Raw genomic sequence first — 55,816 nt, 5'->3', positions numbered from 1 at the left:
GCGAGGCGTTGACGCTGCCCGCCCGAAAGTCGCGCCCCACGCTCGCCCACCAGGGTGTCCAGACCCTGCGGCAACTTCTCCACGAACTCAAGGGCGTTGGCGTCGCGCAGTGCCGCGCGCACCGACTCCTCGTCGGCGTCGTCCATGCCGTAGGCCACGTTGTCGCGGATCGTGCCGTCGAAGAGGATCGACTCCTGGGGGACGACCGAGACGAAGCGGCGGTAGGTGCGCAGGTCGAGGGTGGTCATGTCGGTGCCGTCGAGGAGCAATTGGCCGCTGGTGGGGCGGATGAAGCCGATGACGAGGTTGAGGACCGTGGACTTGCCGGCGCCGGACGCGCCGACCAGGGCGACGGTCTCGCCCGGTGCGACGGTGAGGGTGAAGTCGTGTACGGCGGGGCGGAGTTGGTCGCCGTCGTAGGTGTGGCCGACGTGCTGGAAGGTGACCGCTCCGCATACCGCGGTGACCTCCGCCTTGCCCTCGTTGTCCTCCAGCTCGGGTGCCTGGAGCACCTCGCCGACCGAACGGACCGATTCCAGGCCCTTGGTGATGACCGGGGCCAGGCCCGTGAGGGTCGTGGTGGAGTTGGTGAGGGTGGTCAGGAAGGCGCTGAGCATGACGACGTCGCCGGCGGTGACTCCCCAGACGTCGTAGTACGACACCAGGGCCGCGCCGGCGAGGACCAGGACACCGACCACGTTCAGGACCACCCAGGCCAGTGAGCCGAAGCGGCCGTTGAGGAGGTCGAGGCGGTTTCCGGAGGTGAGGAGGCGGCGCAGGGTGCCGTCCATGCGGCGCAGGGCCTTGCCCTCCAGGCCGTGGGCGCGGGTGACCGGGATGAGGCGGGTCATCTCCGTGACGCGTGAGGAGAGGGTTTCGACCTCGTGGCGGAAGTGCTCGTTGTGGGTGCGCAGGCGTGCCCGCAGCCGGGACACGAGCAGCGCGGCGACCGGTACGACGACCACGAACACGGGCACGAACTCCGGTGTGCGGAAGGCGATGATGACCAGGCCGCCGGTGAGCACGGTGATCGCGCCCAGCCCGGTCTCGGCGGTCTGCTGGACCATCTGCTCGACGGTCTCCACGTCGCGCACGACCTTGGCCTGGAGCACTCCGGCGCTGACCCGGGAGTGGTAGCCGATGGAGAGCTGCTGCATCCGGGTGCACAGCGCCGAGCGCAGATCGGTGCCCATGCGGCGGACGCTGCCGTAGAGGAGGCGGACGTAGAGGACGTGCAGGGGGTAGTTGATCAGCAGGATGAACAGGATGACGCCGGTGCTGATCCAGAGTCTGCTGACCGGCTGGTGCTGGACGACCGTGTCGATGATGGACGCGGTGATCAGCGGGAGCAGCCAGATGGGGCTGTGCTTGACCGTGAAGACGGCGACGGCCAGGGACAGGCGTCTGCGGTCCTCGTGGAACAGGTAGGCGAGGGTGCGGATCGGGTGTTCGTCGCGGTAGCGGTGGTCGAGCGGTTTCTCCGTGGTCGACGCCATCGGTGGTGGTCCTCCCCCTGTGACCGGTTGACGGGCAAGCGTTCCCTCCCCCTGCCCGCCCCGGCTACACCTCGGGCGTCACCGGCTTCTCAGACGGCGTCGAGGTCCGCGATCTCCTCGGCGGACAGCGCCAGTTCGGGTGCGGCGGCCGAGTCGCGGATCGTCTCGGGGCGGCTGGCGCCCGGGATCGGTACGACGACCGGCGACTTGGCGAGCATCCAGGCCAGGCACACCCGCTGCGGGCTGACACCGTGCTTCTCGGCGATCCGGGCGAACGGCGCGTACGCGGAGCCGAGTTCGCCGGCGCGGGCGATACCGCCGAGGGGGCTCCAGGGCAGGAACGCGATACCGAGTTCGTCGCACAGCTCCAGCTCCGGCTCGCTGGAGCGGAAGGCCGGGGAGAACTGGTTCTGCACCGAGACCAGCCGCCCGTCGAGGATCTCGTCCGCCAGCCGGATCTGCTCCGGGTTCGCGTTCGAGATGCCCGCCATCCGGATCTTGCCCTCGTCGAGCAGGTCCCGCACCGCGCCCACCGAGTCCGCGTACGGGACCCTCGGGTCGGGGCGGTGGAACTGGTAGAGCCCGATGGCCTCCACGCCGAGCCGGCGCAGGGACGCCTCGCAGGCCTCCTTGAGGTACTGGGGGCTGCCGTTCAAGGTCCAACTGCCGTCCCCGGGGCGCAGATGGCCGCCCTTGGTGGCGACCAGGACGTCCGCGCCCCGGTCGTGTGAGGCGAGGGCCTTGGCGATCAGGGTCTCGTTGTGTCCGACCTCGTCGGCGTGCAGGTGGTAGGCGTCCGCGGTGTCGATCAGCGTCACGCCCGCGTCGAGGGCGGCGTGAATAGTCGCGAGGGAGCGTGCCTCGTCGGGCCGTCCCTCGATCGACATGGGCATACCGCCCAGGCCGATCGCGCTGACCTCGACGTCACCGATACGGCGGGTGTCCATAGCTCGTGCCCCTCTTCCGGTCTTCCGGCTGTCGTGCGGAACCGTGCCGCCCGACGCCGCCGGACGACCGATCGGGTCGCGGCGGGCAGGACGCACCCTCCAGCCTCTCCGGCCAAGGTCCGCAGGTCCAATAGAAGAAACCGAACGCATCCAGCAGCGGGACTGCTCAATCGGTGAGTCGCCCGAGGGGCTTGCGCACCTGCCCCGTTCATGTGGCACGCTCACCGGCGACCGGCCGGGTCGGCTCGACTCCGGTCGGCACCAGGTTCGACCCGTTGATTCGACCCGTGGAGAGGCAGCGCCATGCGCATCGGACTGCTCGGCACCGGCCCTTGGGCACAGATGGCGCACGCCCCCGCCCTCAGCGGGCACCCGCAGTGGGAGTTCGCGGGCGTGTGGGGCCGCCGCCCGGATGCCGCCAAGGAGCTGGCGGACCAGCACGGCGTGCCCGCCTACGACGATGCCGACGCCCTGATCGCGGACGTGGACGCCGTCGCAATTGCCCTGCCGCCGTCCGTGCAGGCCGAGTTGGCGGTGCGGGCGGCTCGGGCGGGCCGGCATCTGCTGCTGGACAAGCCCCTGGCGCCGACGGTGGAGCAGGGGCGGGCCGTGGTCGACGCGGTCCAGGAGGCCGGGGTCGCGTCGGTCGTGTTCTTCACCACGCGCTTCCAGCCGGAGACGGAGTCATGGATCACCGAACAGGCCGCCGCCGCGGGCTGGTTCACCGCTCGGGCCGAGTGGCTCGGCTCGGTGTTCACCAGCGACAGCCCGTTCGCCGCCTCGCCCTGGCGGCAGGAGAAGGGCGCGCTGTGGGACGTCGGCCCGCACGCCCTGTCCGTGCTGCTGCCGGTGCTCGGTGACGTCCGCCGGGTGGCGGCTGCCGTGCGGGGGCCGCGGGACACGGCCCTGCTGATCCTGGACCACGTCGGCGGTGCGTCGAGCACGCTGACCCTGAGCCTGACGGCGCCGACCGCGGCGGCGGGAGCCACGGTGGAGCTGCGCGGCGAGGCCGGGGTGACCGTCCTCCCGGACAGCTCGGGCAACGCGGTGTCCGCCTTGGTCCGGGCCGCCGACGCGCTGGGCGAGGCCGCCCGCACGGGTCGGCCGCATCCGTGCGACGCGGCGTTCGGGCAGCGGGTGACCGAGATCCTGGCGCAGGCCGAGGCGATGGTGGACCGCGAGGCCGTCTGAATCACTCGGCGCCGGGCGGCTGCTCGGCCGCCTGGTCCCCTTCCCCTTCCTCTTCCCCTTCCGCGTCCTCCTCGTCCTCGTCGAACGGCTCGTCGCTCCACCGGAACCAGGCCCGCTCTCCCTCGATGTGCAGGAGGAACTCGGGCACGGGACCGTCCGGCGAGGTGAGAGTGACCTGTCTCCGGATCTCGTCGTAGGTCTCTTCCCACCGGGTCCAGTGCCCGTCGTCATCCGCTTTCGTCAGGGCGATTTCCCGCGCGAACAGCTCCGCCACCTCGTCGAACGCCGGACCTGGGGTGAATGTGCCCGACAGCCAGGGGAAATCGGCGTCGTCGATCAGGATCTCCCCGACCGGCTCCTCGCCCCTGCGTACCTGCCAGACCTCGCCCACGAACCCCATGCCCGCCTCCGTCCCGCCGTAGATCGACCTGTCGCCAGCATCGCACCCGGCACTGACAGTCGGCCCGGAGCTGCTGCCGGGCCGGGCCGACTGCCGTACGAACCGGTGCGCCTACTCGACTACATGGAAGTTGGCGCGCTCACGAATAACCGGATAACCGGCCTTGGCGAAGTGCGCGGCCATCGGGAAGTTGCCCTGGTCCGTGGCGGCGGCGATGAACTCGGCGCCGCGCTCGGCGAGATAGTGGGTGCACTCGGCCAGCAGGTCGCGGGCATAGCCGTGGCCGCGCTGTTCCGGTACGACTCCGATGAAGCCGACGCACGGGCCCGACGGGTTGCGGGCCGGGATGTGGATGCCCGCGAGGTCTCCCTCGGGGGTGCGTGCGACCTGCCACCACTCGCGCGGGGACGGGCACCAGCGGAAGAAGTCGATCTCCTCCTGTGCGGCCTGGTCGACTCCCCCTTGCCGTACGGCCCGTTGGGCGTGGGCGTCGAGGGTGACGGAGTGGATGCGGCGCAGCGCGTCGAAGAACACGGAGTCGTCCGGTTCGGGGCCGAAGACGAGGTGTCCGGGGCGTTCGGGCAGCCCGCAGGCCGGGGTCCACCGGTAGATGAACCGCTCGACGAGGAGCTCGTATCCGGCCGCGCGCAGGGCGGTGAAGCGGGCCTCGGCCGCGGCGCGGGTCTCGGGGCTGTCGCGCCAGCCGGGCGGAAGGTTCAGTTCCACCTCGACGCGCCAGGGTGCGCTGCGCAGGAGTTCGGCTGCGGCCTCCTCCTCTCCTTCCAGCAGGTCGAAGCAGTCGACGGTCAGGGGTTCGGTGTCGTTCGGGCCGCCCCACCAGGCGGCGCGCGCGACGACCGTGCCGTCGCGCAGCGCCACCCGCTGCCAGTCGGGCCGCCATGTCGTCAGCCGGTGTTCGGCGCGGGCGCCGAGCGGGTCGGGAAGTGTGTCGAAAAGATGGGCGTCGCTCTCGTCGAGCGCGCGAATGACCACATCGGTCATCGATTCCTCCGGGAGGATTGCTGCGGGGAGCGCTCCCGGTCAGGTCAGACGTGGCACGCCGGGCGAACGGGGAGGGAGCGCTGGGGTGTGGTGAACCGCATGGCACTCGCCTCCTTCCGCTGGTCTCAGGGCGTGCGGCCACACGCTAGGGGGCAGGCCGTGTGCGCGTCCAACTCTTTTCGTGCTCGTTGCGCGGGCGGTCAGGGCTGGTCCCACCAGGCGAGCGCCGAGATCCGCCAGCCCTCCGGGGTGCGCACGAACTGGATGGTCTTGGTCCCGCCTCCCTCGAACGGCTCGCCGTCCAAAATCCCGGACTTGCGGTACTCGCCGAACCGCGACGCGATGTCGCCGACGATCTCGGTTCGTTCCGAGGTCTCCCACTCCGAGAACTCGACCAGCCGACCGTCGGTGAGCAGCAACCGGCGGGGCTCGATGAACTCCTCCACGGTGTACACCGTGAACTCCGGGCCGGTCTTGACGATCACACCGCCCGGAAGAACCAGCCGCCGGATCCGGTCCACGTCGGCGGCCTTGCCGCCCCGGTTGTCGAAGGCGCCGAAGAACTCGGCGGTCACCGCGTCTATCCCGATCCTGGACATGGCGCGACGGTAACAGCGAAGGGGCGCCGGACCTCGCCGGCCCAGGGCACCCCCATCATGTCCGGTCGTCGCCCGGATACGGCGAACGAACGCCTCTCGGCCGTCCGCCGGACCCCGTCGAGGACTATGCTGCTGTACGGACGTCCCAGACCCCGGCGGCTTGTCGTTGCTCGACACGGACGGCTGCGGGGAGCGGACTCTTCGTCCGCCGCCCGACGCGTCCCTGGAGGGAACCGGGTGGGTCCGCTGTCCTGTCGCACAGGCCCGCGGACCGGCATCGCCCGCCTCCGCCGAACCCACGCCCCTGCCGACAGCGCACCGAGAAGGGCCCGGAAACCCGGCATCCCCGTCTCGCTGCCGGTTGGTCTTCCGAACCGAGGCGTCATGCCCCTCCCCCAGCTCACCGTCTACCGTCACGACCGACAGAACCGGGCACTGATCACCCTGGCCGGCGAGATCGACCTGCAATCGGCGCCGCTGGTGCGCGCGGCACTGGCACGGTGCCTGAGCGACGGCATCCAGCTCGTCGACGTCGACCTCACTCCCGTGACCTTCTGCGACTGCAGCGGCCTCAACGCCTTCCTCTACGCCTTGCAGCGCACCGCGGAAGCCGGCGGGATCCTGCGCCTGCACCACCCGCCACCGACACTGGGCCTGATCCTCGACGTCACCGGCTCCGGGTCCCTGCTCCTGGGCCCACCGGTCGGGCAGCCGCCCCCTCCGCCCAGGGATGATCCGGCCCCGCCCGCCCGGTCCTGGTGGCGTCAGCTCACCTCTGTCGGCGGCAGCTTCCGAAGTCCCTGAACAACCCTCTCCACGAAGGGTTCGTCATGCCGCTCGGCCTCCCTCGCGAGAACTCCCGCGACCCGCTCGACACCCCCGCCGGTTCCGGCCCCCTCGACGAGGACGAACTGCGGGCGCTGGACGCCCACTGGCGGGCGGCGAACTACCTGGCCGTCGGGCAGATCTACCTCATGTCCAACCCGCTGCTGACCGAGCCCCTGGCACCCGAGCACATCAAACCCCGGCTGCTGGGCCACTGGGGCACCTCACCGGGACTGAACCTGGTCCACACCCACCTCAACAGGGTCGTGAAATCACGGGACTTGGACGTGATCTGCGTCTGGGGACCCGGTCACGGCGGTCCCGCCGTGGTGGCGAACTCCTGGCTGGAGGGCAGCTGCACCGACACGTACCCGGACATCACACGGGACGCGGCCGGCATGGCCCGTCTCTTCCGGCAGTTCTCCTTCCCGGGCGGCGTCCCCAGCCATGTCGCGCCCGAGACCCCCGGATCGATCCACGAGGGCGGCGAGTTGGGCTACTCCCTCGCGCACGCCTACGGGGCCGCGTTCGACAACCCGGGCCTCCTGGTGGCCTGTGTGATCGGCGACGGTGAGGCCGAGACGGGCCCTCTGGCCGCCTCCTGGCACTCCAACAAGTTCCTCGACCCGGTACGGGACGGTGCCGTCCTGCCGATCCTCCACCTCAACGGCTACAAGATCGCCAACCCGACGGTCCTGGCCCGCATCCCGGAGCCCGAACTCGACTCCCTGCTACGGGGATACGGCCACGAGCCCCTCCACGTCACCGGCGACGACCCGCACGCCGTCCACCGGGCGATGGCCCGCGCCATGGACGAGGCCCTGGACCGTATCGCCGCCTTCCAGCACACCGCCCGCACGGACGGCGCGGCCGAACGCCCGCGCTGGCCGATGATCGTGCTGCGCACCCCGAAGGGCTGGACAGGCCCGGCCGAGGTCGACGGCGTCCCGGTGGAGGGGACTTGGCGAGCCCACCAGGTGCCGCTGCCCGCCGTACGCGAAAACCCGGACCATCTACGGCAGTTGGAGCAGTGGCTGCGCTCCTACCGGCCCGGGGAACTCTTCGACGAGCACGGCCGCCCCCGCGACCAGGTCCTTGCCTGCGTCCCCGACGGCACCCGCCGCCTGGGCGCCAACCCCCGTACCAACGGCGGCCTGTTGCTGCGTGACCTGCCCCTGCCGCCCCCGGAACGGTTCGCCGTCCCGGTCGACAAACCCGGCGCGACGACGCACGAGCCGACCCGTGTCCTCGGCGATCTGCTGGCGCGGGTGATGGCCGACACGGGCGAGCGGCGCGACTTCCGGCTGGTCGGCCCGGACGAGACGGCCTCCAACCGCCTCCAGGCCGTCTACGACGCGAGCGGCAAGGCCTGGGAGGCTCAAGTACTGCCCACCGACGAGCACTTGGAACGCGGCGGCCGGGTGCTGGAGATCCTCTCCGAACACACCTGCCAGGGCTGGCTCGAGGGCTATCTCCTCACCGGGCGGCACGGCCTGTTCTCCTGCTACGAGACCTTCGTCCACATCGTCGACTCCATGGCGAACCAGCACATCAAGTGGCTGCGTGTCGCCCGCCGGCTCCCGTGGCGCCGCCCGATCGCCTCCCTCAACTACCTGCTCACCTCGCACGTGTGGCGCCAGGACAACAACGGCTTCTCGCACCAGGACCCCGGTTTCGTCGACCACGTACTGAACAAGTCGCCCGAGGTCGTGCGGGTCTACTATCCGCCGGACGCCAACACCCTTCTGTCGGTGGCGGATCATGTGCTGCGCAGCCGGGACTACGTCAACGTCGTCGTCGCGGGCAAGCAGCCCTGCTTCGACTGGCTGTCCATGGACCAGGCCCGCTCCCACTGCGCCCGGGGCGCGGGGATCTGGGAGTGGGTCGGCACCGAGTCCGACCTCGGCGAGCCCGACGTGGTGCTCGCCTGCGCCGGTGACGTGCCCACCCTCGAAGGGCTCGCCGCCGCGTCCCTGCTCCGCCGGCACCTGCCCGACCTCGCGGTACGGGTGGTCGACGTCGTCGACATCGCCCGGCTGCTGCCCGCGGAGGAACACCCGCACGGCATGGCCGACAGCGAGTACGACGCGCTGTTCACCCCCGACAAACCCGTCGTGTTCGCCTACCACGGCTATCCGTGGCTGATCCACCGGCTCGCCTACCGCCGCGCCGGGCGAAGTTGTAGAGCGACTGGCCGACCACCGACGCCTCGGTCTTCTACCGGACCGGCCTCACGAACCACTACGCGAAGGCGGTGCACGCGGCCACCGCCGACGGCAGGGCGTACGGCTTCGCCTTCGACGACGTGGCGGACCTCGCGTCGTACATCCGGGACACGGCGCCCACGGGGATACGGCTGACGCTCACGCCGTTCTGGGCGCTCGGCGTGCGGGGCCGGTCCCGCCGTAGGAGCGTGGTGGTGTGGGAAAGGTGCGTGGGCGGGTGTCGCGCCGGAACCGGGAGCCGGCCCGGCGGGGCTGGCTGCGGGGCGCGCCCGCGCCGCTGTGGGTGCGGGTGCTGCCGGGTGTGCTGGTCGCCGGTGTGGGTGTGGCGACGCTGGTGAGCCCCCATCGGCTCGACATCGGCTTCGTGCTGGGCGCGATCCCGCCGCTGGCCGGGTTGTCGTACGGGCCGGTGGCGACCGTGCTGTTCGGCGGTCTCAGTGTCGCGCTGCTGACCGTGCCGGCCTTCCACCTCAACAATCCGGGCAGTGCGGACCTGTTGACCATCTGCTTCGTCGCGTTGCTGAGTGTGTTCGTCTCGTTCGTACGGAGTCGGCGCGATGCCCAGCTCGATCTGGAGCGGACGGTCGCGGAGGCCGCGCAGCGGGCCGTCGTGCCGCCGTTGCCGGCGCGGGTGGGGCCGGTGCGGTGTGCGGGGCTGTACCGGGCGGCGCAGCGCGGGACGCTGGTCGGGGGTGACTTCTTCGACGTGCGGGACGGGCCGTACGGGGTGCAGGCGGTGATGGGGGACGTGCAGGGGCACGGGTTGTCGGCCGTCGCGACCGTGGCGTCCTTGCTGGGGGCGTTCCGGGAGGCCGTGCTCGACCGGCCGGACCTGGAGTCGGTCACGGCTCGGCTGGACCGCAGGCTGGTGGTGGACTCCGCGCGGTCGCCGCACGCGGAGCTGTTCGCGACGGCCGTCCTGCTGGAGTTCGCGGCGGACGCGCGGGCGGTGCGGATCCTGGCCTGCGGGCATCCGGCCCCGGTGCTGCTGCGCGAGGGGAAGGTCACGGAGATCGAGATCGTGCCGTGGACACCGCTGGGTCTGGGGCTCCCCGACTCGGGGCCGCTCGGTGGTGTCACCGTGCCGCTGCTGCCCGGGGACCGGCTGTTCCTGGCGTCGGACGGGGTGTGGGAGGCGCGGGACGCGGGCGGCGCGTTCTATCCGTTCGTCGGCCGGCTGGCGGTGCTCGCCGACGGCGACTGTGCCGACCTGCCGGAGCGGGTGTGGGCCGATGTGCTGCGGCACGCGGAGGAGATCCGGGACGACGTCACCATGCTCGTCCTGACGCCCGGCGGCTGACGCTCACGCCCCCTCGTGCTCACCCTCCGCGTCGATGTGCGGCAGGATCCGGTCCAGGAAACGGGGTGTCCACCAGGCGTGCCGGCCCAGCAGGGTCATGACCGCGGGCACCATCAGCAGCCGTACGACCGTGGCGTCGATCAGGACGCTGACGGCCAGGCCGAGGCCGAGCATCTTGACCACGATGTTGTCGCTGACGACGAAGGCCGCGAAGACGCTGACCATGATCAGCGCGGCACAGGTGATGACCCGCGCGGTGATCTCCAGGGCATGGGCGACGGACGCCTCGGCGTCGCCGGTGCGCAGCCAGGCCTCGTGGACGCGGGAGAGCAGGAAGATCTCGTAGTCCATGCTCAGGCCGAAGATGATCGCGAACATCATCATCGGGACGTAGCTCTCGATGGGCACCTTGCCGGAGACGCCCAGCGCGTGGCCGCCCCAGCCCCACTGGAAGACCGCGACGACGACGCCGTAGGAGGCCGCGATCGAGAGCACGTTGAGGACGGCTGCCTTGAGGGCGACGAGGAGTCCGCGGAAGACGGCGAGGATGATCAGGAAGGCCAGGGCGACCACCACGCCGATGATCAGGGGCAGCCGGCTCGACACGATGTCGCGGAAGTCGACCTGCGCGGCCGTGGTGCCGGTGACGTAGCCCTTGGCGGCGGTGCCGGAGACCGCGGCGGGCAGGGTGTCGTGGACGAGGCGGTTGGTGAGGTCGGTGGTGTCGGCACTCTGCGGGGACTGTTGGGAGTAGACGGTGCCGACCAGGACGTCCCCGTCCTTGGTGGTCGTCAGCGGGGTGACCTTGGCGGCGCCCCGCACCCCGTCGAGGGTCTTCTGGGCCTGGGTGGAGAGGGCCGGGCGCTGGGAGGAGGGGACGCCGGTCTGGTCGATGACGATGGTGAGCGGGCCGTTGGAACCGGGCCCGAAGGCGTCGGTCATCAGGTCGAAGGCGCGCCGGTCGGTGAACGAGGTGGGGTCGGCGCCGTCGCCGATGTGGCCCAACTGGAGGGAGAACACCGGGATCGCGAGGACGACCACGGCCGCGACGCCCGCCGCGAGGAAGGTCCAGGGCCGGTGTTCCACGCGTTGCGCGTAGCGGTGCCAGGTGCCCGTGGGTTCGGTGCCCGGTGCGGCGTCGGTCTCGGCGACCGGGCGGCGCACCCGGTAGCGGTCGATCCGTCTGCCCAGGAGGCCGAGCAGGGCGGGGACGAGGGTGAGCGCGCCGATGACCGCCGACACGACCGTCACGGCGGCGGCGAGCCCGAGGAGGCCGATGAAGGGGACACCGGACACGAACAGTCCGGCGAGCGCGATGATCACGGTGCAGCCGGAGACGAGGACGGCCCGGCCACTGGTGGCCGTGGCCTGTCCGGCGGCGCGCACGGGGTCGGCGCCGTTCATGAGGTTCTGCCGGTGGCGGGTGATCAGGAACAGGGCGTAGTCGATGCCGACCCCGATGCCGATCATCGTGGCGAGGGTCGGTGACACCGTCGCGAAGGTGAACGCCGCCGCCAGCAGTCCGAGGCAGGCGAGTCCGCCGATCACGCTGATCAGCGCGGTCACCAGGGGCATCGCGGCGGCGATCACACTGCCGAAGCCGATCAGCAGGACGACGATCGCCACGGCGAACCCGATGAGTTCGCTGACCCGGTCGTCGGCGGCGGGCCGGGCCAGTTCGCCGAGCGGTCCGCCGTACTCGACCTGGGCACCGGCGGCGCGCAGCGGCTTGACGGAGGTGTCGACGCCGTGGAGGTAGCCGTCACCGAGGGTCGACGGCTGGACGTCGAAGCGGATGGTGAGGTAGGCGGTCTTCGCGTCGGACGACAGCGGTCCCACGTTCGGACCGGAGGACGTCGGTGTCTGCGCTCCGGGCTGGGGCAATGGGTTCTGCACCGACAGGACGTGCGGAAGCTTCTGCAGGTCGCCGACCGTCTCGGACATCTGCGAGTTCAGGGAGGTGAGCGCCTTGTCCTTGTCGTGCAGGACGATCTGGCTGCTGTAGCCCCCGGCCGCCGGATCGTGTTCCTTCAGGACCTGAAGACCGTGGTGGGACTGTACGCCGGACAGCGAGAAGTCGTCCGAATAGTCGCCTCCGAAGGACCTGTTGAGGACCTGGAGCGCGGCGAGTGCGACGAGCCAGGCCACGATGACGATCACGAAGTGCCGGGCGCACCACTCCCCCAGCCTCCTCAGCACCCCCTTGGCTACGGCCCCGCTGCCCCCTGCACTGGAATCCGTGGGCGTCATGACCTCGGCCTTTTCCGCCAGGGGACATTTCCGACACCCCTATTAGACGCCCACGGGATCACTCCGGCATCTCGGGCCCGTGCTCAGGCGGCGGTCATCCCACGTCCCACAGGAACCGGTGCGTGTGGATGCCGAAGTACGGGAACGACCGGACGCTCCTGACCCCTTCGATCGGCCGCACCACGTCGTTGACGAAGTCCAGCAGGTCCCGCGGCCCGGGAGTGACCACCTCGGCGAACAGATCGAAGCCGCCGGAGGTGAGCACGGAGTACACCACCTCGTCGCGCAGGGCGAGTTGGTCGGCGACGGCACGCGGGTCGCCGTCCGCCTCGATGCCGAGCATGGCCATGGCCTGGCCGCCCATGGCCATCGGATCGGTCACCCCGACGACCTGAACGGCCTTGGAATCCAACAGGCGTTGGAGCCGCTGCCGGGCGGCCGACGCGGACAGCCCGACCTTGGGTCCGAGGTCGGCGTACGCGATACGCCCGTCGGTCTGCAGCTCGCGCAGGATGGCCCGGTCGATGTCGTCCACGTGCTTGTCTCCAACTCCCTGTGTCAGCGCGCCAGTTCGGCGAGCGCGTCGGCGAAGGCCCGGGTGTGGGTGTCGACGTCCTGCTCGGTGGTGTCCGGGCACATCAACGCCATGCTGTGGAACGGGGTGAGCAGGATGCCCCGGTTGGCGAGGTAGAGGTGGAGGAAGTCCTCCACCTCCGGGTCACCGGCCGCTTCGGACTCTGTGCCGGTGCGCGGGGCCGGGGAGGCGAAGCGGTACTCGCTGCGGGCGCCGAGGCGGCTCACCGTCCAGGGCAGCGCGTGGGCGTCGATGCCCTGCTGCACACCGGCCGCGAAGCGTTCGGAGAGCTTCGCCATGTGGGCGAACGCCTCATCCGTCAGGACGTGTTCGAGGGTGGCGCGCATCGCGGCGACGGACAGCGCGTTGCCCGCGAGGGTGCCGCCGACGCCGCCCATGTCGACGAGGTCCAGGTCGGCGCGGCCGAGCAGCCGGTCGGCGAGTTCGGCGGAGAGGCCGTAGGCACCGGCCGGGATGCCGCCGCCGATCGCCTTGCCGATGGTGAGCAGATCGGGTGCGAGGTCCCAGGCGGCGGTGCAGCCGCCGGGGCCCGCGGAGAAGGTGTGGGTCTCGTCGTTGATGAGCAACGTGCCGTGTTTCCTGGTCAGTTCGCGTACGGCGGCCAGATAGCCGGGCTCGGGCAGCACGATGCCGATGTTGGTGAGCGCGGGTTCCATCAGAACGGCGGCCACGTCGCCGTGCGCCAACTCCCGTTCCAGCTGGGCGGGATCGTTGAACTCGGCGACACGGCTGGTGAGCGTGACGTCACAGGGGGCGCCGACGTTGCCGGGACGGGCCACACCCTGCCCGTCCGGCCCTACGACGATGAGCGACTCGTCGACGCTGCCGTGGTAGCTGTAGCTGTTCACCAGGATCTTGGGGCGATCGGTGACGGCACGGGCGAGCCGGATCGCCCAGCGGTTGGCGTCGGTCGCGGTGAGGGAGAAGCTCCAGCGGGCGAGACCGAAGCGCCGGGTGAGTTCGGCGCCGACCCACTCGGCGTCCTCCGTGGGCAACATGGCCGTGGCGCCGCCCTGTTCGGCGAACCTGCGTTGTACCGCTTCGGCCACCACCGCGGGCGAGTGGCCGGCCATCGCTCCGGTGTCGCCGAGGCTGAAGTCGATGTACTCGTGGCCGTCGATGTCGGTGACGCGGGCGCCCCGGGCGGTGTCGAGGTAGCGGGGGAAGGCTCCGGCGGTCTTGTTCATCCAGGTCATCGGCACACGCCCGAAGAGGTGCTCGGCACGGTCGTAGGCGGCCTTCGAGCGCGGGTTGCGCCGCTCGGCCTCGGCGCTCTCCCGGGCGAGCAGGTCCTGGAGTCGAGTGCGGTCCATGGGCTACCCCGGTGATGTCGGCGACGGAATGTCCGGACGATATGGCCGAAAGCAGCGTGAAGGCAAGACGTAGCAGACGAATCAGCTGTCCAGACGATCGATTCACGCTTATGTCCCGTTGGGACACAAGTCTCACCGGGTCTCATGTCCCAGCGGGACATCACGGGTGTACCGTCGAAGGCATGAAGGCAACGGAGCCCCTCGTCGACCCCGTCGACCGGCGGCGGCGCAAGGCGCGGCAGACCCGTAACGCGCTGGCCACCGCCGCCGTGGACCTGATCCTGGAGCACGGGCTGGCCGCGACCACGGTCGAGGCGATCGCGGACCGCGCGGATGTCACCCGGCGCACCTTCAGCCGGCACTTCACCGGCAAGGAGGACGCGGCGCTCGACTTCGTCCGGGGCGACGGCGACCGCATCAACGCCCTGCTGCGGACCCGCCCGGCCGCCGAACCACCGCTGCTGGCCTATCGCAGGGCCGTGCGCGACTGGCTCGCCGACCGGGAGAACCCGGCCTGGCACCTGCGACCGCGCATGCGGCGGCTGTTGGCGCTGGTGGACCGCGAGCCCGCCCTGTTCGCCGCCTACGAACGCATCCGGGTCGACGCCCAGGAGGAGTCGATCCGCATCCTCGCCGACCGGCTCGGCACCGACGACGTCCGGGACGTGCGCCCGGCCGTCGTGGTCGACGCCGCCGCCGGAGTCCTCACGGCCGCCCTGCGCATCTGGGCGCGCCGCACGGACGAGCACGACTCGGGAGCCGCAGACCTCGCCGCCCTGGTGGAGCGGGCCTACGACGCCCTGATCGGGGAGGCCGCGGACGCGGCCTCCCGGAGCACTACCGAACAGTGAGCACACCATGAGCACCATCACCGATTACGCGACCGAGTTCTCCGGAAAGACCGCTCTCGTCACCGGCGCCGCCTCCGGCATCGGCCTGGCCACCGCCCGCCGGCTGGGCGCGGGCGCCGCGAACGTCGTCATCGCCGACTACAACGCAGAGGGCGCCGAGAAGGCCGCCGCCGAGCTGACGGCGGAGGGCTTCACAGCCGCCGCGGTCGAACTGGACGTGACCCGCCCGGAGTCCGTCGAGGCGGCCGTACGCTTCGCCGTCGACACCTTCGGCGGGCTCGACCTGGCCGTGAACAACGCCGGTATCGGCGGCCCGAGCGCGCCGACCGGCGCGTACGACATCGAGGCCTACGACCGGGTCGTCCGCACGAACCTCGACGGTGTCTTCTACTCCCTGCGCCACGAACTCCCGGTCATCGAGGCCGCGGGCCGGGGCGGCGCGATCGTCAACGTCTCCTCCATCCTCGGCTCCACGGGCTTCGCCGGTTCCTCCGCGTACGTCGCCGCCAAGCACGGCGTGGTCGGCCTCACGAAGACGGCCGCCGCCGAGTACGCGTCGAAGAACATCCGCGTCAACGCGGTCGGCCCCGGCTTCATCGAGACCCCGCTGCTCCAGGGCATGGACAGGTCCGCCTACGACGGTCTCGTCGCCCTGCACCCCGCCGGCCGCCTCGGCCGCCCCGAGGAGGTCGCCGAGCTGATCGTCTTCCTGCTCTCCGAGCGCGCCTCGTTCGTGCACGGCGGCTACCACCTGGTCGACGGCGCCTACACCGCCGTCTGAGCCCGGGAAGGAGTCCGAACATGAAGGCACTTCAGTACCGCACGATCGGCGCCGCCCCCGAGGTGGTCACGGTCCCCGACCCCGAACCGGGCCCCGGCCAGGTCCTGTTGAAGGTCACGGCCGCCGGCGTCTGCCACTCCGACATCGCCGTGATGAGCTGGCCCGCCGACAGTTTCCCCTACGCCCTTCCGCTCACCCTGGGCCATGAGGGCGTCGGCACGGTGGCCGCGCTCGGCGCCGGTGCCACCGGCGTGCGGGAGGGCGACTCGGTGGCGGTGTACGGGCCCTGGGGCTGCGGCACCTGCGCCAAGTGTGCCGAGGGCAAGGAGAACTACTGCCTGCGGGCGGACGAGTTGGGCATTCGTCCGCCGGGGCTCGGCGCGCCGGGTGCGATGGCCGAGTACCTGCTCGTGGACGACGCCCGGCACCTGGTCCCGCTCGACGGACTGGACCCGGTCGCGGCGGTGCCGCTGACGGACGCGGGTCTGACCCCGTACCACGCGATCAAGCGGGCGCTGCCCAAGCTGGTGCCCGGCTCGACGGCGGTGGTCATCGGCACGGGCGGCCTCGGCCATGTGGCGATCCAGTTGCTGCGTGCCATGACGTCGGCGCGGGTGATCGCGCTGGACCTGAGCGAGGAGAAGCTGCGGCTGGCCCGTGAAGTCGGCGCGCACGAGGCGGTGTTGTCCGATGCGAACGCCGCTGAGGCGGTCCGTGGACTCACCGGCGGCGTCGGCGCGGAGGCGGTGTTCGACTTCGTCGGCGCGGAACCCACGGTCAGGACGGCGGGTGCGGTCGCGGCCGTCGAGGGTGAGGTGGCGATCGTCGGAATCGGCGGCGGCGCGCTGCCCGTCGGCTTCGGCCTGCTGCCTTTCGAGGTGTCGGTCCACGCGCCCTACTGGGGCAGCCGCACCGAACTCGTCGAGGTCCTGGCGCTGGCCCGGTCCGGTGCCGTGTCGGTCCACACGGAGACGTTCTCCTTGGACGAGGCTCCGCTGGCGTACGAGCGGTTGCACGCGGGAAAGATCAACGGGCGTGCGGTGATCCTGCCCAACGGCTGATCCCCGCCGAGGAGTGGAGCAAGTCCCGCCCGATCGCCGGGAGTTCCGGCACGCCCGTCAGACGCATCGTCTCGACGAGTTCCGCCGTCAGCTCCCGGATCAGGCGGGTCACGCCCTCGGCACCGGCCACAGTGAGCGCCCACAGCGCCGGGCGGCCGACGAACACCGCGCGGGCCCCGAGGGCGAGCGCGGCGAAGACGTGGGAGCCGCGGCGCACTCCGCCGTCCACGTACACCTCGGTGCCCATCCCGGCTACGGCGTCGACCATCTCCGGCAACGCCCACGCGGTCGGTACGAGTCCGTCGAGCTGACGGCCTCCGTGGTGGGAGACGATCAGCGCGGCGGCACCGGCGTCCACGAAGGCGCGGGCGTCGTCGCCGCGCAGGACGCCGTTGACGGCGACCGGCAGCCCGGTCAGCACCACCGCCCGGGCTCCGGCCGCCACGGCCCGCCGGAATGTCTCCTCGGTGAGGGACCGGCCGCGCCGAGCGCGGTGGCCACCTCGCCCTCGGGATGGGCACGGCGTCGCAAGGTTCTCGGGGCGACCAGGACGGGCGTGTCGACTGCCGTGCCCAGTACGGTCGTTGAGGTGTCGCACGTCGACACGTCCCGCAGGATGTGGGGGCGTGGGCGCAACCCGTCCCAGGCCGGGGCGGCCTCGGCGGCGCTGAGGCCCTGGCCCGCGCTTCTGCGGAAGTAGGCGATATCTCCGGCGGCAGGCGACCGGCCGCCGCTTCCTCGATGCCGTCCAGCCGGCGCGCCACGCCCGTCACACCACTCCCCCTCCGTGCGTGATCCACCGACCCTGACGGCTCAACTCTCTTTCCCCACACGCCATTTCAGACACTTGGCGCAGAAGTGAACAGAGGCCGGTCAGTTTCGAAGGGAAGTCCTGCGACACCGTGCGAGAGCGGTCGATGACGGTGTGTACTGTGCTCCGGACACCCCGCGTGAGGGGCCCGGACTCAGCTCTGCCCGACTTCGCTTGGACTCGATTCGATGACCGAATTACCGGACCTGGTGGTCGGCGCGCTCGCCGCCGGCACGCTGTCCGCGCTGGTGCTCGGCGCCGGGCTGCTGCGGTCGCGGCGTCAACGTGCCCTGCAGCGCGAGGAGATCGCCGACCTGCGGGACCGACTGGACGGTGTCCAGGCGGCGTTGGCGGGAGAGATCGAGCATCTCGCGGTGCAGCGGGTCCCGGCCGCCGCACGGCAGTTGACGCACGCCCGGGTCGCGGTGCCGGGTCCGGCGCAGCCGCAGTTCATCGGTTCGCCGCTCGGGATCTCTCTCGAGAGCGTGCTGAACGCGCTGCGTTCGGAGCTCTCCGCGCAGCGCACCCGCATCGACGCCGCCGCGCAGGCCGGGATGCGCGGGGCCACCCGCGAGATCCAGGCGGCGCTGTACCGGTTGCAGGACGCCCTGCGCTCGCTGCAACAGCGCTACGACGACCCCGAGTTGACACAGACCCTGTTCGCGCTGGACCACGAGAACGAGCAGTCGCTGCGCCGTGCGCAGGTCGCGGCCGTCGTGTGCGGGGCCTGGGTCGGGCTCGCGCGCGAGGAGTCGCACCTCGTGGAGGCGGTGACCGGCGGCCAGGCGCGGCTCGCCGGCTACCACCGGGTGCGAGTGCACAACCATCTCGAAGCCGGTACCGCGCTCGTCTCCCACGCCGTCGAACCGGTCGCGATCATCGTCGCCGAACTCCTCGACAACGCGCTGCGGCACTCCGCGCCGGACACCGACGTCGTGGTCAACCTGGAGCACGTGCACCACGGCGCCTGCGTCACCGTCGACGACGCGGGTCTCGGCATGACCCAGGACGAACGGGACCACGCCCGGCGGATGGTGGCCGGTTCCGACCCGATCCTGCTCACCGACCTGGGCGACCCGCCCCGCATGGGGTTCGCCGCGATCGGCCGGCTCACCCGGCAGTTCGACCTCGGCGTCGACGTGTCCTCGCCCTCCCCGTACGGCGGTGTCCGCGCGGTCCTGCGGATCGACAGCCACCTCCTCAGCCGTATCGACCCCGAGCAGCAGCCGCCCGCCGCCAGCGCCCCGCGCTCGACCCGCCGGGCGCCCGCACCAGCGCCCGCCCCCGCGCCGACCCACTCCTACGGCTCCGAGCGCGACGAGCGGGCCGCGGCCGACGTGTCCGGGCATCAGGCCGTACCCGACGCGGGCGGCCTGCCGCGGCGGCGTCGGCGCACCGCGGTCGCCCCGTCGGCCGCGTCGGCCGCTCCGGCCACGCCCGGAACACCGCTGCCGGAGCGTCGTCCGGAGCAGGCCGCCGCCGCACTCGGCGCCCTGCAGTCCGGCACCGCCGCCGCGCGCGCCGCGAGTGCGGGCGCCGAGGCCGCCGTAGGAGAGACAGCCTTGGTTCCAGAGGCAGTTGCGGCGCACGACATCGATCAGGACGACTACGAGGGGGGAGCGGCCAGATGATCAGCCGCGATGGGGGCGACACGGCGTGGGTGCTCGATCCGATCCTGGAGGTGCCGCATGTGGTGGCCGCGGTGCTGCTGACCCGGGACGGGCTGGTGCGTGGGTACACCGACGCGCTGTCCCAGGCCTCGGGCGAGCGGGTGGCTGCCATCACCAGCACGGTGCAGGGGGCGTGCCGTACCGCCGCCGCCGCGTTCGCCGACCGGGATCGGGCCGAGATACGGCAGGTGGTCATCGAGTCGGACCACGGGTACGTGCTCATCGTGCCCACGGATCACGGGACGTGTGTGGCGGCCTACGGCGACAGCGAGGTGCGGCTCGATCTGCTCGCGCACCGGGTGCACTCGCAGGTGGCCCGGCTGGGCGAGAAGGCGATGGCCGCCGCAGCACGGGGAGTTGACGGCGGCGCACCGGCATGACGGGCCGCCGCGGCGGCCGTCCTCTGGTTCCCGCGTATCTGTCGACCGGCGGCGTGGCCCGGCCCAGCCGCCCCCAGTTGGAGCGGCTGACGGTGCTCTCCGGCAGCGGCGAGCCCGCCCCGCCCGGTCTGCCCGCGGCTCAACTCGCCCTGCTGGACGCCCTGCGCGGCGGTGCGCTGACGGTACTGGAGACGGCGGCCCTGCTGGAGCTGCCGGTCTCCGCGGTGCGGGTGCTGGCCGCCGGTCTCGTCGACCGGAGCCTGGTGCTCGCCCGTGCCCCGATCCCGCCCGCCGAACGCTTCGACCCCGACCTGCTGAAGAGAGTGGCCGATGGCCTACGCGCCCTCAAGCACAACTAGCGGCATCCATCTGCCGGACACCGCCCGCGAGTTGGTCAAGATCCTGATCGCGGGTCCGTTCGGGGTGGGCAAGACGACCCTGATCGACTCCGTGTCCGAGATCCGGCCGCTGCACACCGAGGAGCGGCTCTCCGAGGCGTCCGTCCACGTCGACGACCTCGACGGAGTGCGGGAGAAGTCGACGACGACCGTCGCCATCGACTTCGGCCGGATCAGCCTGCCGGGCGGGATCGTCCTGTACCTGTTCGGCACGCCCGGCCAGGAGCGGTTCCGGGCACTGTGGGAGGACATCTCGTACGGCGCGCTCGGGGCGCTCGTCCTGGTCGACAGCCGTCGGATCGACGCCTCGTTCGACGTGCTCGGGCTGGTGGAGGAGAGCGGACTGCCGTACGCCGTCGCCTTCAACACCTTCCCGGACGCGCCCCGGCACCACACCGGGGAACAGCTGCGCGCCGCACTTGACCTGGAGCCCGGCACACCGCTGGTGACCTGTGACGCCCGGGACGCGGACTCGTCGATCGACGCGCTGCTCGCCCTGGTCCAGCATCTGATCGACCGCGACCCCCCGGAGCACCGGTGACCACCACTTCCCCCGTCGGCCCCACCCGACCCGTCCGCCTGTGGGAGGACGGCTTCGCGCTGGACCCCTACGGCTACTACGCCGCCCTGCGCGCCCAGGGTCCCGTCGGCTGGGCCGAACTCGCCCCGGGCGTACCGGCGTACGTCGTCACCGAGCGGCGGGCCGCGCTGGATCTGCTGCGGGACACCGACACGTTCTCGCACGATCCCCGGCCGTGGGAGACGACGGTCGCCGAGGACTCGCCGGTCCTCGGGATGATGCGCTGGCGGCCCAACTCCCTGTTCGCGGACGGCGCCGCGCACGTCCGCTACCGTGCCTCGCTGATCGACACCTTCGACCGGATCGAGCCGCACGACCTGCGGGCCCGGGTGCACCGCGCGGTGCATGTGCTGGTGGGCCGGATCGGGCCGCGTGGACAGGCCGACCTGGTGGGCGAGTTCGCGCGGCCGTTGATGGCGCTGGTGTTCAACAGCCTGTTCGGGCTGCCCGACAGCCAGAGCGAGCGGCTGGACCGGGCGCTGGGCATGATGATGGAGGGCGGTGCCCAAGCGGCCGAGGGCGAGGCCGAGTTCGGCGGTTACGTCCTCGAACTCATCGCCGCCAAGGCGGAGTCCCGCGGCGACGACCTGCCGAGCTGGCTCCTGGACCATCCCGCCGGGCTGACCCCGGAGGAGGTCGCCTGGCAGGTGTTCCTCACCCTCGGGGCGGGCCACGAGCCGACCGCGAACCTGGTGTCCAACGCCCTGTCCCGCATCCTCGGCACCTCGGTCTACTACTCCACTCTGACGAGTGGTGCCCGCCCGGTGATGGACGCCGTGGTGGAGGTGCTGCACCACGAGACGCCGCTCGCCAACTACGGCATCCACTACGCCCGTTCGCCCGTCACCTTCCACGGCGCGTGGATCAGGCCCGCGATCCCGGTGGTCGTGTCGTACGGCGCGCTCGCGCACTTCGCCGAGCAGGAGGTCGTCAGCGGCCGGCACCCGAAGGACGCCTCGCACCTGTCGTGGTCGGCGGGGCCGCACGCCTGCCCGGTCAAGCAGCACACGCTGCTGATCGCGACGGAGGCGATCGAGCGGCTCACCCTGTGGCTGCCCGACCTCGAACCCGTCGTAGCGCGCGAGGAGTTGACCTGGCGCCCCGGTCCCTTCCACCGCTCGCTCACCTCGCTGCCCGTCCGGTTCAGCGCCCGCTCCCCCGACCAGCCAGGAGACCCGTCGTGACCGTGTCCGACCGCATCGCCCTCGACCCGTTCGGCGCCGACATCGCCGCCGAGAGCGCCAAGCTGCGCGCCCTCGGCCCGATCGTGCCCGTCGAACTGCCCGGCGGCATCCCCGCCTGGGCCCCCACCGGCTACGACACCCTCAAGGAACTGATCCTCGACCCGCAGGTCAGCAAGGACCCCCGGCTGCACTGGAACCTCTGGCCCGAGATCGGCGAACACCCCTCCTGGGGCTGGGTGCTGGGCTGGGTCGGCGTGATCAACATGCTCTCCACCTACGGCACCGACCACGCACGCCTGCGCAAACTCGTCGCGCCGAGCTTCACGCACCGGCGCACCGAGGCGATGCGGGCCCGGGTGGAGGCGATCACGGCGGAGCTGCTCGACGCGGTCGCGGCCGACGACGCCGAGGTGGTCGACATCAAGGCGGGGCTCGCCCACCCGCTGCCGATGCGGATCATCTGCGAACTGTTCGGTGTGCCCGACGAGTTGGTGGGCGACACCGGGCGGCTGATCGCGGCCATCATGGACACCTCGGACCCGTCCCCGGAGCACGCGACGTTCGTCCAGCAGCAGATCGGCACGGTGCTGCCCGCGCTGATCACGTATCGCAGCGAGCACCCCGGCGACGACCTCACCACCGAACTGATCCGGGTGCGGGACGAGGACGGCGACCGGCTCAGCGACGAGGAACTGCTGTACACGCTGCTGCTGGTGATCGGCGCGGGCTTCGAGACGACGGTCAACCTCATCGGCAACGCGATCGTCGCCCTGCTCAGGCGGCCCGAGCAGCTGGCGGACGTGCGCGCCGGGAGGATCAGCTGGGACGCGGTCGTCGACGAGACCCTGCGCGTGCACCCGTCCATCGCCTCGCTGCCGCTGCGGTTCGCGGTCGGTGACCTCACCGTCGGCGACGTCACCGTCCCGGCCGGGGACGCGATCATCACGACGTTCGCCGCAGCGGGGCTCGACCCCGCGCACTACGGCCCGGACGCGGACGTCTTCGACGCGGCCCGCGGAGCCGACGACCACCTGTCGTTCGGTATCGGCGTGCACCGCTGCATCGGCGCGCCGCTCGCCCGCGTGGAGGCCCTGACCGCGCTGCCCGCGTTCTTCGCCCGCTTCCCGGACGCCCGGCTGGCCGTCGACGCGGACGAGCTGCGCCAGGTGCCGTCGTTCATCGCGTTCGGCTGGCAGGAGGTGCCGGTGCGGCTGCGCGGCTGAGCCGCGCAAGCGTCGAACCGCCCCGCCGCGGCCCCGGAGGTGGGCCGCGGGCGGAGCCGGTCCTGCCCGGGTTCGGGGGAGAGACCCGAGCGCTCTCGTCGGCTTCCCCTGATTCGCCGGGGTACACCCACCCGATCGACCACCGGCGGCAGGCCCGCGCGGCGACCCGCGCGGGCACGGCATAAGCTCGGCGGGTGGCCAAGTACTTCGACGTGCATCCGGACAACCCGCAACCGCGCACCATCTCCCAGGTCGCGGACAGTGTGCGCTCGGGTGCGCTGATCGCGTACCCGACCGACTCCTGCTACGCGCTGGGCTGCCAGCTGGGCAACCGTGAGGGCATGGAGCGGATCCGTACGATCCGGCAGCTGAACGACCGGCACCACTTCACGCTGGTGTGCCAGAACTTCGCCCAGCTGGGCCAGTTCGTGCACATCGACAACGACGTGTTCCGCGCCATCAAGGCCTCCACGCCCGGCAGCTACACGTTCATCCTCCCGGCGACGAAGGAGGTGCCGCGCCAGTTGCTGAACGCGAAGAAGAAGACCGTGGGCGTACGCATCCCCGACCACGTCGTCACCCAGGCACTGCTCGCCGAGCTGGGCGAGCCGCTGCTGTCCAGCACCCTGCTCCTGCCCGACGAGGAGGAGCCGATGACCCAGGGCTGGGAGATCAAGGACCGGCTCGACCACGTGGTGGACGCGGTGGTCGACTCCGGGGACTGCGGCACGGAACCGACGACCGTCATCGACTTCTCGAACGGTGAGGCCGAGATCGTCCGCAAGGGCGCGGGCGACACCTCCCGCTTCGAGTGACCCCGGCGGAGGGACCGTAATCGGGCGTGCCACGATGATCGGAACACGCCGTGCCGGGCCGGCAGCCGGCCCGGCGCCGATCCGCTGGGAGGCACCCCCGCCATGACCGCCGTACAGGGCACAGCCGTGGACATCCCCACCGAGGACGGCACAGCCGACGCCTACTGGGTGCATCCCGGGGACGGCGGCCCCCGTCCGGCCGTGCTGCTCTACCAGGACGCCTTCGGGATCCGTCCCCACCTGAAGTCGATGGCCGACCGGTTGGCCGAGGCCGGTTACGCGGTCCTGGTGCCGAACGTGTTCTACCGGCAGGGGCGCGCGCCGGTGGTCGAGCTGCCCGAGTTCATCGATCACGACGGGCGTCCGGAGATCTTCGAGAAGGTCGGCCCACTGATCATGGGTCTGGCCCGGCACCCCGAGCTGGTCGAGCGGGACGCCGGCGCCTATCTGCGCTGGCTGGCCGACTCCCCGCTGGTCGTCGACGGGCCGGTCGCGATCACCGGGTACTGCATGGGCGCCCGGCTGGCGCTGTACACCGCCGGCGCCTACCCGGACCGGGTGGCTGCGGCGGCCGGTTTCCACGGCGGGCGCCTCGCCACCGACGACGCGAACAGCCCGCATCTGGCGGCCGAACACATCACCGCCGAGCTGTACTTCGGCCACGCCGACCAGGACCCCTCGCTGCCCGAGGAGCAGATCAAGCGGTTCGAGGAGGCGCTCACCGCGGCGGGCGTCCGGCACCGCTGCGAGGTCTACCCGGGCGCGCGGCACGGCTACACGCAGGCCGACACGTCCTCGTACAACGCGGAGGCCGACGCGCGTCACTGGGTCGCGCTGCTCGATCTGCTGGACCGCACCTTCTGATCGAAGTCCCCGTCCGCCGATCCAGCCCCGGTGCCCACGGCGCGAGTCGCCGTGGGCGCCTTTCGTTCCGCGCATTGACACGCAACCGGCCCGGCACGACTCTGAGAGCGCTCTCACATAGGTACGGACCAATTGCCGTACACCCCCCACACGGAGGTGAGAAGTGCTGATCGGACTCCTGCGTCGACTGGGCGCCGCGACCGCGGTGGCCACGATGCTCGCGCTGGCGACACCACTGACGGCGGACGCCGCGGTGCCCGCCACCATCCCGCTGAAGATCACCAACAACTCGGGCCGCGGCGACGCGGTCCACCTCTACGACCTCGGCACCAACCTGGCCACGGGCCAACAGGGTTGGGCCGACGCCAACGGCACGTTCCACGCCTGGCCCGCCGGCGGCAACCCGCCCACCCCGGCACCCGACGCGTCGATCCCGGGACCTGCGGCCGGGCAGTCCTCCACCATCCGGATCCCCAAGTTCTCGGGCCGCATCTACTTCTCGTACGGCCAGAAGCTGGTGTTCAAGCTGACCACCGGCGGCCTGGTGCAGCCGGCCGTGCAGAACCCGACGGACCCGAACCGCGACATCCTCTTCAACTGGTCCGAGTACACGCTCAACGACTCCGGGCTGTGGATCAACAGCACCCAGGTGGACATGTTCTCCGTGCCGTACGCGGTCGGGGTGCAGCGTGCCGACGGGAGCACGGCCAGTACCGGGCACCTCAAGTCCGGTGGCTACACCGGGTTCTTCAACGCCCTGCGCGGGCAGCCCGGCGGCTGGGCCAACCTGATCCAGACCCGGTCCGACGGCACGGTGCTGCGAGCGCTCTCACCGACGTACGGGGTGGAGACGGGGGCCCTGCCGAGCACGGTGATGGACGACTACGTCAACCGTGTCTGGTCGAAGTACTCGTCGTCGACGCTGACGGTGACACCGTTCGCCGACCAGCCGAACACGAAGTACTACGGCCGGGTGTCGGGCAACGTCATGAACTTCACCAACGGCGCCGGGTCGGTCGTCACCAGCTTCCAGAAGCCGGACGCGGCCAGCGTCTTCGGCTGCTACAAGTACCTCGACGCCCCCAACGACCTTGTGCGCGGCCCGATTTCGCGCACCCTGTGCGCGGGCTACAACCGGTCCACGCTCCTGGTCGACCCCAACCAGCCGGACACCACCACGGCCGACTTCTACCTGGACACGGTGACCAACCACTACGCCCGCAAGATCCACGCGCAGATGGCCGACGGCAAGGCCTACGCGTTCGCGTTCGACGACGTCGGCGCCCAGGAGTCCCTGGTGAACGACGGCAACCCGCGGCAGGCCTATCTGACGCTGGACCCGCTCGCCTGACAGAACCGGAACACCCCGCACGCCTGGGGGCGCGTGCGGGGTGCCGGACTCACGGACTGATCAGCCGGTCGTGACGGCCGTGTCGTCGATGACGAAGCTGGTCTGGAGCGAGGAGTCCTCGACTCCGCTGAACTTCAGGGCGACCGTGGTGCCCGCGAAGGCCGACAGGCTGAAGGACTTCGCGACGTATCCGGTGGCCGCGTTGAGGTTGGAGTAGGTGGCCAGGGTGGTCGATCCGGCGGTGACCGTCAGCTTGTCGTACGCGGTGCTGGTGCTGGTCTCCGCCGTGTCGATGTGCAGGTAGAAGGTGAACGTCGTACCGGTGCAGCCGCTCGGGATCGTCACCGACTGGGACAGCGTGTCGGTGTGCGTCGAGCCGTAGCCGTCGAGCCATGCCTTGTACGAACCGGTGCGGGCCGCCTCGCTGCTGGAGCTGGTGATGACGCCGCTGGTGGCGGTCCAGGTGGTGTTGCCCGACTCGAAGCCCGCGTTGCCCAGGAGCTGGGTCGAGGTGCAGCTGCCGCTACCGCTCGCGCTCACCGTCCAGGTGAACGAAGCGGTGCCGGTCGCGCCGGTGGAGTCGGTCACCGTGACGGTGGTGCTGTAGGTGCCCGCCGTCGTCGGGGTGCCGGTGATGGCGCCCGTGGAGCTGCTGATCGACAGGCCGGTCGGCAGTCCGGTCGCGGCGTACGTCAGGGTGCCGCTGTTGGTGCTGCTGGCCGAGACCTGCAGGCTCACCGCGGTACCGACGGTGGAGGATTGGCTGCCCGGGTTGGTCACCGTGACGCCGCTGGTCGGCACGGTGATGTGGCTGCCCACATTGATACCGGCGAAGGCGTTGCCGACTCCCGCGTACTGCGCGGAACTTGTGCCGTACAGCGCTCCGGCGGCACTGAGCGCGGCGGTACGGGCTCCGGCGTAGTTGGTACTGGACGTCATGTACGTCGTCAGCGCCTTGTACCAGATCTGCAGCGCCGCGGCCCGGCCGATGCCGGCGACGGCGACTCCGTCGGAGGTCGGGCTGTTGTAGGTGACGCCGTTGATGGTCTTGCTGCCGCTGCCCTCGGACAGCAGGTAGAACATGTGGTTCGCGGGGCCGGACGAGTAGTGGACGTCGAGGTTGCCGACACCGGAGTACCAGCTGTCGGCGGAGCTGCCGTCCTTGTCGGGCTCGTCCATGTAACGCAGCGGCGTGCCGTCGCCGTTGATGTCGATCTTCTCGCCGATGAGGTAGTCACCGACGTCGGTGCTGTTGTTGGCGTAGAACTCCACGCCGGTGCCGAAGATGTCGGAGGTCGCCTCGTTGAGGCCGCCGGACTCACCGGTGTAGTCCAGGCCCGCGGTGTTCGAGGTGACGCCGTGGCTCATCTCGTGGCCGGCCACGTCCAGCGAGGTCAGCGCGTGGGTGCTGCTGGTGCCGTCGCCGTACGTCATGCAGAAGCAGTCGTCGTCCCAGAAGGCGTTGACGTACGCCGTGCTGTAGTGGACGCGCGAGTAGGCGGCGACGCCGTCGTTCTTGATCCCGCTGCGGCCGAAGGTGTTCTTGTAGAAGTCCCAGGTGGTCTGGGCGCCGAAGTGGGCGTCGACACCGGCGGTCTGGGTGTTGGAGCCGGAGCCGGTGCCCCATGTGTCGTCGGTGTCGGTCATCAGGGTGCCGGTGCCCGACGTGCCGTTGCTGAGGGTGTACGTCTTGTGGCCGCCGCGCGTGGTGTCGTACAGCTGGTACGTCGAGCCCGACAGGTTGGTGGTGATGCTGACGGTGCCGCTGTACTGGCTGTTGCCGGTGCCGGTCTCGACGCCCTCGAACTGGGAGAGCTTCTCGCCGGTGAGGGCGTCGGTGATGACGTGCAGCTTGCTCGGCGTGCCGTCGTCCTGCAGGCCGGTGACCACGGTCTCCCAGGCCAGGACGGGCTTGCCGGTGCCGGCCCAGATCACCTTGCGCGCCTTCTCGGCGGCCGGGTCGACCGCGTCGAGGGCCTTGGCGGCGCTGAGCGCCTTGCCCTGGGCGGAGGTCGCGGCGAGCTTCGGGGTGGTCGAGGCGACCGTGATGGTGTGCTTGTTGTTGAAGGTCGTGCCCAGGGTTCCCGTGCCGGAGGCCGGGGTGTGGACGACCAGGTCGCCGCCGAGGACCGGCAGGCCGGCGTAGGTGCGCTCGTAACGGGTGTGCAGCGTGCCGTCGTTGTCCTTGACGACGTCCTTGACGACCAGCTTCTCCTTGGCGCCGAGGCCGAGGGTGTGGGCGGTCGCCGTGGTCTTCTGCGTGGCGCTCTTCACCAGGGCCGAGTGCTGGGCCGGGGTGAGCCTCGCCTCCAGGCTGCCGGTGAGCAGGGGACTCGGGTGGGGGGAGGCGGGCTTCGCTGTCGCGGGCACCGACTGGATGCCGACGGCCAGGAAAGCGGCGGTGGAGACCAGGGCTCCTACCGCCATCCGCTTGCGGGGGATGCGTCTCACTCTTACTCCTACTGCGACGACCGCGAGCGCGGCCGGTGACAGACCGGACAGCCGGGTCTGCTGTCCGGGAAGAGCTGAGCTGTGCGGGACCGGGGAGAACTTTGACCAATCCGTGGAGGATTCGTGGGGGTGGCTGCGTGGAGGATGACAGTGTTGACCCGTCCATGTCACCAACGCCAGGGGCACTCAAGGGTTTTCCCTCTGTCAGGGATTTCGCTACAAGTTCCGAAATTATTCGTGACGGCTGAGCCACGCCGGCGAAACAGACCCTTCCTAACGTCGCAGTCAGCCACAGAGGTCCCATCAGCCGCATTACGGCCGTCGGACCGATAACGCTGCTTTCCCCGAAAATCCCGGAGCTCCGCATGTCGCGAAGCTCCGGAATCCCTTCACTGTCCTCAGCGCCCCATGAGACAGGAGCCCCCAGTGTCCAACCCCTCCCGACGCGGCGTCCTCAGACTGTCCGCCGGCACCGCCCTCCTCGGCAGCCTCGCTCTCGCGGGCTGTGGGCGCGGCGGCACCGCCACGGCCACCGCGAAGGCCTCCGCCAAGTCGATCGACGACAAGCCGGCCACCGGCACCGTCAACGTCTGGGCCGCGCAGGGCGACGCCGACGTCCTCGACAAGGTGATCAAGCCCTTCAAGGCCGCGAACCCGGACGCCACCGTCAAGTTCACGCTGATACCGAACGCCGAGTACTACACGAAGCTCCAGGCGGCGATCGCGGCGGGCAAGGGCCCCGACGTGGCCCAGTTCTTCCCCGAGTCGCAGGCGCAGTTCCTCGACCCGTCGATCCTCCAGCCCGTACCGGACGGACTCGTGGACTCCGGCACCTTCTTCACGAGCCTGTGGGACGCGGGTGTGGTCAAGGACGTGGCCTACACGGTGCCCTGGTACGCGTACACGTACGCCCTCGTCTACCGCGCCGACCTCGCCAGGAAGGCGGGCGTCAAGGCACCCACGACATGGGCCGAGATGGTGCCGTTCTTCAAGGCGCTGGAGGGCGCCGGAGCCGTGCGCGGGCTCGGGGCGGACAACGGCTGGGACATCTTCAACGGCCAGGACGTCGCGATGTACGCCTGGCAGGCGGGCGGCGATCTCCTCTCCTCCGGCGGCGGTTGGACCCTCGACACACCGGCGATGGTCGACGCCCTCAAGTACAACGCGTCGTTCTTCACGTCGGGTTCCGCCGACACCGCGACCCCCACCTTCCTCGACGCCCAGCCCTACTTCGTGTCCGGGAAGACGGCCACGATGATCACCGGCCCCTGGGTGATAGGGCAGTTGGACACCGCCGCGAAGAAGACCGGCTGGACGGCGGCCCACGTCGCCACGGCACCGCTGCCGGCGGGCGCCTCCGGCAGCACCTCCTTCTCCGCCGGGGGTACGTGGGGTGTCCTCGCGGACGGCGGGAACACGGACGCGTCGTGGAAGTTCGTCCGGTACGTCTCCAAGCCGAGCACGCAGGTCGCGCAGTACTCGGCGTACGGCTCGCTGCCCGCGGTGATCTCCGCCTGGGACGACTCGGCCATCAAGGGGCAGCCGCTCCTCGACGCCTTCCTCACCCAGCTGAAGAACACCAAGGCCTTTCCGCAGGTGGGCAGTTGGCAGCAGGTCGCCACCCGGCTGGGCAAGGAGGTGGAGGCGGTCGCCAAGGGCACACGGACCGCCGAGAAGGCCGCCGCGAGCGTCCAGGCGTACGCCAAGAGCCTCGGCACGGGCGCGGAGTGACGCGGGGATGACCACCACGCTCGTCCCGGGAGCGCGGAGGACAGGGCGCCGCTCCCGTCACACGGCGGTCGCCTGGCTCTTCCTCGCGCCGTTCGCGGTCGTGTTCCTGCTCTACACCGCGATCCCCACGGTGGCCGCGCTCGGCTTCAGCCTGACCGACCTGCGCGGCTCGGACCTGCGCCACCCCCTCGCGGTCGACTTCACCGGCCTGGACAACTACCTGCGCCTGTTCCAAGATCCGACCTTCCTGCGGGACATCCTGAACACCGCCGTCTTCGTCGCCGTCGGTGTGCCGCTGACGATGGCGATCGGCTTCGGACTGGCCGTCGCGCTGAACTCCGGGATCCGGCGGATGCGTGGCGTGTTCCGTACGGTCTTCTTCGCGCCGGTCGTCACCAACGTCGTCGCGGTCGCCCTGATCTGGCAGTACGCCTTCAACGCGGGCGGCACCGTCAACAAGGCCCTGAGTGACGTCGGCCTCGCCGGGCCGAACTGGCTGGACGACCCGCATCTCGCCATGCCCGTGGTGATCCTGCTCGGCGTCTGGCGCAACTTCGGCACCGCGATGGTGCTGTTCCTGGCCGGACTTCAGGCCGTGCCGGAGGACGTGTACGAGGCCGCCGCGCTCGACGGGGCAGGAAAATGGCGGCAGTTGAGGCACATCACCCTGCCGCTGCTGCTGCCGACCACGCTCATGGTGTCGGTGCTGCTGACCGTCTTCTACCTCCAGGTCTTCGACGAGCCCTATCTCCTCACCGACGGCGGCCCGTTGGGGTCGACCGAGTCCGTCTCGCTGTACACCTACCACCAGTTCGGGTCCGGCCAGTTGGGGATGTCCTCGGCCGCTTCCTTCGTGATGCTGCTGCTCGTGCTGCTGGTGAGTGTCGTCCAGTTCCGACTGCTGAGGCCCCGCACATGACCGCCGTAGCCGCGTCGTTGAACGACTCCGACCTGACCGCGGCCGAGGACCGGACCGCCGTACGCACACGGTCTGTTGGCCGCCCCCTGCTGTACGGCGCGCTGGTGGTGTGCGCGCTGCTCACGCTGCTGCCCTTCTACTGGGTGCTCAGCGGCTCGCTGCGCGGTCTCGACGAGATCCGCGCCGACCCCGGCGCGTGGGTGCCACAGCACCTCACGCTCGACAACTTCGTGCGGCTGTTCCGCACCGAGGGCTTCGGACGCTTCCTCACCAACAGTGTCCTCGTCGCCCTCATGGTGGTGATCGGCAACATCGTGGCGGCGTCGGCCGCCGGATACGCGCTCGCCAAGCTCGAATTCGCGGGCAGGCGGCTCGCGTTCGGCGCGGTGATGGCGGCGATGATGGTGCCGTTCACGACGGTGTTCGTCACCCAGTTCGTGATCACCGTCGACATGGGTCTCGCCGACACCCTCACCGGGATCGCGCTCCCGGGCGTCGCGTTGCCGCTGTCGGTGTTCATCATGCGGCAGTACGCGCAGTCGGTGCCCGACGAGTTGCTGGAGGCGGCGCGCATCGACGGCGCGGGCGAGTTCCGGATCTTCTTCCGGATCTTCCTTCCGCTGGCCGGTCCGGCAGTGGCTACGATCACGATCATGTCGTTCCTGAGTTCGTGGAACAACTTCATCTGGCCGCTCATCGTCGCCCAGAGCACGTCGAGTTACACCCTGCCGGTCGGCCTCGCCGCCACCAGCCAGGCGGCCCAGCACGTCACCGACTACGGCCTGGTCCTCGCCGGCGCGCTCGTCGTGATGCTGCCGGTCCTCGTGCTCTTCCTGTTCCTGCAGCGGTACTTCGTGCAGGGCATCGCCGGATCGGGAATGCGGTGACCCCCATGACGGAGACCGTGCAGACCCCTGCGGGCCAGATCGTCGGCCGCCGCACCGGCCCGGTACGCCGCTTCCTCGGCATCCCGTACGCCGAACCCCCCACCGGCGCACGGCGGTTCGCCGCCCCGGTCCCCCGCGCCCGGTTCACCGAGCCCTACGACGCCTCCCGCCACGGCCCGACCGCGCAGCGCGTGCCGCTGTTCGCCACGACCACCGTGCCGGAGCCGTCGATCCCCGGGGACGACATCCTCAACCTCGGCGTCGTCGCACCCCTCGCGGACGACGGGCGTGCTCCCTTCCCCGTCCTGGTCTGGATCCACGGCGGCGGCTTCCTCGCCGGCAGCCCGGCCAGTCCGTGGTACGACGGCCGCGCCTTCGCCCGCGACGGGGTCGTCTGCGTGACGGTCGGGTACCGGCTGGGCGTCGACGGATTCGCCGTCCTGGACGAGGTGCCCACGAACCTCGCGCTGCGCGACATCCTGCTCGCGCTCGACTGGGTGCGGGAGAACATCGCCGCGTTCGGCGGTGACCCGGAGCGGGTCACCCTCGCCGGTCAGTCGGCCGGGGGCGCGGCGGTACTCGCGCTGCTCTCCTCGCCCGCCGGTGCGGGCCGTTTCCAGCGGGCGGTGAGCATGTCCGGGGCCCTCCTCGACGTCGGCGAGGAGGCGGTGCGCGGCTTCCTGGGGCGGCTCGGTGAGCGGCTCGGCGTGGCGCCGACGCGGGACGGATTCGCCCGTTGTTCCGTCGAGCGGCTCCAGCGGGCCGTCCTCGATCTCCGTGACAGCGACCGGCCTCCGTTGAGCCCGGTCGTCGGCGACGACATCCTGCCGGTCCCCGTCGCCGAGGGGCTCACCCGGTACGGCCACGACGTGCCGCTGCTGCTCGGCGCGACGGGCGACGAGTTCGACGGCGACTCGGCCGCCGCGGACCCTGCCGCGAACGCCAGCGCCCGGACGGCCGGCACCCGCGTGACGGACACCTTGTTCCGCGCCGCCTGCCCGCGCACGGCGACAGCCCGCCGCGAGGCCGGTGCCGGGACCTGGCTGTACTCCTTCGAGTGGCCCCCGGGCGGCGCCACGCACTGCCTCGACATCCCGTTCTTCTTCGACGTCCTCGACGCGCCGGGTGTCCCCGAGGCGCTGGGCCCCAACCCGCCCCCGGAGCTGGCCACTTGGATGCACGCGGACCTCGTCGGGTTCGTGCGCGGCCAGGAGCCCGGCCGGCCGAGGGCGACCGGCACCCTCGGCGATCCGGCGCGCGAGTACGGCCGCCCCGGAGCGACCCCGGTGGCCGACACCACGGGTGTGTTCGATCCCGTCGTACGGGGCAAGTCCGAGGAGGTGGAGGGGTGTTGATGTCGGGGATGAACCAGAGCGCCGTGCGGCGCGTCAACACCTCGGTCATCCTGCGCGCGCTCGCGGTGTCGGCGGGACCGACGACGCTGACCGCGCTCGCCGAACGGGCCGGTCTGTCCCGCCGTACCATCGAGCTGATCCTGGACTCGCTCGTCGAGGCGGGCTGGGTGGCCGAGTTGGAGCGGATACCGACCAGCGGGAGTGCCGGACGCCCGGCCCGGCGGTACGAACTGCGCGCGGAACACGCCCTGTTGGCGGCGGTGTACATCAACACCGCGGACGCCTCCGCGGTCATCGCCGACGTACGCGGCCGGATCGTCGGACGGGCACACCGCCCGCTGCGCGCCTACCAGGACCCGGAGACCACGCTCGACGACGCGGCGGCCCTGGTACGGGAGGCGCTCGACGACGCGGGCGGCTCGCCCGACCGGCTGCGCGCCGGTGCGGTGGCGGCCGGTGGCGCCATCGACGACGAGGGTGTCGTACGACGCCTGGTGCACACCACGCGCTGGGAGGGCGTGCATCTCCCCGCCCAGCTGGGGCGGCGGATCCGGATGCCCTGGTTCGCGGACAACGACTCCAACCTCGGTGCGCTGGCGGAGCGTTGGCGAGGTGTGGCCGCCGACCACGACAACGTCGTATGGGCGCACCTCGGCAACCGGACCGGCCTCGGCATCCTCATACGAGGCGCCGTTCACCGAGGTCTGGACGGTGCCGCGGGCGAGATCGTCGAGGCCCACTCGATCCCGACCGACGCCATCGCCGACCGCCCGGTGGCCCTGCTGAGTTCACCGGAACCGGCCCAGCGGAAGGTGGCGCTGGAACGCTTCGACGCGGCCCGCGCCGGTGACGCGGAAGCGCTCGCCGAGGTCGACGAGTTCGTCGAGAACATCACCTCCATCCTCACCACCCTGTCCTGGACGGTCGCGCCCTCGCTCATCGTGCTCGGCGGCGGTCTGGAGGACGCGGCCGATGTGCTGCTCCCCCGGGTGCGCGAGGCGATGCGCGTCGCCCGTACCCCCGCGATCGAACTGCGCGCCACCGGTCTGGGCCGCGACGCCGCGCTGATCGGCGCGGTGAAGCTGGCGCTCGACCGCATGGACACCGAGTTGTTCGGCCCGCTGGTCCCCAGCGCGTAACTCCCCCCACAGCAAACGATTTTGGAGTCTTCCTGTGACCGACATCCCGCACACCGACGTCCTCATCGTGGGCAGCGGCATCATGGGTTCCGTCGTGGCCCGGCTGCTGCGGGAGAGCGATCCGGGGCTGGGCATCACGATGGTCGACGGCGGCAGCGCGATCGGCGAGGCACCCGGACTGCATCTGCACGACGTCGCCGACCCTGCCCTCTGGTCGCGGTACAACGAACGGGTCGACAGCGGCATCCAGGGCATGTACACCGGCGCCGAGGTGGTGCGCGAGGTCCCGGACCGCCTCGCCGACCTGACGCCCGGCATGTTCCACGCGCTGGCCTTCGGCGAGGACGCCGAGGCGATGCCCGCGACGGCGCTCGCCTGGAACGCGGGCGGCATGGGCGTGCACTGGACCGCCGCGACCCCCTGGCCCGCCGGGGACGAGGTCTTCGACTTCGGCGACCCGGCCCGCTGGGCGGCCGACCTGGACACGGCGCGCCGCGTGCTCGCCGTCACCCCGTCCCCCATCGGCCCGACCGAGGTCGGCCGGACCGTACTCGACGTACTGCGCCGCCGCTACGACGCCACCGCACCAGGCGACCGGCGCCCGCAGCCGATGCCCATGGCCGTCACGGCGACGGCCTCGGGCCCCATGCCGCGCACGGCGCCGGGGACGATCTTCCCGGCGATCGCGGCGGGCGGCGACCCGGCGTTCACCCTGCTCACCGGCACACTCGCCACCCGGTTGCCGGTCACGGAGGGCCGGGTCACCGGTGCCCGACTGCGCTGCGTCGCCGACGGCACCGAGTCCGAACTCCACGCGGACACCGTGATCGTGTGCGCCGACGCGCTGCGCACCCCGCAACTGCTGTTCGCCTCGGGCATCCGCCCCGAGGCACTGGGCCGGTACCTCAACGAGCACGCGTTCATCACCGCCCAAGTGCTGCTGGATCTGGACCGGTTCGGGATCTCCCTCGACGAACTGCCGCTCCCCCGCACCGGCGAGTTCAGCACGGACTCGCTGTGGCTGCCGCAGAACGGGACGGCACAGCCGTTCCACGGCCAGATCATGAACCGGACGTACGTCGACGACAACGGCCACCCCCTCGCCCACGCCGTGGGCCTGGCGCTGCTCACACCCGTCGAGTCGCGCCCCGAGAACCGCCTGGTCTTCTCGGAGTTGGACACCGACCTCGCCGGACTGCCGCGTATCGGCGTCGAGTTCGCCTACTCCGAAACCGACCGCGCGCTGATCGACCGGGGACTCTCCGAAGTCCGTTCACTGGCCGAGGAGTTCGGCCCCTTCGACCCCGCGACCGAACTCGCCCTGCTCCCACCCGGCTCGTCCCTCCACCTGACCGGCACCGTCCGCTCGGGCCCTGCCGACGACGGAACCAGCGTGTGCGACCCCGACGGCCGGGTGTGGGGCTTCGACAACCTGTACGTCGCCGGCACCGGCGTGATCCCCACCGCGATGGCCGCCAACGTCACCCTGACGGGCGCGGTGACCGCCGTACGGGCCGCCCGCGCCGTCACCACCCGCACCGCGCCGCTCGCCACGCACTGAAAGCAGGCCCGACCGTGAAGGAAGCCCGAACGTGATCGAGATCGCCAAGGAATACCGCGTGGCACTCCCGGCGTGGATCGACGACGAGTTGGCCGACGTGCCCGCCGTCGTCCCCGGCCGCGAGGACCGGATGCGCCTCGTGCACCGGCTCGCGGACCGCAACTGGCGGGAGGGCAACGGCGGTCCGTTCGCCGCCCTCGTCGCCGAACGCGACACCGGCCGGATCGTCTCGGTGGGCGTGAACGTCGTCCTCGCCTCCGGCGTTTCCAGCGCGCACGCCGAAGTCGTGGCACTCGGCCTGGCCCAAACGGCCACCGGCGGCTGGGACTTGGGCGCCACCGGCCTCCCGACCCACGAACTGGTCGTCAACTGGCGCCCCTGCATCCAGTGTTACGGCGCAGCCATGTGGTCCGGGGTGCGCGGCCTGGTGGTCGCGGGCGAGGGCCCGGAGCTGGAGGAGATCACCACGTTCGACGAGGGCCCGCTCGGCGCGGACTGGGCCGAACAGTTCGAGGCGCGCGGCATCGAGGTCGTGGGAGACGTCCTCCGGGACGAGGCGCTGGCCGTGTTCCGGAACTACCGCAAGGCCGTCGACGAAGCGGACGGCATCGTCGTCTACAACGCGCGTGGCGGCACCGCGTGAGCCCGCGCTTCGCCACCGACATCATCACCTTCTACCACCCGGACTTCTGGGGCCTCGCCTCGGCGGACGCGGTACGCGAGTGGGCGTCGGCGAACCCCGAGGGCTTCTGGGTGCGGGTGATGGACGCGCTGGCCGAGGCCGGTGTCACGGGCCTCGAACTGACCTTCGCGCCGGGCGACATCGCATCGGCGCTGCGGGCCTTCGGCAGCGCGCCGGCCTTCCGCCGCGAGCTGGCGGCCCGAGGCCTGTCCGTCGTGAGCGCGTTCATCGCCGGGAACGACTGCCCCGACTGGCGGGACGCCGACAACCTGCCCGCGATCGTCGCCGACGCCGAGCGTCGCGCGGCCTTCCTCGCGGCCGTGGGGGCCGAACTCCTCGTCACGGGACTCCCCATGCGCACGACCTTCGGCACGCGCCCACCCTTCTTCGTCGACGCCGCGTACATGACCCGCATGGCCGACATCGCCCACGCGGTGGGCGAGGCCGTCTCCCGGCAGGGCGTGCGGCTCGCCTTCCACACCGAGTCCAACAGCACGCTCTGGTACGAGCGCGACATCGACCTCTTCATGTCCTTCACCGACCCGCGTTACGTCTGGCTGTGCCCCGACTCCTGCCACATCGCCCTCGGCGGAGGCGACCCGGTGGCCGTGGCACGCCGTCATTCACAACGCATCGCCCTCGCCCACTGGAAGGACGCGATCAGGCCCATCGACGTCGAACTCACCGTCGACGAAACGGTCTTCGCCCAGCAGCAGCCCTATATGACCGCACTGGGCACGGGCATCGTCGACTGGAAGGGCTGGGCCGACGCGATGTCCCGCACACCCGGCGCCGACACGGTACTCATCGAACTGGACGAGGCGGCCGACCCGGTTGGCGCGCTGCGGGCGGGGAGGGCGGTGGCGACGGCGGCCCTCGCGTGAACCCTTCCGCTTCGCGACCGCCTCCCGGCACGGACTGCCCCCAACACCCGTCAGTCCGGCCGCCGTTCGCTGATACGGTCCGATCATGCCGCGCCTGGTGGATGTCCCTGGGTACCTACGCTTCTGGACCGCCTCCGCGGTCTCGGCATTCGGTTCGCAGATCACAGGTCTGGCGCTGCAGATCCTCACCGCCGTCACCCTCGGCGCGTCCGCCACCGAGGTGGGGCTGGTCAGTGCGGCCCGCTGGGCTCCGTATCTGCTCTTCGGGCTCGTGGCCGGGGTGCTGGTGGACCGGTGCCGGCGGAAGCCGGTCATGGTGGGCATGGATGTCGGCAGGGCCGCCCTGCTGGGCGCGATCCCGCTGCTGTACGCGCTGGACCGGCTGAGCATCGCCGCACTGTGCGCGTGCGTCTTCGCCTTCGGGCTGCTCTGTCTGTTCTTCGACGCGGCCAACCACTCCTACATGCCGCAGCTCGTCCCGAGGGAACTCCTCAACGCGGGCTACGCCCGGGTGGGGCAGGCCGACGCGGTGGCCGGGTCGACCGGGCCGCTGCTCGCCGGAGTGCTGATCAAGCTCGTCGGCGCGCCGCTCGCCGTGCTCGTGGACGCGGTCACCTATCTGGTGTCGGGCCTGCTGCTCACCTCGGTGCAGGCCCACGATCCGGTTCCCGACCTCGGCGCGCGGCGCGGCGTCGTCAGCGAGCTGCGCGAGGGGGTGGCCTGGGTCTACCGTCACCGCACCTTGGCGTCCCTCGCGCTGACCTCGCATCTCATGCTGCTCTTCAACACCGTCGTGAGTACGGTCTTCGTGGTCTTCGCCCTGCGTGAGCTGAGGATCGGGGACTTCGGACTGGGCGTGTCCTATGCCTGCGCGGGGCTCGGGGGCGTGCTCGGCGGCGCGTTCTCCGGGCGGGTGGCGCGGAGGTTCGACGTCGGCTTCACGTTGATCGCCGGGCGTCTCGTCGCCGCCGTCGGCTGGCTGCCGCTGGTGCTCGCCCAGCGCGGTCCATGGGCCCTGGTGTCGGTGTCGCTGGCCTTCTTCGTGGTCTCCTGCGCCATCTCTTTGGAAAGCCCCGTGGAGATGAGCTACCGCCAGGCGGTCACACCCGACCGGCTGCGGGGGCGGATGAACGCCACGATCCGCTCGTTCAACTGGGGGATGGTGGCCGTCGGGGCACCCCTGGGCGGACTCCTCGCCGACCGGGTCGGCTATCGCTTCGCCCTGTGGGTGGGCCTGTCCGGCGCGGTCCTCCAAGCACTGCTGCTCGCCGTGTCCCGCACCCGGGAGGCCCGCGAAACCGATGGGTCCGAGCCACTCGTGCCCGCCTGAGCGGGGCCGGTGTCCGGCACCGAAATGCGGCACGCGGGAAGGCGGGGGATGCTGGGAGGGCCAACGCACGTCCGAAGGAGGACAGCCATGTCGATCATGGACAAGGTCAAGGAAATGCTGGGCCAGCACTCGGACAAGGCCAAGGAAGGCGTGGACCGGGCGGGAGACATGATCGACGAACGCACGGGCGGCAAGCACGCCAAGCAGGTCGACATGGCGCAGGACAAGGCCAAGGACTTCATCGACCGCGAGAAGCCCCAGCAGCCCTGACTGCTTCTGTCCCCGTATCGCCCCCGATGCGGCCCAAGTGATGCCCCGGAAGCGGAGAGTTAACCGACTACTGGTGTGAAAAGCTTGCGCGTCCGGGCCCCGATCCATACATACTCCCCCCACAGGAAGCCGGAACTCTGGGGGGAGTTGGCTCATGCAAGGCACGATCGACGGGTTCCGCTACGGTGCGGTGACTCCGGTGGCGGCCTATCTGATGGCCTGCCTCGGCGCGGCTCTGGGACTGCGCTGCGTGGTGCGGTCCCTGCACAACCAGGAGTCCTGGAAGGGGGGTTGGCTTGCGCTCGGCGCGGCGTCGATCGGTACCGGCATCTGGACCATGCACTTCATCGCGATGATCGGTTTCCAGGTCAAGGAGACCCGGATCGGCTACGACGTCGGCCTCACGGTGTTGAGTCTGGCCGTGGCGATCGTCGTGGTCGGCGTCGGTGTGTTCGCCGTGGGCTACCGCGGCGCCACCACCGGCACGCTCTCCGCGGCCGGCGTCATCACCGGCCTCGGGGTCGCCGCCATGCACTATCTGGGCATGGCGGCCCTGAAGTTGAACGGCGAGATCGAGTACCGGACCAGCACGGTGGCGCTCTCCGTGGTGATCGCGATCGTCGCCGCGACGGCGGCCCTGTGGGCGGCCGTCTCCATCCGGGGCTTCCTGACGAGCCTCGGCGCGAGCCTGGTGATGGGCGTGGCCGTCTCCGGGATGCACTACACGGGCATGGCCGCCGTGAGCGTCCATCTGCACGGCACCAGCGGAGCATGGACGGGTGACTCGCCCAACTCGATACTGATTCCCATGCTGTTGGGACCGATCGTCTTCCTGGTGCTGGCCGGTGTCGTCGTGATGTTCGACCCGCTGCTGGTGATGGGCGAGGGCAACTGGGACCGCTCCTTCGCCCGCCATCCCGTCGGCTCGGACGCCGCCCGCAAGCAGCCCGCGCAGCGCCCGGAATCGCTCTTCGACACCCAGGGCCGCCCGGCGGTCGGCCGGCCGGCCCAGCAGTACCAGAGCCCGGCCGCCCAGCCCGCCGGCCGCCGGAACCGTCCCACCCGCAGGCGCCCCACCGTCCCGCCACCCGTCAGCGCCTACGACACCCCGGCCAATCCCGGACGGGGCCGCCCGGACCCGCACGGGGCCCCTCGGCACTCCCAGGAATGGTGACCAACAGCGCCCGCCGCGAGCGGAGTTCGATCAGCCTTCGCCCTCAGTCATGATCCCGATGTACGGCATCCAGACGTGGGACGAGCTCAGTTGGGCGCACCCGGCGGCACCCGGGGCAGCGGATCGATCCGCACCGACCCGGCATCGGCGAGGAAGTCCCGGATCAACTCCCCTGCCTCACGCGCCTGTTCGTCGCCCTGGCACCGGAGCTCCGTCCCGAGCCCCCGCACGGCGCCGCGCAGCGCCATGCGCACCGGCGGGTGCAGGGCGGTGTCGTCGAGCAGGGTCAGCAGACGGTTCAGGAGTGTCCAGTCCGCCGCGTACTGCACTGCGGCCCCGCCGGGCAGCTCCGCGGGCACCGGGTCGGTACGGCGCCATGTGGTCGCGAGGAGCGCGTCGACGATGTCGGTGACACCGGGCACCGCGGGGTCGACGGCATGCTGCCAGGCCACCCGGTTGAGCCGGGCCGGGTCCAGCAGGGGCTCCGTGACCAGCGCGGTCGCGACCCGTACGGCCTCGAAGGGGTCGAAGACCCGTCCGGCACCGGTGTCGAGGTACTGGTCCGTCCGGCCGTAGCGGATCGCGGGCGGGGTGAGGGTGTCCAACACCGCGCCGGGCAGGGCGAGTTGCTCGGCGCGCAACAGCTCGGCCAGTCGGTTCAGCGCCGTGTGCTGCGTGGCGGCGTCGACGGCTTCCGTGCCCCGGCCGTCCTCCCCCGCAAGACCGTACGCGTATCGCACCCCGCCCACCAGCCGGGCCACGGCCGTCACCTCGTGCCGGTGCAGCAGGTGCAGCAGGACGGCCCGTTCCTCCAGTTCGCCGGTCTGCCGGTCGGGCGGCAGCACCCCTCGGAAGAAACCGTCCAGTGCGATACGGCGGATGCGCAGCATCGTCTCCAGCGCCTGGAGGGCGTCCGGACCGCTCACCCAGGGAACGGCGTCGGCGTGGGCGGCGTTCGGGCCCTGGGCGTCCTCGTCGGAGAGGTAGGTCAGGCCCGACTCGGCGGCCTCGCGGCGCAGTTCGGCGAGCGCGCTCTCCTCCCCGGAGGGGTCGAACCGACCGTAGGCGTGGGCGACCAGGAAGTGGTCCCAGGGCCCAAGTCCCGTGCCGTACGCGGCGGACAGGTCGAGGTCGCCCTCCTCCGTGACGCGGATCCGTGCGTGCGGGTAGTCCATGACGGACGGCTCGGGGTGCCGTGTACCGGCGAAGTTGTGCATGAAGCCGAGCGCGTGGCCGATCTCGTGCGCGGCGAGCTGACGCAGCCGGGCGAGCACCAACTCCTCGACGGCGGCGAGTCGTTCGGCCTCGTCGGTGCGGCCGTAGGGTGCGAGCAGGGCCTCGCCGAGGGCGCGGACCTGTTCGACGCGCTGGGAGCCGAGGCGTACCCGGGCGTGCAGGATCTCGCCGGTGCGCGGGTCGGTCAGGCCCTGTCCGAGGGACCAGCCGCGGCCCGCCCGGTGCACCCAGACCACGCCGTTGACGTCGGGGTCGTAGGGGTCGAAGCCGTCGCCGCCGGGCTCGACCCGGTAGGCGTCCGGGAGCCCGATCCGGGCGAAGGCGTCCCGCCACCAGTCGCCGCCCTCGACGACCGCCGAGCGGAAGGGTTCGGGGATGGCCGGGTCGACCTGGAAGACGATCGGGGCGCCGCCGGGTTCAGCGCGGAAGCGGGGCTGGAGCTTGACCTGGGTGCTCGCCCGGCCGACGAGGCCGTGGTCGGCGTAGCCGATGCCGTAGCCGCCCGAGGCGGGGTGGTAGCTCCGGACGGGCAGCGGGGACGCCGGCAGCCGGATCAGGTTCAGCTGCTGGACGACGGTGAGGGCGCGCGGGTCGGCGGCGACGGCCTGGACCGCCCGGCCGCGGCCGGGGCCCCGGAAGGTGAGGAGCGCGGGCAGCCGGACGGCGCGCGGGCCGGTGCGGCTGTCGGTGACGAGGGGGAGGCTCGTGGACTCGTCGATCGTGTAGTCGCCCTGCTCGCGTGCGTGCAGATACTCGGCGATCCGGTCGTGGTCGGCGAGGACGAGCCCGGTGGCGTCCACGACCGCCGCCCCGTTCTCCTCGCGCAGCACGGGCGCGCTCCACACCACGGACAGCGCGAACGACTCGTCCCCGGCCCGTACGGCGGCCTCGTCGCCGGAGGTCAGGAAGTGCTTGTTGCGCACGGCGAACAGGACCCGGTCGCCGATCCGCCGGAACTCCGCGAGCCGCGCCTTGCCCGCCCTGCCCCGGTCCAGCCACAGGTCGCCGGAGCCGAGGCCCTGGGAGAGGGAGACGGTGAGGAGGAAGGGCTCGTCGAAGTGGCGGATGCCCAACAGCAGCCGGTCCGACCGGAGTTCGGGGTCGGGGATCAGGTCGAGGAAGTCGGCTGCGCCGGGCATACGGGGGCCTTTCGGTCGATCATCGTCGTGTCGATGTTGCCAGGCCCCTGCCGCTCGCTCCGCCATGGCCGGTTGGACTGATCACACGCCCGCAATGTTCGCCTGACACAATCGGGACAGAACAGCACTGACGTACGACTGACGGAGGAGCCCGTGTCGCCCACCTCACGCCCGTTGCGGAAGCTGGGCTTCCTGACGATCGGCCTGTTCGACGAGGCCGATCCGCGCCGGGGCCACGAGTCGACGCTGGAGATCATCGAACTGGGCGAGCGCCTCGGCTTCGACAGCGCGTGGCTGCGCCACCGCCATCTCCAGTACGGCATCTCCTCCCCCGTCGCGGTCATGGCGGCGGCCTCGCAGCGCACCAGCCGTATCGAACTCGGCACGGCGGTGATCCCGCTGGGCTGGGAGAACCCGCTGCGGCTGGCGGAGGACCTGGCGACCGTCGACATCCTGTCCGGGGGCCGGATCAACCCGGGTGTCAGCGTCGGGCCTCCGATGCACTTCGACCAGGTGAAGGACGCCCTGTACCCGGACACGGCCGACACCGAGGACTTCGGTTACGAGCGGGTGCGGCGGTTCCTCGACTTCGTGCGCGGCAAGCCGGCCACCGACTTCAGCGGGGTCGAGGGCTTCGAAGCCACGCGGCGGCAGCCGCACATCGAATTCAGCTCCGACCGCGTCCAGCCGCACTCCCCGGGTCTGGGCCGGCGCCTCTGGTACGGCGGGGGCAGCACAAGCTCGGCGAAGTGGGCGGGCGAACACGGGATGAACTTCCTGACGAGCAGTGTCGTCAAGGCCGAAGGGCCGGACGAGTCAAGGGACTTCGCGGAGATCCAGCTCTCCCACATCCGCACGTTCCGCGCCCATCATCCCGACGGCGACGCCGCCCGGGTCTCGCAGGGGCTGGTGGTCGTCCCGACCGACTCCGCGTCGCCCGAACAGCGGGCGAAGTACGAGGAGTTCGCCCGCAAGCGCGCTCCTCGTACCGCTTCACCGCAGGGCCCGGCCGGGCTGATGTTCGCACCGGACCTCGTCGGTACCTCCGACGAGATCGCCGAACTCCTGGACGCGCACGCCGCGTTCAGGGAGATCGACGAGGTGGCGTTCGCGCTGCCGTTCACCTTCGAGCACGAGGACTACGTGCAGATCCTCACGGACATGGCGACGAAGCTGGGACCGGCGCTGGGCTGGAGGCCCACCGTCTGACCTCACCAGCGGCCCGGCCCGGTGCCGACGATCGGCTCCGAGGGCTTGCCGTCGACGCCGACCGGTATGTCGCCGGTGAGCATCACGCGGTGCATGGTCCGGGGGAAGCCGAGGTGGGCGTTGTCGCCGGGGGCGAGGTGGATGGTGGCCCGGTTGTCCCAGAAGGCCACGCTGCCCGGCTCCCAGCGGAACCGGACGGTGTACTCGGGCCGGGTCGCCTGCGCGAGGAGCATCTCCAGGATCGCGGCGCTCTCCGCGCGGGAGATGTCGGTGATCTGCTCCAGGTAGTAGCCGTTGACGAACAGCACCCGCTCACCCGTCTCGGGATGCACCCGTACCAGCGGGTGCACCGAGGCGACCTGGTGGTCCAGGAGGTGGCGGACGTAGGCGTCGTCGCCGGGCCGGGGCTGGTAGCCGACGCCGAGCCGGTGCTCGGCGCGCAGGCCGTCCACGAACTCCCGTACCGGCAGCGACAGTCCGGCGTACGCGGCGGCCAGATTCGACCAGGTGGTGTCGCCGCCGTACGGCGGGACGGTCTCCGCGCGCAGGATCGTCGCGGCCGGCGGGTCGACGCGGGCGCCGTGGTCGCAGTGCCAGCCGCGCAGCAGCGTGTGCCGGCGCCGCTCCAGCCACTCCTCGTGCTCCATACCGAAGCGTCCGCCCAACTCCAGCCGGTCGGCGGTCGTTTCGACCTCGGGGAAGCCCTCCGGTGACGCGCTGCCGCGCCGCCCGAGCACGACCGGTTCGCCGAACCGCCGCGCGAACGCCACATGCCCGGTGTGGTCCAGCCGCTGCCCGCGGAAGAACACGACCTTCCAGCGCAGCACCGCGGCCCGGATCGCGGCGACCACGGCGTCGTCGAGTTCACCGGCCAGATCGACACCGGTGATCTCGGCACCGATGTGCCCGGCGGCCGGCCGCACCTCCAAACCGGCCGTACCGTCCACCCGCACCGCCTCGTCCGTCGTACCGCCGCTGTCCGTTGTCATACGTGCTCCGTTGGTCGTCCGTACCGGCTCGCGCCGGGTCCCTCGTACCGGGCCCTCGTCACCGGTCCTCGTACCGGGCCCAGGGAAGATCGTGTCAGCGATCCCCGGGCAAGGCGACAGGGGTTCCGGGCGTACATACTGGCTGTACCGCACATCCAAGGGAAAGCCCGACCGTGATCAGCATCCGACGCACACGCTGAACTACGGCACGAAGATCCCCCGCAGCGGTGTACCTCGCGAGAAGATCCTCGACGAAGCTGCCGGGCCGCCACCACGGCTACGAGGAGGGTCTCGTCCGGTCGATCGGAGTCTCCGACTTCACGCCCGGACACATCGAGCGGCTGGAGAAGGAGACCGGCGTGCTGCCCTCCGTCAACCAGATCGAGCTGCATCCGCTGTTCCCGCAGGACGAACTGCGTGCCTTCGATGCCGAGAAGGGCGTTCTCACCGAGAGCTGGAGTCCTCTCGGGCGCGGTTCCGAGCTGCTGAACGACCCCGCGGTCCTGACGGTCGCCGAGGCCTTCGGGGTGACGCCCGCCCAGGTGGTGCTGCGCCGGCACACGCAGCTCGGGGCGATCCCGATCCCCAGGTCGGCGGACCCCGACCGGCAGCGCGCGAACCTGCACGTCCTCGGTTTCGAAATCGGCCCGGCCCAGCTGGCCGCCCTCTCCGACCACACGCCCCAGCGCCTCGGCCCGGACCCGGAGACGCACGAGGAGTTCTGAGGCTTCTGAGAGTTCCGGGAGTGGAAGTCGGCGTTTCGGCTCCCAACTCGCCTTCCCTGCCTCTATGTTCGCGGCGGAGGTTCAAGATCTCACCGGAAGGCTCTCCCATGCGCAACGCGTTCCGCACCGCCGTGACCGGGGCGGTGGCCGCCGCCACGCTGCTGATCGGCGGCACCGCCCAGGCGACACCCGCCGGACCCGGAGTCACGGCCCGTCTGATCAGTCAGACCACCGTCGGCGACACCGACTACACCCTGCGCGAGATCACCATTCCGCCCGGCCAGGCCACCGGCTGGCACTACCACGACGGCCCCCTGTACGGCTTCGTGAAGCAGGGCACGCTCAGCCACTTCGATGCCGGCTGCGCCTCCGACGGCGTGTACAAGGCGGGCAGCACCATCCAGGAACCGGCCGGCTCGGCCAACGTGCACATCGGGCGCAATCTGGGGAACACCCCTCTCGTCCTCGACGTGCTGTACGTCCTGCCGCACGGATCGCCGTTCTCGGAGGACGCGCCGAACCCCGGCTGCCCCTTCGAGTGACCGGTCCGGTCAGTCCGTCGGCAGCGGCTGTTCGGCCCAGATGGTCTTGCCGCTGCCGGTCTGCCGGCTGCCCCAGCGCTGGGTGAGCTGGGCGACGAGGAGGAGTCCGCGTCCGCCCTCGTCGTAGGCGTGGGCGCGGCGCAGATGCGGTGAGGTGGAACTGCCGTCGGAGACCTCGCAGATGAGGGCGCGGTCGCGGATCAGCCGGAGCTGGATGGGTGGTTCGCCGTAGCGGATGGCGTTGGTGACGAGTTCGCTGACGACGAGTTCGGTGACGAAGGCCTCCTCGTCCAGTCCCCAGGCGGTGAGTTGTTCGGTGGCGGCCTGCCGGGCCCCGGCCACGAGCGCGGGGTCCGGCTCGATGTCCCAGGTGGCGACCCGGTCGGTGCCCAGGGCCCGGGTGCGCGCCAGCAGCAGGGCCACGTCGTCGCTGGGCTCCTCCGGCATCACGGCCTTCAGCACCGAGTCGCACAGCGCGTCGAGCGAATCGGCGGACGCGGTGAGCGCGCGGCACAGTTCGGCGGTGGCGTGGTCGACGTCGCGGTTGCGGTCCTCGATCAGACCGTCCGTGTAGAGGGCGACGGTGGCCCCCTCGGGCAGCTCCAACTCCACGGCCTCGAAAGGGAGTCCGCCGACGCCGAGCGGTGGTCCCGCGGTCATGGGGACGAGGCTCGCGGTCCCGTCGGGCAGGACGACGGCCGGCGGTGGATGCCCGGCGGCGGCCAGGGTGAGCCGGCGCGAGACGGGGTCGTAGACGGCGTAGAGGCAGGTGGCGCCGAGTTCCGCGACCTCGTCGCCGGTGTCGTCCGTCGCGAGGTGGGTGACCAAGTCGTCGAGGTGGGTGAGGAGTTCGTCGGGCGGCAGGTCGACGTCGGCGAGCGTGCGGACGGCCGTACAGAGGCGGCCCATGGTCGCCGAGGACGGGATGCCGTGTCCTACGACGTCGCCGACGACCAGGGCGACCCGGCCGCCGGAGAGCGGGATCACGTCGAACCAGTCGCCGCCGATGCCCGCGAGCGACCCGGAGGGCAGATAGCGGTGGGCCACCTCGACCGCCGCCTGTCCGGGCAAGTCCCTTGGCAGCAGGCTGTGTTGGAGGGCGAGGGCGGTGGACCGCTCGCGGGCGAAGCGGCGCGCGTTGTCGATGCAGACGGCGGCGCGGCTGGCCAACTCCTCGGCGAGTACGGCGTCGTCGGCGGCGTAGTCGTCCGGGTGGGACATGCGGACGCCCACCGCGACACCGAGCGTGGTGCCGCGCGCCCGCAGCGGCACCGCGATCATCGAGTGGACGCCCTTGCGGAACGGGCGGGCGGCGGGGCTGCGCGCGTTGCGCTCCGCCACCCAGCGGACGAAGTCGGGTTCGCCCGCCTGGCTCAGGACGGCCCGGCCCGACCGCAGCGCACGGGCGGGCGGTGAGAACGGCGGGTAGACGTCGGCCTCGGAGAGGTGCATCGCGGCCTCGGGCGTGCCCTCGGTGGCGGAGCCGTGGGCGACGCGGCGCAGCACGATCTGGTCGTCCAGGTCCGTCTGCGGTTCGTCGGCGCCGAGCACCCACTCCAGGAGGTCCACGCTGGCGAAGTCGGCGTAGCGCGGCACCAGGAGTTCCACCAGTTCCTCGGCGGTGCGCACCACGTCGAGGGTGGTGCCGATGCCGGCCGCCGCTTCGTTGAGCAGGGCCAGCCGCTGCTGGGCGAGGTACTGCTCGGTGCTGTCGAACGCCGCGAGGGCGACCCCGGTCGGCTCGCCGGCGGCGTCCTTGAGGGGCCACATCTCGATGCTCCAGGCGTGCTCCCGGTTCAGCGCGGGAGCGCCCGCCCAGCTGTCGTAGCGGACCGGTCTGCCCGTCTCGGCGACCAGGCGCAGGTTGCGCAGGAAGCCCCGGCTGTGTTCGGCGTCCTCCACGCTCTCCGGGAAGTAGCGGCCGACCAGGGCGTCCTCCGGTACTCCCATCACCCGGCAGGCGACGCCGTTGAGGCGGAGGTAGCGCTGCTCGGTGTCGAAGACGGACAGCGACATCGACGCCTGCTCGAAGGCCTGCTCGGCGAGCGAGGGCGCGGGTGCGGGTGCGGAGGGTGGTTCGGTGGTGAGGACGTATCCGTCCGGTGTGCCGTCCGCGCCGAGTACCGCGCAGGCCCGCACCGTGAGCGGGAGCGGGGAGCCGTCCCGGTGCCGTAGGACCACCGGGCCCGCCAGGGCGGCCACGGACGTGGCGGACGGGGGTTCGGCGAGCAGTGCCCCCACCGACCGCCCCACGGCCTCCTCGGCCGGGTATCCCGTCAGTGAGCGGGCACCCTCGCTCCACCCCGTCACGATGCCTCGGACATCGATGACCGCCGCGGCGGAGGCCTGCTCCATATCGTCCAGGATGGTCCCTTTACCGCGCCGCATCAACCGCGATACGGCATTTGCGGCCCCTGGGTCACTTCCGGTGGGCGCGAAGTGCGGCGAGGGCCCGGTCGGCGTGGGTGTTCATACGCAGTTCGCTGGAGACGACCTCAAGGATGGTGCGGTCCTCGCCTACGACGAAGGTGACCCGCTTGGTGGGTGCCAGTGAGAAGCCGCGCTTCACCCCGAACAGCTCCCGGATCCTCCCGTCGGCATCCGAGAGGAGCGGCATGCCGAGGGAGTGCTTCCCGGCGAACTCCTGCTGCTTGTCGACGGAGTCGCCGCTGATGCCGACGGGCCGCGCGCCGAGGGCCGCGAACTCGGCGGCCAGATCCCGGAAGTGGCAGGCCTCGGCGGTGCAGCCGGCGGTCAGGGCGGCCGGGTAGAAGAACAGCACCACCGGCCCCTCGGCGAGCAGTTCCGTGAGGCCGCGTTCCGTGCCGGTCTCGTCCGGCAGCGTGAAGTCCTCGACCTTGTCGCCGACGTTCAGGCGTCCTGTCATGACTGTCCCTCCCCATTGTTCTTCGCGACACTGCGGGCCCACAGTACGAGGGGCACCTGCAGGGGCAGCCGCCCGAAGGCCACCGCCTTCTGCGGGGCCGGGCGGTCCCGCCAGTCCAGCGCCATCTTCACGTTGGCGGGGAACACGCCCACGAAGAAGGCCGCCGCGGCGAGCCCGGCCGTACGCCGGGTGCGCGGCAGCGCGATCCCGGCGGCCAGTGCCAGTTCGACGGCGCCGCTCGCGTACGTCCAGGCCCGGGGCGTCCCCGGCAGGGCGCTCGGGATCGTCGCGTCGAACTGTTTCGGCGAGGCGAAGTGGGCGACTCCCGCGGTCGCCAGCAGACCGGCGAGCAACAGCGACGAGCGTTCGGACCGTGGCACGGTTCCTCCTCGGATGGCCTGCCGCGCGATATTACTTGACGGTAGGCGGGAGGTGACGGGCGCCCTTGCCTCGGCCTCCCGCCGGGCATACAGTTTCGGTCTGACCTTTGGAATGTTTCAAAAACAGACCGAAGAAGGGCCCACCGTCCATGGACTTCGAGCTCACCGAGGACCAGGAAACGATCCGCAAGTCCGTCGCCGGACTGCTGCGCGACTTCGACGACCAGTACTGGATGGAGAAGGACCAGGCGCACGAGTTCCCGACGGAGTTCTACGAGACCGTCGCGGGCGGCGGCTGGCTCGGCATCACGATCCCGGAGGAGTACGGCGGACACGGCCTCGGCATCACCGAGGCCAGCCTGCTCCTGGAAGAGGTGGCCCGCTCGGGCGGTGGCATGAACGCGGCCAGCGCGATCCACCTGTCCATCTTCGGCATGCATCCGGTGGTGGTGCACGGCTCCGAGGAACTGAAGCGACGGACACTCCCCCGCGTCGCCACCGGCGACCTCCACGTCTGTTTCGGTGTCACCGAACCGGGCGCGGGACTCGACACCGCGAGCATCACGACGTACGCACGACGGGACGGCGACCACTACGTCGTCAACGGCCGCAAGGTGTGGATCTCCAAGGCGATGGAGTCCGAGAAGATCCTTCTCCTGACCCGCACCAGCAAGGCCGACGAGGTCACCAAGAAGACCGACGGGATGACCCTCTTCCTCACGGACATCGACCGCGACCGCATCGACGTCCGCCCGATCCCGAAGATGGGCCGCAACGCCGTCACCTCGAACGAACTCTTCATCGACGACCTGCGCGTCCCGGTCGAGGACCGCGTCGGCGAGGAGGGCCAGGGCTTCCGCTACCTCCTCGACGGCCTCAACCCCGAACGCATGCTCATCGCGGCCGAGGCACTGGGCATCGGCCGCGCGTCACTCGACAAGGCCGTCCAGTACGGCAAGGAGCGCATCGTCTTCGGCCGCCCGATCGGCATGAACCAGGCCATCCAGTTCCCCCTCGCGGACTCCCTCGCCCGCCTCGACGCCGCCGAACTCGTGCTCCGCAAGGCGACCTGGCTGTACGACAACGGGAGGCCCTGCGGGCGGGAGGCGAACACCGCCAAGTACCTGTGCGCCGACGCCGGGTTCACGGCCGCCGACCGGGCCGTGCAGACGCACGGAGGCATGGGCTACTCCGAGGAGTACGCCGTGTCCCGCTACTTCCGCGAGGCCCGTCTGATGCGCATCGCACCGATCAGCCAGGAAATGATCCTGAACTACCTGGGATCACACACGCTGGGACTCCCGAGGAGCTACTGAATGACCGACAGCACAGGTCTGTTCGACCTCACGGGCCGGTCGGCGCTGGTCACCGGCGCCGGCGGCGGCATCGGTTCCGCGGTCGCCGAGGCGCTCGCGCGCGCGGGTGCCGCGGTGCTGGTGACCGACGTCGACGAGTCGGCCGCGGCGGCCGTCGCCGGGAAGATCAACGCGGCGGGGCTCACGGCGGACAGCGCCGCACTCGACGTACGGGACCGGCCCGCCGCAGACGCGGCCGTTGCCCGCGCGGCGGCGCTCGCCGGCGGGACGCTGCACATCCTGGTCAACAACGCCGGGGTCATCGCCCCCGCCATGTTCGACAAGCTGGAGGAGGAGGCGTTCCGGCGCGTCCTCGACATCCATGTGATGGGCACGTTCCACTGCGCGCAGGCCGCGCTGCCGTTCCTGCCGGAGGACGGGAGGGGGCGGATCATCAACGTCACCTCGTCGGCAGGTCTGGTCGGCACGCTCGGGCAGGTCAACTACTCGGCCGCGAAGGCCGGGATCATCGGACTGACGAAGTCCCTGGCCCGCGAACTGGCACGTCGGCGGGTGCTGGTCAACGCGCTCGCCCCGCTGGCCGCCACACCCATGACGGAGACCATCCGCACCAACGAGAAGTTCTCGGCCCAGATGCTCGCCCGGATTCCGCTGGGCCGGTGGGCCGAGCCGGCGGAGATCGCGGGCAGTTTCGTGTTCCTCGCCTCGGACGCCGCGTCCTTCATCACGGGTCAGGTGCTGCCGGTGGACGGCGGCATGGTGATGTGACAGGCGGTCCCGTGAGGTGACAGGCGGCGCGCGTGCTGTGTTGAATGGTTCAGCCAAAGAGGCCGAAGAGCGCGGCCTACGACGAGAGGCCTGGACCTGTGCAGAGCGCCGAGCACCCTTCCCGCACCGTACGGGGACGCGGCGCGGCCGGCGAGCCCCGGCCGCGCTTCGACACGCTCACCGTGCCCAAGGCGTCGGACGTGCTGGCGGCGGAGGTGCGCGAGCGGATCCTCTCCGGGGAGTTCACGGAGGGCACGGTGCTGCCGCCGGAACGGCAGCTCGTCGAGCAGACGGGGCTGAGCCGGGCGACGGTGCGCGAGGCGCTGCGCATCCTGGAGGTCGAACGGCTCCTGGAGATCAGGCCGGGGCGCGGGGGCGGTGCCTTCGTGCACCGGCCGGGGCGTGAATCGCTTGCGAACACCGTGCGGTTGGTGATCCGGGGGCAGCGGATCCGGCTTGAGGACCTGCACGAGACCCGGGAGGCGATCGAGCCCGCGTGCGCGGCGCTGGCGGCCAGGCGCCGTACGGACGCGGACCTCGCGGAGCTGGACGACGCGCACGCGGACCTCGTCGCGGCGGGGGACGACATCCAGCGTTTCCTGCGCGCCAACATCCACTGGCACAACGCCGTGGCGAGGGCCGGCGAGAACGAGCTTCTCATCGGGTTCATGAGCGCTCTCTCGCAGTCGATCCACGCGGCCACGAACATCCAGGAGTTCATGGACGCGGACATTCGCAAACTCACCGCCCGTGCGCACGCCCGGATCACCGAGGCGATCCGGGACCGCGACAGCGAGGCGGCGATGCGCCGGATGACGCGCCATGTGTGCGGCTTCGCCCGGGCGGCGGCCGAGGTGGACCGCCGGGACGGCGTGGAGCTGACCGGTCCGGAGAACTGACCCAACCGAAGGCGAGAATGTGATTCTCTTCTTCGTGCAACACCATTGACAGTTTCGGTCTGACCTTTAATACCATCGCGGTATGAGCAAGGTGAGTCCCGTGCTGACCGTGGCCGCCGACGGAGACGTCCGCATCGTCACCCTGAACCGCCCCGACCGGTTGAACGGCGTGTCCGAGGAACTGCACCGACGGCTGTCCGAGGTGTGGCGCGAACTGGCCGACGACACGAAGGCCCGGGCCGTCGTCCTCACCGGCGCGGGACGGGCGTTCAGCGCCGGCGGCGACTTCGACCATCTGCTACGGCACCACACCGACCCGGAGTTGCGGGAGCGGTCGATCCGGCTCGACCGCACCATCCAGACGGAGATGATCCGCTTCCCGCTGCCGGTGATCGCCGCCGTCAACGGCCCGGCGGTGGGCCTGGGTTGCAGCCTCGCCCTGGCCTGCGATCTCGTACTGATCGCCGAGGACGCCTACTTCGCGGACCCCCATGTGTCGGTCGGGCTGGTCGCGGGCGACGGCGGAGTCACCCTGTGGCCGCTGCTGACGAGCCTGCTGCGGGTGAAGGAGTACCTCTTCACCGGGGACCGGATCCCCGCCGCCAAAGCGGTCGAACTCGGCCTCGCCAACCGCACGGTCCCGCCCGACGACCTGATGCACGAGGCACTCACCCTGGCCCACCGGCTCGCGGCCCAGCCCGCCGACGCACTCCGCGCCACCAAACTGGCCCTCGCCACCGTCGTCGAACAGGTCTCGCGCGGCGGGATGGAAACAGCGCTGATGGCCGAACGGGCCACGATGACCAGCCCGGACCACATCCGCATCATCACCGAACTCGCCTCCCGCGCCGAACGGCGCGCGAACCCCCCTGAGGAGCGCTGAAGGTGGAGCGCGAGGAGTTCGTCCTGGTCCGCGACATGCTGCGCTCGCTGGCGACCCGCTACGGCGTGCCATCGGCGGACGAGGTGAAACCGTCCACCCGGGCAGCCGCCCAACAGGCCCTGGAAGAACTGGGTTTGAGAGATCTACGGCGCACCTCTCCCCCGGCGGCGACCGCGCAGGAGTGCGCGCTGCTCGCGGAGGAACACGGCCGCCGCCCCCTCACGACCTCCCTGCTCGGTACGGTCCTGCTCGCCCCGGAGTTGCTCCGGCTGCTCGGCGACGACACCTCTTCCGCGACCCCCACCATCGCCCTCACCCGCGCACTCCGCTTCCCCGGCGAGGCCCCCGCAGATCTCGTCGCCTGGGACAGCGAGGGCGCCGACAGCGCGCTCTGCGTCACGGCGAACGGGACGGTCCACCGAGTTGAGTTGGGGCCGTCGGCGCCGAGCACGGACCTCGTGCGCTCGGTGCGCGCGGTGCCGCCGGATGCTCCCGTCGAGGTCGTCGGCCGTCTCGCTGCTGCTGACCAACTCCGCTGGCAGGCCTACGCCCTTGTCGTCGTGACCGCCGAACTCGTAGGCGCGGCGGGATCGTTCGTGGAGCAGGCGGTTCAATACGCCCGCGACCGCCGCCAGTACGGACAGGCCATCGGCTCCTTCCAGGCCGTACAGCATCTTCTCGCGGACGCGACCGTCCTGGTGGAGGCGGGCACCAGCGTCACGCGCTACGCGGCCTGGTGCCTCGACAACGAGCCGCCGGAGCGAGCCCTGGCAACGGCACGTGCGGCGAAGGCGGAGGTCGACTCCTCGGCGCTGGAGGCCGTTTACGCCGGGATACAGGTCTTCGGCGGTATCGCCCAGACGTGGGAGCACACCGCCCACCTGTATCTGCGCAAGGTGCGGCTGAGCGCGACGCTGCTCGCCACGACGGCCGATCTGCTCCCCGCGCTGGCCGTACCGGAGGCGACGCGATGACCGACACCCCGCTGGACTTCGGCAACCCGGCCGAACTGGACCGGCTGCGGCAGGAGTTCCGTGCCTGGCTGGCCGAACACCCGCTCCCGGAGCGGCGGTCGGACGAACCGCTACCGGTCTTCCTGCACCGCTGGCACCGGCTCCTGCACTCGGGCGGCTGGGTCGGCCTCGACGTCCCGGAACGCTACGGCGGCCGGGGCCTGACCGCGCTGCACCAGGTCGCGATCAGTGACGAACTGGGCGCCTGCCGCGCCCCGGGCGTCCCCCGGATCGGCTATCTCGCCCACGCGTTGCTGGAGTTCGGCTCGGAGGAGCAGCGACTGCGGTTCCTGCCACGGATGTTGGCCGGTGACGAGGTGTGGTGCCAGGGCTTCAGCGAGCCGGGTGCCGGGTCGGACCTGGCGGGTATGAGCACCTACGCCGAGCGGCACGACGGCCACTACACGGTGCGCGGTCAGAAGCTCTGGACGAGTTACGCCCAGTACTCCGGCCTGTGCCTGCTGCTGGCCCGCACCGACCGCTCAGCGCCGGCCCACAAGTCGATCTCGGCGTTCGTCCTCCCCCTGGACCGGCCCGGCGTGACGGTACGGCCGCTGCGCGCGGCCAACGGTGACGACGAGTTCTGCGAACTGTTCCTGGACGACGTCCGCATCGAGGAGTCCGAACGCATCGGCACCGAGGGCGTCGGCTGGGCGCTGGCGATGACGACGGTCTCGTACGAGCGCAACGCCCTCGACACCGGGCACCTCTCGAAATACGGGCTGCTCGTCGAACGACTGCGGCGCCACGCCGCCGAGCAGCGCGGCAGCCTGCCCGACGGGCTGCTGTCCCGGATCGGCCGGTGTGTCGTGGACTACGAGGTCCTGCTGGCGCACGCCCGCCGCCGCACCGCCGAACGTCTCGCCGGGCAGGTCGCCGGCCCGGAGTCGTCCGTGGACAAACTACTGATGACGAGGACCGAACAGCGGCTCTACGACACGGCACTTGAGGTGTTCCCCGCCGAACTCGCCCAGGAGGGCAGTGAGTTGTTCGGCGACTACCTCTACTCCCGTGCGGCGTCCGTCTACGGCGGTACCTCCCAGATCCAGCGGAACATCATCGCCAAGCGGATCCTGCATCTGCCCTCGAACGGCTAGCCCGGGAGCCAACTGATGCGCTACGACGACGAATTCCAGAGCATCCCCAACGTCATCAGGCTGGCGGCCAGGCAATTCGGGGACGCCACGGCGCTCATCGACGGGGACCGCCGATGGACCTTCCGGGAGCTGGAGGAGCAGATGGTCGACTCGGTCCGCGCCACCATGGCACTCGGCATCAAGCCGGGGGACCGGGTCGGGCTGTGTGCCCCCAACTCGGCGGAGTGGATCTTCGCCG

Annotated in this window: 53 protein-coding genes and 1 pseudogene (2 of these 54 only partly in view); 38 read left to right on the top strand and 16 right to left on the bottom strand. The window is 71.1% G+C overall.

What is annotated here, in order from left to right; translation table 11 throughout:
• Together ACIQBL_RS28425 and ACIQBL_RS28420 are read right to left on the bottom strand one after the other, a co-directional pair.
• A protein-coding gene (locus ACIQBL_RS28425) for an ABC transporter ATP-binding protein (protein ID WP_401946058.1) crosses the window boundary here: on the bottom strand, positions 1–1,496 show its 5' portion. 277 nt of this gene lie to the left of the window's left edge; only the first 1,496 of its 1,773 coding nucleotides appear in the window; it begins with the start codon at positions 1,494–1,496; the stop codon falls past the left edge of the window.
• Between the two features lie 89 nt (positions 1,497–1,585).
• Complete coding sequence (locus tag ACIQBL_RS28420; protein ID WP_401946057.1) at positions 1,586–2,443, bottom strand: aldo/keto reductase; 858 nt, start codon at positions 2,441–2,443, stop codon at positions 1,586–1,588.
• 303 nt (positions 2,444–2,746) lie between these two features.
• On the opposite strand from ACIQBL_RS28420, the gene ACIQBL_RS28415 reads away from it, so the two are divergent.
• Positions 2,747–3,634 (top strand): Gfo/Idh/MocA family protein, encoded by an 888-nt coding sequence (locus ACIQBL_RS28415; RefSeq protein WP_401946055.1) that lies wholly within the window; start codon positions 2,747–2,749, stop codon positions 3,632–3,634.
• Position 3,635: 1 nt separating this feature from the next.
• Here the strand turns inward: ACIQBL_RS28415 and ACIQBL_RS28410 are convergent, their stop codons facing one another.
• The 3 genes from ACIQBL_RS28410 to ACIQBL_RS28400 form a co-directional block, all read right to left on the bottom strand.
• Positions 3,636–4,034, bottom strand: coding sequence for a hypothetical protein (locus ACIQBL_RS28410; protein WP_401946053.1), 399 nt, complete (start codon positions 4,032–4,034; stop codon positions 3,636–3,638).
• Positions 4,035–4,145: 111 nt separating this feature from the next.
• A complete protein-coding gene (locus tag ACIQBL_RS28405) occupies positions 4,146–5,036 on the bottom strand; it encodes a GNAT family N-acetyltransferase (protein WP_401946052.1) in 891 nt (296 codons plus the stop codon).
• A 200-nt stretch (positions 5,037–5,236) separates the two neighbouring features.
• On the bottom strand, positions 5,237–5,635 hold the full coding sequence (locus ACIQBL_RS28400; RefSeq protein ID WP_401946050.1) for a DUF4440 domain-containing protein: 399 nt from the start codon (positions 5,633–5,635) through the stop codon (positions 5,237–5,239).
• A 384-nt stretch (positions 5,636–6,019) separates the two neighbouring features.
• On the opposite strand from ACIQBL_RS28400, the gene ACIQBL_RS28395 reads away from it, so the two are divergent.
• The 4 genes from ACIQBL_RS28395 to ACIQBL_RS28380 are packed head-to-tail and all read left to right on the top strand — an operon-like array spanning position 6,020 to position 9,985.
• On the top strand, positions 6,020–6,439 hold the full coding sequence (locus tag ACIQBL_RS28395) for an STAS domain-containing protein (RefSeq protein WP_401946049.1): 420 nt from the start codon (positions 6,020–6,022) through the stop codon (positions 6,437–6,439).
• A 26-nt stretch (positions 6,440–6,465) separates the two neighbouring features.
• A complete protein-coding gene (locus ACIQBL_RS28390; protein ID WP_401946047.1) occupies positions 6,466–8,820 on the top strand; it encodes a phosphoketolase in 2,355 nt (784 codons plus the stop codon).
• Positions 8,715–9,023: a beta-1,3-glucanase family protein gene (locus tag ACIQBL_RS28385; protein WP_401946046.1), complete on the top strand. Its 309-nt coding sequence runs from the start codon at positions 8,715–8,717 to the stop codon at positions 9,021–9,023. The genes ACIQBL_RS28390 and ACIQBL_RS28385 overlap by 106 nt, the downstream gene beginning before the upstream one ends.
• Positions 8,942–9,985 (top strand): PP2C family protein-serine/threonine phosphatase, encoded by a 1,044-nt coding sequence (locus tag ACIQBL_RS28380; protein ID WP_401946868.1) that lies wholly within the window; start codon positions 8,942–8,944, stop codon positions 9,983–9,985. The genes ACIQBL_RS28385 and ACIQBL_RS28380 overlap by 82 nt, the downstream gene beginning before the upstream one ends.
• Positions 9,986–9,988: 3 nt before the next feature.
• Here the strand turns inward: ACIQBL_RS28380 and ACIQBL_RS28375 are convergent, their stop codons facing one another.
• The 3 genes from ACIQBL_RS28375 to ACIQBL_RS28365 form a co-directional block, all read right to left on the bottom strand.
• Positions 9,989–12,235, bottom strand: a complete 2,247-nt coding sequence (locus ACIQBL_RS28375; protein ID WP_401946044.1) for an MMPL family transporter — start codon at positions 12,233–12,235, stop codon at positions 9,989–9,991.
• 94 nt (positions 12,236–12,329) lie between these two features.
• Positions 12,330–12,770 (bottom strand): Lrp/AsnC family transcriptional regulator, encoded by a 441-nt coding sequence (locus ACIQBL_RS28370; protein ID WP_401946043.1) that lies wholly within the window; start codon positions 12,768–12,770, stop codon positions 12,330–12,332.
• Between the two features lie 23 nt (positions 12,771–12,793).
• The gene (locus tag ACIQBL_RS28365) at positions 12,794–14,143 is read right to left on the bottom strand and encodes a transaminase (protein ID WP_401946041.1); all 1,350 of its coding nucleotides are present in this window, start codon (positions 14,141–14,143) and stop codon (positions 12,794–12,796) included.
• 182 nt (positions 14,144–14,325) lie between these two features.
• Here ACIQBL_RS28365 and ACIQBL_RS28360 point away from each other — a divergent pair, with 182 nt between their 5' ends.
• From ACIQBL_RS28360 to ACIQBL_RS28350, 3 genes are read left to right on the top strand one after another with little or no spacing between them, the layout of a single operon-like run.
• The gene (locus ACIQBL_RS28360; protein ID WP_401946039.1) at positions 14,326–14,994 is read left to right on the top strand and encodes a TetR/AcrR family transcriptional regulator; all 669 of its coding nucleotides are present in this window, start codon (positions 14,326–14,328) and stop codon (positions 14,992–14,994) included.
• A 7-nt stretch (positions 14,995–15,001) separates the two neighbouring features.
• On the top strand, positions 15,002–15,775 hold the full coding sequence (locus tag ACIQBL_RS28355; RefSeq protein WP_401946038.1) for an SDR family NAD(P)-dependent oxidoreductase: 774 nt from the start codon (positions 15,002–15,004) through the stop codon (positions 15,773–15,775).
• Positions 15,776–15,795: 20 nt separating this feature from the next.
• Positions 15,796–16,836: an NAD(P)-dependent alcohol dehydrogenase gene (locus tag ACIQBL_RS28350; RefSeq protein ID WP_401946037.1), complete on the top strand. Its 1,041-nt coding sequence runs from the start codon at positions 15,796–15,798 to the stop codon at positions 16,834–16,836.
• Here ACIQBL_RS28350 and ACIQBL_RS28345 read toward each other — a convergent pair.
• Positions 16,802–17,281 carry an alpha-hydroxy-acid oxidizing protein gene (locus ACIQBL_RS28345; RefSeq protein WP_401946036.1) on the bottom strand — a complete coding sequence of 160 codons (480 nt, stop codon included), beginning with the start codon at positions 17,279–17,281 and terminating at the stop codon, positions 16,802–16,804. The genes ACIQBL_RS28350 and ACIQBL_RS28345 overlap by 35 nt on opposite strands.
• The gene (locus ACIQBL_RS28340; RefSeq protein WP_401946865.1) at positions 17,251–17,541 is read right to left on the bottom strand and encodes an alpha-hydroxy-acid oxidizing protein; all 291 of its coding nucleotides are present in this window, start codon (positions 17,539–17,541) and stop codon (positions 17,251–17,253) included. Before ACIQBL_RS28340 ends, ACIQBL_RS28345 begins: the two co-directional genes overlap by 31 nt.
• A gap of 294 nt (positions 17,542–17,835) precedes the next feature.
• Here ACIQBL_RS28340 and ACIQBL_RS28335 point away from each other — a divergent pair, with 294 nt between their 5' ends.
• The 9 genes from ACIQBL_RS28335 to ACIQBL_RS28295 all read left to right on the top strand — a co-directional run bounded on the left by ACIQBL_RS28335 (position 17,836) and on the right by ACIQBL_RS28295 (position 26,112).
• A complete protein-coding gene (locus ACIQBL_RS28335) occupies positions 17,836–19,278 on the top strand; it encodes a sensor histidine kinase (RefSeq protein ID WP_401946034.1) in 1,443 nt (480 codons plus the stop codon).
• Positions 19,275–19,697, top strand: a complete 423-nt coding sequence (locus ACIQBL_RS28330) for a roadblock/LC7 domain-containing protein (RefSeq protein WP_401946033.1) — start codon at positions 19,275–19,277, stop codon at positions 19,695–19,697. The genes ACIQBL_RS28335 and ACIQBL_RS28330 overlap by 4 nt, the downstream gene beginning before the upstream one ends.
• Positions 19,694–20,056: a DUF742 domain-containing protein gene (locus ACIQBL_RS28325; RefSeq protein WP_401946032.1), complete on the top strand. Its 363-nt coding sequence runs from the start codon at positions 19,694–19,696 to the stop codon at positions 20,054–20,056. Before ACIQBL_RS28330 ends, ACIQBL_RS28325 begins: the two co-directional genes overlap by 4 nt.
• Positions 20,028–20,636 (top strand): GTP-binding protein, encoded by a 609-nt coding sequence (locus tag ACIQBL_RS28320; protein WP_401946030.1) that lies wholly within the window; start codon positions 20,028–20,030, stop codon positions 20,634–20,636. The genes ACIQBL_RS28325 and ACIQBL_RS28320 overlap by 29 nt, the downstream gene beginning before the upstream one ends.
• A complete protein-coding gene (locus ACIQBL_RS28315) occupies positions 20,633–21,859 on the top strand; it encodes a cytochrome P450 (RefSeq protein WP_401946028.1) in 1,227 nt (408 codons plus the stop codon). The genes ACIQBL_RS28320 and ACIQBL_RS28315 overlap by 4 nt, the downstream gene beginning before the upstream one ends.
• A complete protein-coding gene (locus tag ACIQBL_RS28310; RefSeq protein WP_401946026.1) occupies positions 21,856–23,082 on the top strand; it encodes a cytochrome P450 in 1,227 nt (408 codons plus the stop codon). Before ACIQBL_RS28315 ends, ACIQBL_RS28310 begins: the two co-directional genes overlap by 4 nt.
• 194 nt (positions 23,083–23,276) lie before the next feature.
• On the top strand, positions 23,277–23,897 hold the full coding sequence (locus ACIQBL_RS28305; RefSeq protein WP_401946024.1) for an L-threonylcarbamoyladenylate synthase: 621 nt from the start codon (positions 23,277–23,279) through the stop codon (positions 23,895–23,897).
• A gap of 102 nt (positions 23,898–23,999) precedes the next feature.
• The gene (locus ACIQBL_RS28300; protein WP_401946022.1) at positions 24,000–24,761 is read left to right on the top strand and encodes a dienelactone hydrolase family protein; all 762 of its coding nucleotides are present in this window, start codon (positions 24,000–24,002) and stop codon (positions 24,759–24,761) included.
• Positions 24,762–24,975: 214 nt separating this feature from the next.
• On the top strand, positions 24,976–26,112 hold the full coding sequence (locus ACIQBL_RS28295) for a glycoside hydrolase family 64 protein (RefSeq protein WP_401946862.1): 1,137 nt from the start codon (positions 24,976–24,978) through the stop codon (positions 26,110–26,112).
• Positions 26,113–26,172: 60 nt separating this feature from the next.
• On the opposite strand, the gene ACIQBL_RS28290 is transcribed toward ACIQBL_RS28295, so the two are convergent.
• On the bottom strand, positions 26,173–28,539 hold the full coding sequence (locus ACIQBL_RS28290; protein ID WP_401946860.1) for a M4 family metallopeptidase: 2,367 nt from the start codon (positions 28,537–28,539) through the stop codon (positions 26,173–26,175).
• 450 nt (positions 28,540–28,989) lie between these two features.
• Between ACIQBL_RS28290 and ACIQBL_RS28285 the strand changes: the two genes are divergently transcribed.
• The 11 genes from ACIQBL_RS28285 to ACIQBL_RS28235 all read left to right on the top strand — a co-directional run bounded on the left by ACIQBL_RS28285 (position 28,990) and on the right by ACIQBL_RS28235 (position 40,495).
• Positions 28,990–30,294, top strand: coding sequence for an extracellular solute-binding protein (locus tag ACIQBL_RS28285; RefSeq protein WP_401946021.1), 1,305 nt, complete (start codon positions 28,990–28,992; stop codon positions 30,292–30,294).
• Between the two features lie 7 nt (positions 30,295–30,301).
• A complete protein-coding gene (locus tag ACIQBL_RS28280; RefSeq protein WP_401946019.1) occupies positions 30,302–31,213 on the top strand; it encodes a carbohydrate ABC transporter permease in 912 nt (303 codons plus the stop codon).
• A complete protein-coding gene (locus ACIQBL_RS28275) occupies positions 31,210–32,100 on the top strand; it encodes a carbohydrate ABC transporter permease (protein ID WP_401946018.1) in 891 nt (296 codons plus the stop codon). Before ACIQBL_RS28280 ends, ACIQBL_RS28275 begins: the two co-directional genes overlap by 4 nt.
• A 5-nt stretch (positions 32,101–32,105) precedes the next feature.
• Positions 32,106–33,455 carry a carboxylesterase family protein gene (locus tag ACIQBL_RS28270; protein ID WP_401946017.1) on the top strand — a complete coding sequence of 450 codons (1,350 nt, stop codon included), beginning with the start codon at positions 32,106–32,108 and terminating at the stop codon, positions 33,453–33,455.
• A gap of 8 nt (positions 33,456–33,463) precedes the next feature.
• Positions 33,464–34,594, top strand: a complete 1,131-nt coding sequence (locus ACIQBL_RS28265; RefSeq protein WP_401946857.1) for an ROK family protein — start codon at positions 33,464–33,466, stop codon at positions 34,592–34,594.
• 34 nt (positions 34,595–34,628) lie between these two features.
• Entirely contained in the window at positions 34,629–36,155 is a 1,527-nt protein-coding gene (locus ACIQBL_RS28260; protein ID WP_401946015.1) for a GMC oxidoreductase, read from the top strand.
• 31 nt (positions 36,156–36,186) lie between these two features.
• On the top strand, positions 36,187–36,798 hold the full coding sequence (locus ACIQBL_RS28255) for a nucleoside deaminase (protein WP_401946013.1): 612 nt from the start codon (positions 36,187–36,189) through the stop codon (positions 36,796–36,798).
• Entirely contained in the window at positions 36,795–37,721 is a 927-nt protein-coding gene (locus tag ACIQBL_RS28250) for a sugar phosphate isomerase/epimerase family protein (protein ID WP_401946011.1), read from the top strand. The genes ACIQBL_RS28255 and ACIQBL_RS28250 overlap by 4 nt, the downstream gene beginning before the upstream one ends.
• An 85-nt stretch (positions 37,722–37,806) precedes the next feature.
• On the top strand, positions 37,807–39,051 hold the full coding sequence (locus tag ACIQBL_RS28245) for an MFS transporter (protein WP_401946009.1): 1,245 nt from the start codon (positions 37,807–37,809) through the stop codon (positions 39,049–39,051).
• 87 nt (positions 39,052–39,138) lie between these two features.
• On the top strand, positions 39,139–39,321 hold the full coding sequence (locus ACIQBL_RS28240) for an antitoxin (RefSeq protein ID WP_401946007.1): 183 nt from the start codon (positions 39,139–39,141) through the stop codon (positions 39,319–39,321).
• Positions 39,322–39,475: 154 nt separating this feature from the next.
• Positions 39,476–40,495: an MHYT domain-containing protein gene (locus ACIQBL_RS28235; RefSeq protein WP_401946005.1), complete on the top strand. Its 1,020-nt coding sequence runs from the start codon at positions 39,476–39,478 to the stop codon at positions 40,493–40,495.
• Between the two features lie 86 nt (positions 40,496–40,581).
• On the opposite strand, the gene ACIQBL_RS28230 is transcribed toward ACIQBL_RS28235, so the two are convergent.
• Positions 40,582–42,870 carry a zinc-dependent metalloprotease gene (locus tag ACIQBL_RS28230; protein ID WP_401946003.1) on the bottom strand — a complete coding sequence of 763 codons (2,289 nt, stop codon included), beginning with the start codon at positions 42,868–42,870 and terminating at the stop codon, positions 40,582–40,584.
• A 153-nt stretch (positions 42,871–43,023) separates the two neighbouring features.
• On the opposite strand from ACIQBL_RS28230, the gene ACIQBL_RS28225 reads away from it, so the two are divergent.
• Complete coding sequence (locus ACIQBL_RS28225; protein ID WP_401946002.1) at positions 43,024–44,079, top strand: LLM class flavin-dependent oxidoreductase; 1,056 nt, start codon at positions 43,024–43,026, stop codon at positions 44,077–44,079.
• A 2-nt stretch (positions 44,080–44,081) separates the two neighbouring features.
• Here the strand turns inward: ACIQBL_RS28225 and ACIQBL_RS28220 are convergent, their stop codons facing one another.
• Positions 44,082–45,068, bottom strand: a complete 987-nt coding sequence (locus tag ACIQBL_RS28220) for a TauD/TfdA dioxygenase family protein (RefSeq protein ID WP_401946000.1) — start codon at positions 45,066–45,068, stop codon at positions 44,082–44,084.
• Here ACIQBL_RS28220 and ACIQBL_RS28215 point away from each other — a divergent pair.
• Positions 44,980–45,793 (top strand): annotated as a pseudogene (locus tag ACIQBL_RS28215) (aldo/keto reductase). The gene ACIQBL_RS28220 and the pseudogene ACIQBL_RS28215 sit on opposite strands and share 89 nt — an antisense overlap.
• A gap of 107 nt (positions 45,794–45,900) precedes the next feature.
• Complete coding sequence (locus tag ACIQBL_RS28210) at positions 45,901–46,335, top strand: cupin domain-containing protein (protein WP_401945998.1); 435 nt, start codon at positions 45,901–45,903, stop codon at positions 46,333–46,335.
• 9 nt (positions 46,336–46,344) lie between these two features.
• Here the strand turns inward: ACIQBL_RS28210 and ACIQBL_RS28205 are convergent, their stop codons facing one another.
• From ACIQBL_RS28205 to ACIQBL_RS28195, 3 genes are all read right to left on the bottom strand, one after another.
• Positions 46,345–48,690 carry a SpoIIE family protein phosphatase gene (locus tag ACIQBL_RS28205; RefSeq protein WP_401945997.1) on the bottom strand — a complete coding sequence of 782 codons (2,346 nt, stop codon included), beginning with the start codon at positions 48,688–48,690 and terminating at the stop codon, positions 46,345–46,347.
• Positions 48,691–48,754: 64 nt separating this feature from the next.
• The gene (locus ACIQBL_RS28200) at positions 48,755–49,222 is read right to left on the bottom strand and encodes a peroxiredoxin (RefSeq protein ID WP_401945995.1); all 468 of its coding nucleotides are present in this window, start codon (positions 49,220–49,222) and stop codon (positions 48,755–48,757) included.
• Entirely contained in the window at positions 49,219–49,602 is a 384-nt protein-coding gene (locus tag ACIQBL_RS28195) for a DoxX family protein (RefSeq protein WP_401945993.1), read from the bottom strand. The genes ACIQBL_RS28200 and ACIQBL_RS28195 overlap by 4 nt, the downstream gene beginning before the upstream one ends.
• A 149-nt stretch (positions 49,603–49,751) precedes the next feature.
• Here ACIQBL_RS28195 and ACIQBL_RS28190 point away from each other — a divergent pair, with 149 nt between their 5' ends.
• From ACIQBL_RS28190 to ACIQBL_RS28160, 7 genes are all read left to right on the top strand, one after another.
• Entirely contained in the window at positions 49,752–50,918 is a 1,167-nt protein-coding gene (locus tag ACIQBL_RS28190) for an acyl-CoA dehydrogenase family protein (RefSeq protein ID WP_401945991.1), read from the top strand.
• Positions 50,919–51,686, top strand: coding sequence for an SDR family NAD(P)-dependent oxidoreductase (locus ACIQBL_RS28185; RefSeq protein ID WP_401945989.1), 768 nt, complete (start codon positions 50,919–50,921; stop codon positions 51,684–51,686). It abuts the gene before it with no gap.
• 44 nt (positions 51,687–51,730) lie between these two features.
• Positions 51,731–52,585: a FadR/GntR family transcriptional regulator gene (locus ACIQBL_RS28180; protein WP_401945987.1), complete on the top strand. Its 855-nt coding sequence runs from the start codon at positions 51,731–51,733 to the stop codon at positions 52,583–52,585.
• A gap of 82 nt (positions 52,586–52,667) precedes the next feature.
• Positions 52,668–53,468, top strand: a complete 801-nt coding sequence (locus tag ACIQBL_RS28175) for an enoyl-CoA hydratase/isomerase family protein (protein ID WP_401945985.1) — start codon at positions 52,668–52,670, stop codon at positions 53,466–53,468.
• Between the two features lie 2 nt (positions 53,469–53,470).
• Complete coding sequence (locus ACIQBL_RS28170) at positions 53,471–54,442, top strand: acyl-CoA dehydrogenase family protein (RefSeq protein ID WP_401945984.1); 972 nt, start codon at positions 53,471–53,473, stop codon at positions 54,440–54,442.
• A complete protein-coding gene (locus ACIQBL_RS28165) occupies positions 54,439–55,578 on the top strand; it encodes an acyl-CoA dehydrogenase family protein (RefSeq protein ID WP_401945980.1) in 1,140 nt (379 codons plus the stop codon). The genes ACIQBL_RS28170 and ACIQBL_RS28165 overlap by 4 nt, the downstream gene beginning before the upstream one ends.
• Positions 55,579–55,593: 15 nt before the next feature.
• Positions 55,594–55,816, top strand: partial view of a FadD3 family acyl-CoA ligase gene (locus tag ACIQBL_RS28160; RefSeq protein ID WP_401945976.1) — the start only. Its footprint extends 1,361 nt past the window's final position; 223 of the gene's 1,584 nt are visible here — the first part of the coding sequence; its start codon is at positions 55,594–55,596; its stop codon lies beyond the right edge, outside the window.

This window comes from Streptomyces sp. NPDC088350 (genome assembly GCF_044753545.1).
In the GTDB taxonomy this organism is placed as follows: domain Bacteria; phylum Actinomycetota; class Actinomycetes; order Streptomycetales; family Streptomycetaceae; genus Streptomyces.
Note: the sequence above shows the minus strand (reverse complement) of the source record. Positions and strands in the feature narration are given on the sequence as shown.

What these genes read in the sequence shown, in the direction of transcription:
- ACIQBL_RS28290 (WP_401946860.1), bottom strand. Translation starts at nt 28,539, where the DNA reads ATGGCGGTAGGAGCCCTGGTCTCCACCGCCGCTTTCCTGGCCGTCGGC.
- ACIQBL_RS28295 (WP_401946862.1), top strand. Translation starts at nt 24,976, where the DNA reads ATGCTCGCGCTGGCGACACCACTGACGGCGGACGCCGCGGTGCCCGCC.
- ACIQBL_RS28210 (WP_401945998.1), top strand. Translation starts at nt 45,901, where the DNA reads ATGCGCAACGCGTTCCGCACCGCCGTGACCGGGGCGGTGGCCGCCGCC.
- ACIQBL_RS28360 (WP_401946039.1), top strand. Translation starts at nt 14,326, where the DNA reads ATGAAGGCAACGGAGCCCCTCGTCGACCCCGTCGACCGGCGGCGGCGC.
- ACIQBL_RS28270 (WP_401946017.1), top strand. Translation starts at nt 32,106, where the DNA reads ATGACGGAGACCGTGCAGACCCCTGCGGGCCAGATCGTCGGCCGCCGC.
- ACIQBL_RS28185 (WP_401945989.1), top strand. Translation starts at nt 50,919, where the DNA reads ATGACCGACAGCACAGGTCTGTTCGACCTCACGGGCCGGTCGGCGCTG.
- ACIQBL_RS28365 (WP_401946041.1), bottom strand. Translation starts at nt 14,143, where the DNA reads ATGGACCGCACTCGACTCCAGGACCTGCTCGCCCGGGAGAGCGCCGAG.
- ACIQBL_RS28265 (WP_401946857.1), top strand. Translation starts at nt 33,464, where the DNA reads ATGAACCAGAGCGCCGTGCGGCGCGTCAACACCTCGGTCATCCTGCGC.
- ACIQBL_RS28220 (WP_401946000.1), bottom strand. Translation starts at nt 45,068, where the DNA reads ATGACAACGGACAGCGGCGGTACGACGGACGAGGCGGTGCGGGTGGAC.
- ACIQBL_RS28275 (WP_401946018.1), top strand. Translation starts at nt 31,210, where the DNA reads ATGACCGCCGTAGCCGCGTCGTTGAACGACTCCGACCTGACCGCGGCC.
- ACIQBL_RS28235 (WP_401946005.1), top strand. Translation starts at nt 39,476, where the DNA reads ATGCAAGGCACGATCGACGGGTTCCGCTACGGTGCGGTGACTCCGGTG.
- ACIQBL_RS28240 (WP_401946007.1), top strand. Translation starts at nt 39,139, where the DNA reads ATGTCGATCATGGACAAGGTCAAGGAAATGCTGGGCCAGCACTCGGAC.
- ACIQBL_RS28375 (WP_401946044.1), bottom strand. Translation starts at nt 12,235, where the DNA reads ATGACGCCCACGGATTCCAGTGCAGGGGGCAGCGGGGCCGTAGCCAAG.
- ACIQBL_RS28180 (WP_401945987.1), top strand. Translation starts at nt 51,731, where the DNA reads ATGGTTCAGCCAAAGAGGCCGAAGAGCGCGGCCTACGACGAGAGGCCT.
- ACIQBL_RS28230 (WP_401946003.1), bottom strand. Translation starts at nt 42,870, where the DNA reads ATGCCCGGCGCAGCCGACTTCCTCGACCTGATCCCCGACCCCGAACTC.
- ACIQBL_RS28355 (WP_401946038.1), top strand. Translation starts at nt 15,002, where the DNA reads ATGAGCACCATCACCGATTACGCGACCGAGTTCTCCGGAAAGACCGCT.
- ACIQBL_RS28190 (WP_401945991.1), top strand. Translation starts at nt 49,752, where the DNA reads ATGGACTTCGAGCTCACCGAGGACCAGGAAACGATCCGCAAGTCCGTC.
- ACIQBL_RS28205 (WP_401945997.1), bottom strand. Translation starts at nt 48,690, where the DNA reads ATGGAGCAGGCCTCCGCCGCGGCGGTCATCGATGTCCGAGGCATCGTG.
- ACIQBL_RS28330 (WP_401946033.1), top strand. Translation starts at nt 19,275, where the DNA reads ATGATCAGCCGCGATGGGGGCGACACGGCGTGGGTGCTCGATCCGATC.
- ACIQBL_RS28415 (WP_401946055.1), top strand. Translation starts at nt 2,747, where the DNA reads ATGCGCATCGGACTGCTCGGCACCGGCCCTTGGGCACAGATGGCGCAC.
- ACIQBL_RS28405 (WP_401946052.1), bottom strand. Translation starts at nt 5,036, where the DNA reads ATGACCGATGTGGTCATTCGCGCGCTCGACGAGAGCGACGCCCATCTT.
- ACIQBL_RS28280 (WP_401946019.1), top strand. Translation starts at nt 30,302, where the DNA reads ATGACCACCACGCTCGTCCCGGGAGCGCGGAGGACAGGGCGCCGCTCC.
- ACIQBL_RS28245 (WP_401946009.1), top strand. Translation starts at nt 37,807, where the DNA reads ATGCCGCGCCTGGTGGATGTCCCTGGGTACCTACGCTTCTGGACCGCC.
- ACIQBL_RS28395 (WP_401946049.1), top strand. Translation starts at nt 6,020, where the DNA reads ATGCCCCTCCCCCAGCTCACCGTCTACCGTCACGACCGACAGAACCGG.
- ACIQBL_RS28420 (WP_401946057.1), bottom strand. Translation starts at nt 2,443, where the DNA reads ATGGACACCCGCCGTATCGGTGACGTCGAGGTCAGCGCGATCGGCCTG.
- ACIQBL_RS28300 (WP_401946022.1), top strand. Translation starts at nt 24,000, where the DNA reads ATGACCGCCGTACAGGGCACAGCCGTGGACATCCCCACCGAGGACGGC.
- ACIQBL_RS28325 (WP_401946032.1), top strand. Translation starts at nt 19,694, where the DNA reads ATGACGGGCCGCCGCGGCGGCCGTCCTCTGGTTCCCGCGTATCTGTCG.
- ACIQBL_RS28350 (WP_401946037.1), top strand. Translation starts at nt 15,796, where the DNA reads ATGAAGGCACTTCAGTACCGCACGATCGGCGCCGCCCCCGAGGTGGTC.
- ACIQBL_RS28175 (WP_401945985.1), top strand. Translation starts at nt 52,668, where the DNA reads ATGAGCAAGGTGAGTCCCGTGCTGACCGTGGCCGCCGACGGAGACGTC.
- ACIQBL_RS28335 (WP_401946034.1), top strand. Translation starts at nt 17,836, where the DNA reads ATGACCGAATTACCGGACCTGGTGGTCGGCGCGCTCGCCGCCGGCACG.
- ACIQBL_RS28320 (WP_401946030.1), top strand. Translation starts at nt 20,028, where the DNA reads ATGGCCTACGCGCCCTCAAGCACAACTAGCGGCATCCATCTGCCGGAC.
- ACIQBL_RS28200 (WP_401945995.1), bottom strand. Translation starts at nt 49,222, where the DNA reads ATGACAGGACGCCTGAACGTCGGCGACAAGGTCGAGGACTTCACGCTG.
- ACIQBL_RS28400 (WP_401946050.1), bottom strand. Translation starts at nt 5,635, where the DNA reads ATGTCCAGGATCGGGATAGACGCGGTGACCGCCGAGTTCTTCGGCGCC.
- ACIQBL_RS28410 (WP_401946053.1), bottom strand. Translation starts at nt 4,034, where the DNA reads ATGGGGTTCGTGGGCGAGGTCTGGCAGGTACGCAGGGGCGAGGAGCCG.
- ACIQBL_RS28165 (WP_401945980.1), top strand. Translation starts at nt 54,439, where the DNA reads ATGACCGACACCCCGCTGGACTTCGGCAACCCGGCCGAACTGGACCGG.
- ACIQBL_RS28390 (WP_401946047.1), top strand. Translation starts at nt 6,466, where the DNA reads ATGCCGCTCGGCCTCCCTCGCGAGAACTCCCGCGACCCGCTCGACACC.